Here is a 57,671-nt window from a genome sequence, read left to right on the forward strand (position 1 = left end):
TCTGAGACGTTGACAAGCCCTGTTTTCAAAAAACTTTTCAACCGTCTCTTTTTTGCGCAAAACGCCTTTAAAGCGGTAGTTTTTCCAGCGTTTCAAAGCCATAACGCTGTAAAACGGGTAAAAGTTGTTCAGTATCCGGGGTAATCGCCATGCAAAAAGCCTTATTGGCATCATTCGATTTTGCATCCGGCGCTTCATGCTCCAGCAGCCATGCGGTGCGTCGAGCAATCGCCGCGCCGGAATCAATAAACCGCGTTCCTTCCGGCATGACCTGTTGCAACTCTTCCGCCAGTAGCGGGAAGTGCGTACAACCTAATACGACCGTATCAGGCGGTTCCTGCATCCGTAGCCATGGACGCAGAATTCGACGCAGCTCTTCCAACGGTACCGCTTCGCCGTGCAGCTTCGCCTCGGCCAGTTCCACCAGCTCAGCGGAACCCAGCATTTCGATGCGGCATTCATTGGCAAAGCGGTCAATGAGTTCACGAGTATAAGGACGCTTGACGGTACCGCGCGTCGCCAGCAGGCCGACAATACCGTTCGCCGTTAAGCGCGCGGCAGGTTTAATCGCAGGTACGACGCCGACCACCGGGAAAGCGAACTTTTCACGTAGGGCTGGCAGGGAAACGGTACTGGCGGTATTACAGGCGATGACCGCCAGCGCCAGAGGATAGCGTTGCTGAACGGCAGTCACGATCTCAACAACACGCTCAACGATAAACTCTTCGCTCTTCTCGCCATAGGGGAAGGCAACGTTATCGAAAGCATAAATGTAATGTAGATCCGGCAGAAGCTGCCGAATCTCGTTATATACCGACAACCCACCGACGCCGGAATCAAACACCAGCACGGTGGGACGTGGATCAGAAGGTGTAGCTGCCAGACAAGGTGTATTCCCGTCCTGCAGTTTGGTAGCCATATACTGTCTCGTAATCTTTATCGAACAGGTTGGCTATTTTACCACGAACTGTGAGATGTGAGGTGACTGGATACGAAACTGCGAGATCCCACAAGCTGACGCCGCCCAACTTAACGCTCTCAGGCGCATAGGTTACCGGGTCGTAAGTGTTGTCATAACGGGTGCCAAGATAGTGATAGGTCACACCCCAGTCGAAATCATAAACCTGCCAGTCCAGCTGGTATTTCACCTGTTGTTTTGCCCGGCGCACCAGCAGCTCGTTGGTTTTCGCATCACGCGCATCGACATAGTCATAGCTGATACTGTGCGCCAGCGGCCCGGTATCAAACGACGCCGTCGCTTCAATACCTTTAATACGCGCCTTGCCGACGTTGTAATATTTCATCAGCTGCGAGTCGTAGTCGATCAGATTATCGATGTCATTACGATACCCGGACAGCCGCCATGTCACCCCAGACGTCAGGCCTTCAAAGGCCCCTTCCCACTGCTTGCTCTCTTCCGGGTCGAGATTCTGATTACCATAGAAGCCGTACAGCTGGCCGAGATTCGGCGCTTTGTAGGCGGTGCCATAAGAGGCGATAAAGCGATAGCCGTCGATAAACTCCCACGCGGCGCTGCTCTGCCAGGTACCGTGCTGGCCAAACTGCGAGTTATCATCACTACGCGCCGCCCCTTCCAGGGTGAAATCGCCCAACTTTTGCAAGCCAGTGAGAAACAGGCCGGTATTACGGATTTCGTAGCCTTCGGTCACATAGTTCGTGCCAGGCTCGGTGGTTTGTTTCTGCCAGTCGATTCCAGCGCCAACGTTGCCGTGGCCAACATCGACCGTGTTCGCCCACTGCACGTTGTACTGTTTCACTTCATCCAGCGTCGCCGAGGTGTCATAGCGCCCCAGTCGCGGATCGTAATTGTAGTCCTTGCTGTGGCTATAGCTGGAAGTCAGCTGCGAGTGGAAGATATCCTGATTAAAACGCAGGCCGGCATCCCAGGTCTGGCTGTACAGCTGGCGAGTGTCGACTAATACGCCGCCATAAGGAGAGCCGTCGTAGGCCGTCCGGTTGTCATAGCCGTACCCGCGCACAAAGCCGCTCCACTCATTGGAGAAGCTATGCTCCAGCGCGCCGTAGATCGTTTTGCTCATAAAGCCATCGCGATCCGGCTGGCGAACGCCGCCGGTATTGCCTTCCGCAACCACATCAAAGCCTTTGGTATAGGTATAGTCTCCCGCCAGGGTGACGCGGGTATTACCGCCGAAAGTCTGCTGCGTGCTGCCGCCATAGTTCTGGTAGCCATTTGAGCCCACGCCGGCATTGAGCGTTGTGCCGTCCTGGTCGCGAGTGGTAATAATGTTCACCACCCCGCCAATCGCGTCTGAGCCGTAGACCGCCGAGCGCGGGCCGCGAACGTATTCAATGCGCTGCACCAGAGCGATAGGGAACTGGCTTAAGTCGGAAGAGCCGCTGACGCCCGCCTGATTCAGACGCACGCCATCCACCAAAATTAAGACATGGCTGGAGTTGGTGCCGCGTACGAAAAGAGAGCTCTGCTGCCCCATGCCGCCGTTTTGCGCGATGTCCACGCCCGGCAGGCGGCGCATCACATCGGTGAGAGAGGTTGACTGCCAGCGATCGATATCCTGCCGCGTCACCACGCTCACCGGCGCCAGCACGGTCTCGATAGGTTGCGCCACACGGTTTGCCGTCACCACTAACGTATTTGAATTGCTGTCCTGCGCCCAGCCGGAAAATGCCGTGACGGATAAAGCCGTCATCAGCGAAGCTTTTTTAATCATTGTAAAAGCATCCATAATATAGAGAGGATGCCGCCGGCTCTATCAGTAGCTCGCGATGATAGAAACCAAATGCGACGTATCCGGCAGGTCTTCGGGCTTGGAGGCTGCTTTAAGAAATAATGACTTCCCACGGCTAACCGCAGTGTCTGCACCGAGTGCGCTTATTTCTCGCCTTTCCTTACCGCTGCGCGTCAGCTCCAGATTCGCACTGGATTCCCTATTAACTCAGAGGACCGGTTGCAAGATGCTACAATTAGAAACATATAGATGTCCAGACTGCTATAACGATATTTCATCCGCAACGAGGGCTGGACATCCCCAATGCTTTCCCTACAATCCCCGCGTACTTATTTTATTCAGGATGCATCATGACCCCCGAACACCTTCCTACCGAGCAATACGAAGCGCAACTGGCAGAAAAAGTCGTCCGTTTGCAGAAAATGATGGCCCCTTTTGCCGCGCCGGTTCCGGAGGTGTTTCGTTCGCCGGTCAGCCACTACCGGATGCGCGCTGAATTTCGCCTGTGGCACGACGGCGACGACCTCTATCACATCATCTTCGATCAGCAGACCAAGTCGCGTATTCGCGTCGATACCTTCCCGGCCGCCAGCGAGCTCATCAACCAGCTGATGCCGGCAATGCTCGACGGCGTGCGCCATAACCCGGTCCTGCGCCATAAGCTTTTCCAGATTGATTATCTGACGACCATGAGCAACCAGGCCATCGTCTCGCTGCTCTATCATAAAAAGCTCGACGACGAGTGGCGCCAGCAGGCGGAAGCGCTGCGCGATGCCCTACGCGCGCAAAACCTCAACGTGCAGCTGATTGGCCGCGCCACTAAAACCAAAATTGAGCTCGATAGGGATTATGTCGATGAACGTCTGCCGGTTGGCGGGCGCGAAATGATCTATCGTCAGGTGGAAAACAGCTTTACCCAGCCAAACGCGGCGATGAATATTCAGATGCTGGAGTGGGCGCTGGACGTCACCAAAGGTTCCACCGGCGATCTGCTGGAGCTCTACTGCGGCAACGGCAACTTCTCGCTGGCGCTGGCGCGTAACTTCGAGCGCGTGCTGGCGACGGAAATCGCTAAACCGTCAGTCGCCTCCGCGCAATACAATATTGCCGCCAACCATATCGATAACGTGCAAATTATCCGCATGGCGGCGGAAGAGTTTACCCAGGCGATGAACGGCGTGCGGCAGTTTAATCGCCTGCAGGGCATCGATCTGCAGAGCTATCAGTGCGAGACCATTTTTGTCGATCCGCCGCGCAGCGGGCTGGATAGCGAGACAGAAAAAATGGTCCAGGCCTATCCGCGAATTCTCTATATCTCCTGCAACCCGGAAACACTGTGCCAGAACCTGGAAACCCTCAGCCAGACGCACAATGTCACCCGCCTGGCGCTATTCGATCAGTTCCCGTATACCCACCATATGGAATGCGGCGTCCTGTTAACGAAGAAATAAACGCATAAAAAAACCCGGCGAACGCAACGTTGCCGGGTTATTGCCTGGCGGATTACTCCGCCGCGGTATCTTTGCGGTTGCGCATCTTGTAACCGATCCAGAACACCATCACGACGGACAGCACCGCCGGGAAGAAGTTAGAGCCGATATCCGGATATTCTGCGCGCACCACGGTGCTATACAGCAGGACGCCGAGAATAAAGCAGGCGGCGGAAAGCCCCGGCAGCCCGACTGGCATACTGCGGTTCTGATAGCGCTGGTGCAGGCAGTACACCGTCAGCAGCAGCGACAGAACCGGGAAGATGGAAAAGGGAACGATTGAGCTGAACAGCGCGGCGAAGGTGCCATTAATGGACAAACCCGCGATCAGCGCCAGCAGTAGCGTACCTTTATCTTGAACTGAGTGTTTCATTGCTCGTCCTTCACGTTATTCGGAATGATGTGACATTTTTTCTTGTTCACGGCGATACCAGTAATACGCGCCTTTTGAAATCATTCTGAGCTGCAGTACCAGCCGCTCTTCCAGCTGTCGGCGCTGCTCCGGACTAACGTCCAACGCTTCCGCACCGGCGTTGAATACGATGGTGACCATAGCTTCAGCCTGCGCTTCAGTAAAGGCGCGCGGCATATGGTTTTCGAGTTCTAAATAGTCGGCAAGTTCCGCGATGAAATGCTGGATCTCGCGCGCTACAGCGGCTCGAAACGCCGCGGATGTGCCAGAACGCTCACGCAACAGCAGGCGGAAGGCGTTCGGGTTGTTACCAATAAACTCCATAAAGGTAGAGACGGAGGTGCGGATCACGCTGCCGCCTTTCGCAATGCGCTGGCGCGCCTGGCGCATCAGCTGGCGCAGCATTAGCCCGCTTTCGTCTACCATCGTCAGGCCTAACTCATCGACATCGCGAAAATGACGATAAAAGGACGTCGGCGCGATCCCTGCTTCCCGCGCAACCTCGCGCAAGCTCAGGCTGGCAAAGCTTCGCTCAGCGCTAAGTTGGCTAAATGCCGCTTCCACCAGCGAGCGGCGGGTTTTTTCTTTTTGTTGTGCTCTTACGCCCATCACGATGTATGAATCCTTCCAATAGCCCTGTCGGCACTATACCAGAGATTAAAACTAATCGGTTTGTACTGGATTGTGAATGATTGTTTATGAGCCGTTTCTGCTTTTATGCCGCAAAAAAGCACAACGATAATTGGGTTAAAGCTCGCCAAATGTTATCATCGTGTTTATTTTGTGTATAAAACAGGTGAGTAATGCCATGTCACACTCTTGGGATTATGATGCAATAGTGATTGGTTCCGGTCCTGGCGGCGAAGGCGCCGCGATGGGACTGGTGAAACAGGGAGCTCGTGTTGCCGTTATCGAGCGCTACCATAACGTCGGCGGTGGTTGTACCCACTGGGGAACCATCCCGTCAAAAGCGCTTCGCCATGCCGTCAGCCGTATTATTGAGTTTAACCAAAACCCCCTCTACAGCGACCATTCCCGTCTTCTCCGTTCTTCCTTCGCCGACATCCTCAACCATGCCGACAGCGTCATTAACCAGCAAACCCATATGCGTCAGGGTTTCTATGAGCGCAACCACTGCGAAATTCTGCAGGGCAACGCCCACTTTGTTGATGAGCACACGCTGGCGCTGGAGTGTCACGATGGCACCGTAGAAACGGTCACCGCCGAGAAATTCGTTATCGCCTGCGGCTCGCGCCCGTATCATCCGGCCGACGTCGATTTCCACCACCCGCGTATTTACGACAGCGATTCCATTCTTAGCCTGCACCACGAACCGCGCCATGTGATCATTTACGGCGCCGGGGTGATCGGCTGCGAGTACGCGTCGATCTTCCGCGGTATGGAGGTGAAGGTCGATCTGATCAATACCCGCGATCGTCTACTGGCGTTCCTCGATCAGGAGATGTCCGATTCGCTCTCCTATCACTTCTGGAACAGCGGCGTGGTTATCCGCCACAACGAAGAGTACGAGAAAATCGAAGGCGTTGATGATGGCGTGATCATGCATCTGAAATCCGGTAAGAAGCTGAAAGCTGACTGTCTGCTGTATGCCAACGGCCGTACCGGTAACACCGACACCCTGGCGCTGGAAAATATCGGTCTGCAAACCGACAGCCGCGGCCAGCTGAAAGTGAACAGCATGTATCAGACCGCTCTGCCGCATATCTATGCCGTCGGCGACGTTATCGGTTATCCGAGCCTGGCGTCAGCGGCTTACGATCAGGGGCGCATCGCCGCACAGGCGCTGATCAAAGGCGAAGCCTCCGCGCATCTGATTGAAGATATCCCGACCGGGATCTACACCATTCCAGAAATCAGCTCAGTGGGTAAAACCGAGCAGCAGCTAACCGCCATGAAGGTGCCTTATGAGGTGGGTCGCGCGCAGTTTAAACATCTGGCGCGGGCGCAAATCGTCGGTATGAGCGTAGGTACGCTGAAGATTCTGTTCCATCGTGAGACGAAAGAGATCCTCGGTATCCACTGCTTTGGTGAGCGCGCGGCCGAAATTATTCATATCGGTCAGGCGATTATGGAGCAGAAAGGTGGCGGTAACACCATTGAGTACTTCGTTAACACCACCTTTAACTACCCGACCATGGCCGAAGCCTATCGGGTAGCGGCGTTAAACGGCTTAAACCGCCTCTTTTAACGCCTTATCAAAGTGGCCATCCATAGTACTGCGGATGGCCTCCGCCAGATGCTCATAGCGGCTACGCAGCGGCGAACCAGGACGATAAACCAGCCCGATGGTACGTCTTGGTTCCGGCTTAATGCACGGAATATAGACCACGCCATCGCGTTTTCTCTCCTGCGGCACCGCCAGCGCCGGCAGCAGCGTAATACCACTTCCGGCGGCAACCATGTTGCGCAGCGTTTCAAGGCTAGTCGCCCGGAAGTGGGTATCTTCATCCGCACCCGCTTCAAAGCAGAAGCCCATCGCCTGGTCGCGCAGACAGTGTCCGTCTTCCAGCATCAATAGCTTTTCACCCGCTAAATCCGCCATCGGAACGCGATCGCGCTCTGCCCACGGATGGTCTTCGTAGATAGCCAGCATCATCGGCTCATCGAACAGCGGCACTTCGATAAAGGCTTCACTCTCTTTGACCAGCGCGAGGATCGCGCAGTCGAGCTTACCGCTATCGAGCTGCGCCAGCAGCTGATGGGTTTGCGCCTCATGCAGATACATTTCCAGCTTCGGGAAAGTCTGATGCAGCATCGGGATTATGTGCGGCAGCAAATATGGCCCCACCGTCGGGATCAGGCCGATATGCAGCGGCCCGGACATGGTTTCCCCTTGCTGGCTTGCCATCTCCTTGAGCACTTTTACTTCGCGTAGCACGGTACGCGCCTGATCCACCAGCAGCAAACCCGCCTGAGTGAACAGAACCTTACGGCTGGTGCGCTCCAGCAACATCACCCCAAGTTCATCTTCCAGCTTGCGAATTTGTCCGCTGAGCGTGGGCTGACTGACGTGGCAGGAATCTGCCGCACGTCGGAAGTGGCGATGTTCAGCCAGCGCTACCAGGTATTCAAGATCGCGAATATTCATTATTCATCCTCCATCGCCACGATAGTCCATGGCGATAGATAGAATAGCAACGAACGATTATCCCTATCAAGTTTTCTGTTCAATAATAACCACAGAAACGAGGAGAACATCTGAAAATCATTGAGTCGCCTCACAGTTTCCCTACCCGAACAACTAAAGCCAACGTGAACTTTTGCGGACTTCGTGTCCGCTTTTTTTTACGTAAAAAAGCCCGGGGAGTACCCAGGCTCATTCAACACCGGTGCAATCTCTTACACCAGGCGCTGTCTGGCGTCGGCAATCGCCTGCGTCACCTGCTGCGGCGAGACGCCGCCTTTGGCCGCACGTTTATCAAGGCAGGACTGCAACGACAGGATCGGATAGACGTCATCGCCGATAACGTTGCTGAACTTTTGCAGGTCGCTTAACGGTAAATCTTCCAGCGCTTTGCCCTGAGCAATCGCTTCAACCACCGCTTCACCGACGATATGGTGTGCTTCACGGAACGGAACGCCTTTTGCTACCAGGTAATCCGCCAGCTCGGTAGCGTTGGCGTAACCCTGCTGCGCCGCTTCCGCACAGCGCGGACGTTTCACCTGGATACCGTCCAGCACCAGCGCCGCCATGTGCAGGCAGTCGAGCCAGGTGTCCAGCGCATCGAACAGCCCTTCTTTGTCTTCCTGCATATCTTTGTTGTAGGCCAGCGGTAGCCCTTTCAGGGTCATCATCATGCCGGTCAGCGCGCCCTGCACGCGGCCGCATTTACCGCGGATCAGTTCCAGCGCATCCGGGTTTTTCTTCTGCGGCATCAGCGACGAGCCGGAAGTAACGCGGTCAGACAATTCAACAAAACCCGCTTCGCCGGTATTGAAGAAAATCAGATCTTCGGCAAAACGCGACAGGTGCACCATGCCGATAGAGGCATCGGAAAGCAGCTCCAGCACGTGATCGCGATCGGAGACGCTATCGAGGCTGTTACGGGTCGCCGATGCGAAACCCAACCAACCGGCCAGCTGTTCACGGTCGATTTCATAAGCGGTTCCCGCCAGCGCGCCGCAGCCCAGCGGGCTGACATCAAGGCGCTTGAGCGCATCCTGCAGGCGGCTTTCATCACGGGCCAGCATTTCAACGTAGGCCAGACACCAGTGCGCAAAAGTCACCGGCTGGGCGCGCTGCAGATGGGTATAACCCGGCATCACCGCGTCCTGATTGTTGCCCGCGGTTTCCACCAGCGCGCTTTGCAGTTGGCGGGTCGCGGACAGCAGCTCGGTGACGGTCTCTTTGCACCACAGCTTGAGATCGGTGGCGACCTGGTCATTACGACTACGTCCAGTATGCAGTTTTTTGCCCAACTGGCCGACTTTATCGATCAGTTTTCCTTCGACCCAGCTATGGATATCTTCGGCATCGCTTTCAAGGATTTGCTGCGGGTTGGCGCGTACCTCTTCCAGCAAGACGTTCAGCGCCTCTTCCAGCTGCAGCTGCTCATCGGCGGTCAGTACGCCTACGGTTACCAGCGCTTTGGACCAGGCGACGGATCCCACGATATCCTGTTCCGCCAGACGATAGTCAAAGCGTAAAGAGTCGTTGAATTGTTTGAACCGCTGATCTGCTGCCTGTGTAAAACGCCCGCCCCAAAGTGCCATAACATGCTTCCTTAATTCGTGAGTTCTGCCGGGTCGCGCTACGCTTACCCGGCCTACGGTCTTGTTGCCCCGGCAAGCAACGCGCTGCCGGGCATTCAATCTTAAGCCAAAATACGCGTACCGATCGGGGTACCGTTAAATAATGCCGGCAGCTGCTCGGCATGGCGCCAGGAGGCGATATCTACCGGACGGCCCAGCTCGCGCGCCGCGTCCAGCGCCGCGTTCACTTTCACGATCATGCCGTCGGTAATAATGCCCTGTTCAATCAGTTGCTCGGCCCTGGAGGCGGTCATTTCCGCAATCCGCTGACCTTTACCGTCGAGAATGCCGCTAACATCGGACAGCAAGATAAGATCCGCGCCCAGCGTCGCCGCCAGCGCCGTCGCTGCCTGATCGGCGTTGACGTTCATCAGTTGTCCTTGGTCGGTGACGCCGATCGAGCTCACGACAGGCAGGTAGCCGCCCGCCAACAGCGTATTGATAAGCGTCGGCGAGCCTGCCTGCGCTTTACCAACGTGGCCCAGTTCTTCATCCAACTGAGTCACCTTCACGCTATCGCCATCGCCGAGGAACAGCCCTACCGAAGCCAGACCATGCTTTTTCGCCCATGCCAGCAGCGTTTTGTTGGCGGTTCCCGCCAGCGCGCCGGTAATGATGTCAATCTGATCGGCAGGCGTTACGCGCAGGCCATTTTTCTTTTTCACCGGCAGATTAAGCTGTTTCATCAGCTCATCCACCACGCAGCCGCCGCCGTGGACGATAACCAGCGGACGCTGGTGTGTTTCGCGGTAGTGCACCAGCGCGGTAAACAGACGTTCCAGCGCTTCTTCGCTATCCAACAACACGCCGCCAAGTTTGATAATCAATGGATTGTTCATCATCACACCTTAAATTAAAGACTGCGTCTCAGCGAAGCCGAAACGAATGTTAGCGCACTGCACGGCCTGCGCTGCCGCGCCTTTCAGCAGGTTATCTTCTGCGGCCACGACGATAATATGTTCATCCTGGACGGCAAAACCGATATCACAGAATGGCAGCCCAACCACATTTTTCAGCGCCGGTACGCCTTTATCGTATAAACGGACCAACGGCTTATTGGCATAGGCCTGCTGGAAGACCTCTGCAACCTGCTCTTTACCGACGCCCGGCTTCAGGCGACAGGTAATGGTTTCAAGAATACCGCGTTTAAAATTGCCCAAATGGGGAGTGAAGATCACCTCTGCGCCCAGATGGGTGGCAATTTCTGGATGATGGCGATGATTGAAAACGCCGTACGGCTGCAGGCTGACTTCACAAAAGCTATTGCTCATCGCCGCCTTACGACCGGCGCCGCTGACGCCGCTGGTGGCGTTGATCACCGGCCACTGCTTCAGATCCAGCAGACCGGCATCGATCAGCGGTTTTAACGACAGCTGCGCCGCCGTCGGGTAGCAGCCAGGCACCGCGATCAAATTCGTCTCTTTCAATGCTTCGACGTTCCACTCCGCCAGGCCGTATACCGCCTGTTTGAGCAGGTCCGGATGCCGATGAGTGAAACCGTAGTATTTTTCGTAGAACGCGCCATCGTTGACGCGAAACGCGCCGGACAAATCGAACACCACGCAGCCCGCGGCCAAAAACTGCGGCGCCAGATCGTGGCTAACTTCATGCGCGGTCGCGAGGAACACCACATCCGCGCCAGCGCTAAATTCGCTGATATCAGACATCGCCTGCAGCGGCAGGTCGACAATACCTTTCAGCTGCGGATGTATATCGGAAATGAACTTTCCAGCATCATTACTTTGCGCGGAGACGGTCAAAGCGGTTATGTTCATATGAGGGTGGCGATTTACATAGGCCACCAGCTCTGCGCCGGCATAGCCACTAGCTCCCACGATCAGCGTATTTAGCATTGGAAGAGCATCTCCTTACATTCGATGGGTTTTATTGCGCTCAACGATATTGTATTTTTATTCACAAATACTGCATGAATATTGATACTATCATGACCAGAGGTGTGTCAACAATGAAAAACAATTTACCGCCCTTTATCGAGATTTACCGCGCATTGATCGCCACACCTTCCATCAGCGCGACCGAAGAAGCGCTGGATCAAAGCAATGAGTCTTTAATCAATTTACTCGGCGGCTGGTTCCGCGATCTGGGCTTTAACGTCGAGATCCAGCCGGTACCTGAGACGCGTAATAAATTCAATATGTTGGCCAGTACCGGCCACGGCGCTGGCGGCCTGCTGCTCGCCGGGCATACCGATACCGTGCCTTTCGACGATGGCCGCTGGACTCGCGACCCGTTTACCCTTACCGAGCACGACAACAAACTCTACGGACTCGGCACGGCCGATATGAAAGGCTTCTTCGCGTTTATCCTCGATGCCCTGCGCGACGTTGACGTCAGTAAATTGAAAAAACCGCTGTATATACTGGCTACCGCTGACGAAGAAACCAGCATGGCGGGCGCGCGCTACTTCGCCGAAACCACACAGCTGCGCCCGGATTGCGCGATCATCGGCGAGCCGACCTCGCTGCAGCCGGTACGGGCGCATAAAGGCCACATTTCAACAGCGGTACGCGTACTGGGCCAGTCCGGCCACTCCAGCGACCCGGCGCGCGGCGTGAACGCTATCGAACTGATGCACGATGCGATTGGCCGCATCATGCAACTGCGCGATGACTTAAAAGAGCGTTACCACTACGCCGCCTTCACCGTGCCTTATCCGACGCTCAACCTGGGCGCTATTCACGGCGGCGATGCATCCAACCGCATCTGCGCCTGCTGCGAGTTGCACATGGATATTCGTCCATTGCCGGGTATGACGCTTAACGACCTGAACGGCCTGCTGGATGAAGCGCTGGCGCCGGTGGGCGAACGCTGGCCGGGGCGTCTGACGGTCTCTGAGCTGCATCCACCGATCCCTGGCTATGAATGCCCTCCGGACCACAAGCTGGTAGAAGTGGTTGAAAAACTGCTCGGCGCGCAGACCGAAGTGGTGAACTACTGCACCGAAGCGCCGTTTATCCAGACGCTGTGTCCTACGCTGGTGTTAGGTCCGGGCTCCATCAACCAGGCCCACCAGCCGGATGAATATCTGGAGACGCGGTTTATTAAGCCGACGCGCGAGCTCATCACCCAAGTTGTCCATCACTTCTGCTGGCATTAATCGCTGCTATTTTCCCGCCTTCGCGTCCGGAGGCGGGAGAGTGACGATCGTCACACTTCCATAAGTAATGCTTATCCGCCGACCGCTGAGTTAACTTTCGCAAATTATCGCTATTTATTCGTTTGCTGAAGCGATTTCGCAGCAATTGACGCGGGGGTATTTACGTGGCTTTATAAAAGACGGGTTGCTTATCCACTGCTCAAATCACGGAGCGCCGGATATAACAAAATAAAATGAGATGGGGTGTCTGGGGTAACATGAACGAACAATATTCCGCTTTGCGTAGTAATGTCAGTATGCTCGGTAAGGTGCTGGGCGACACCATCAAGGATGCGCTAGGAGAAAACATTCTTGATCGAGTCGAAACTATCCGTAAGTTGTCCAAATCTTCTCGCGCGGGCAATGAAGCCAATCGCCAGGAGCTGCTCACCACGCTGCAAAACTTGTCCAACGACGAGCTGCTGCCGGTGGCGCGCGCCTTTAGCCAGTTTTTGAATCTGGCCAATACCGCTGAGCAATATCACAGCATTTCGCCCAACGGCGAAGCCGCCAGTAATCCGGAAGTTATTGCGCGTACCCTGAGAAAACTCAAAGACCAACCCAATCTCAACGAAGACACCATTAAAAAAGCGGTGGAATCCCTGTCTCTGGAGCTGGTGTTAACCGCTCACCCGACCGAGATCACCCGCCGGACGCTGATCCACAAAATGGTGGAAGTCAACAACTGCCTTAAGCAGTTGGATAACAAAGATATCGCCGACTATGAGCACAATCAGCTGATGCGCCGCCTGCGCCAACTGATCGCCCAATCCTGGCATACCGATGAAATTCGTAAATACCGCCCTTCTCCGGTCGATGAAGCCAAATGGGGTTTCGCGGTAGTTGAAAACAGCCTGTGGGAAGGCGTGCCGAACTATCTGCGCGAGCTGAACGAACAGCTGGAAGCCAACCTCGGCTACCAGCTACCGGTTGATTTCGTCCCGGTACGCTTCACCTCCTGGATGGGCGGCGACCGTGACGGCAACCCGAACGTCACCGCCGATATCACCCGCCACGTGCTGTTGCTCAGCCGCTGGAAAGCGACCGATTTGTTCCTGAAAGATATCCAGGTGCTTATCTCTGAGCTGTCGATGGTCGAATGCACCGACGAGCTCCGCGATTTGGCCGGCGCGGAAGGCGCGCAAGAGCCGTATCGTTATCTGATGAAAAAGCTGCGTAGTCAGTTGATGGAGACCCAGGCCTGGCTGGAAGCTCGCCTGAAAGGGCAAAAACTGCCGAAACCGGCAGGGCTTATCACGCAAAACGAACAGCTGTGGGAACCGCTGTATGCCTGCTATAAATCGCTCCAGGCCTGCGGCATGGGCATCATCGCCAACGGCGAACTGCTTGATACCCTGCGCCGGGTGAAATCTTTCGGCGTACCGCTGGTGCGTATCGATATTCGTCAGGAAAGCACCCGCCACACCGAAGCGCTGGGCGAAATGACCCGCTACCTCGGGATCGGCGATTATGAAAGCTGGTCGGAAGCCGACAAGCAGGCCTTCCTGATCCGTGAACTGAACTCCAAACGCCCGCTGCTGCCGCGTCAGTGGGAGCCGAGCGAAGAGACCCGCGAAGTTCTCGACACCTGCAAAGTGATCGCCGAAGCGCCGCGTGGATCGATCGCTGCTTATGTGATCTCAATGGCCAAAACGCCGTCCGACGTGCTGGCGGTTCATTTGCTGTTAAAAGAAGCCGGTATCGGCTTCGCGCTGCCGGTTGCGCCGCTGTTTGAAACGCTGGACGACCTGAACAACGCCAACGACGTCATGACTCAGTTGCTGAATATTGACTGGTATCGCGGCTTTATTCAGGGCAAACAGATGGTCATGATCGGTTATTCCGACTCGGCCAAAGATGCTGGCGTCATGGCCGCCTCCTGGGCCCAGTACCAGGCCCAGGACGCGCTGATCAAAACCTGCGAAAAAGCCGGTATTGAACTGACGCTGTTCCATGGTCGCGGCGGCTCCATCGGTCGCGGCGGCGCGCCGGCCCACGCGGCGCTGCTCTCGCAGCCGCCGGGCAGCCTGAAAGGCGGGCTGCGCGTCACCGAACAGGGCGAGATGATCCGCTTTAAGTACGGCCTGCCGGAAGTGACCATCAGCAGCCTGTCGTTGTACACCAGCGCGATTCTGGAAGCCAACCTGCTGCCGCCGCCGGAACCAAAACCGCAGTGGCGCGAAATCATGGCCGAGCTGTCCGACGTCTCCTGCAAGATGTACCGCGGCTACGTGCGGGAAAATAAAGACTTCGTCCCTTATTTCCGCTCCGCGACCCCGGAACAGGAACTGGGCAAACTGCCGCTTGGCTCGCGCCCGGCGAAGCGTCGCCCGACCGGCGGCGTCGAGTCACTGCGCGCCATCCCGTGGATCTTCGCCTGGACCCAGAACCGCCTGATGCTGCCGGCCTGGCTGGGCGCCGGCGCCGCGCTGCAGAAAGTGGTCGAGGGCGGTAAGCAAAGCGAGCTGGAAAGCATGTGCCGCGATTGGCCATTCTTCTCGACCCGTCTCGGAATGCTGGAGATGGTCTACTCAAAAGCCGACCTGTGGCTGGCGGAGTACTACGATCAGCGGCTGGTGAAACCGGAACTGTGGAAGCTAGGCGAAGAGCTACGTCAGCTGTTAACCGCCGATATCAAAGTGGTGCTGGCTATCGCTAATGACTCCCACCTGATGGCCGACCTGCCGTGGATCGCCGAATCCATCCAGTTGCGTAACATCTATACCGACCCGCTTAACGTCCTGCAGGCCGAACTGTTGCACCGTTCGCGCCAGGCTGAAGAGGCTGGCGAGGAACCGGATGCGCGCGTTGAGCAAGCGCTGATGGTCACCATTGCCGGCGTCGCGGCAGGGATGCGTAATACCGGCTAGTCACCGTTTCCCCCGGCCGCCCGGCCGGGGGATTTTCCCTCTCATTTTAGTGATGCAACATCTCATCGACGATCTGCTCTTTATGCAGCGCATAAGGATAATAGGTCGGCCAGTTATCCATCTCTTTCAGCAAGGCTTCCTGAGATTCATTGCCCATAAATATATGGAAATGCTGTGATTTACGCGGGCTAATAATGTGGTCGCTGAATTGGACGAATTTCGGCGCGTTACCATCGCCCTGTTGGCACTCAAACAGGTAACGAACCCCCTTCTTGCCGGAGGCGTATTGCAGAATTTTGTAGCCTGAGTAGGTATATTTGCAGCTATTAACAGTCTTGCCGACGTGGAACTCTATCACCCCATCTTCGATGCCAATCTGCTCCACATCGGTGGCGTAACCTTTCTTGTAATAGGCGCGATACTCTTCCACGCTCATGGCGCCGGGCTTTTTCGCCTTCTGCTCCAGCACCGGATCAAGGTCGCCATTCAGCAGATACGGATAGACTGACTGCCAGACGCCATCCCAATCGCTCAACGCGCGATCCTTCACATCTTTATCGGCAAAAATGCCTTCGCTGGCCTGGCGTTCTGTTTCAGTTAACGCCGGGCCATGACTATGATTACCGTGGGCAAAAGCCTGAGCGCCGGCAAGCGCTATGCCGAAACTAAACGCGAGCATGGGGATCTTTCGGGTCATTACTCTCTCCTGAGTTAAATATCGATTGCGACAAAATGTTACGATATAACATATCTTAATCGAGAAGCAATAACGATGAGTTCGTACTTTTACCGCTGGAAAAATGTCCGGTATGATGAAATGCGTGGCGTTTTGGCGGGGTAAGGATGGATAACAGCATCAATCAGCTCATTGATTCATTAGTGAAAAAACAAACCTGCATTGCAGAAGTGCATTTTGCCGGAGAATCACGCCCGCCAGCCGACGCCGCGATCAAGGTTGATTTTCCACGTCTGAATATCGTCATTGAGGGGCAGTTGTACGATCTCGCCCTCGGCGATAACGCTGCGCCGCTGCAGGCGCGTGACGTACTCTATATTGCGAGCGATAGCTGGAACTGGCCGCGATGGCAGACCCCATGCCTGCTGCTAAGCATCTTATTCGGCAAACAGCAGCTGGAATTTTCGCTGCAGCGCTGGAACGGAGAAGCGCTAACCCAGGTCCAGAAGATTCAGGTACCGCGCCGCGGGCCGCGCGTGGGTTCATTTCTGCTACAGGCGCTAAATGAAATACGCATGCAGCCGCAGGAGCAGCAAACCGCCCGCTGCATCGTCATTAGCCTACTCAGCCACTGTACCGATCTACTGGGTAGCCAGGCGCAAACCTCATCGCGCAGCCAGGCGCTATTCGAGGCGATCCGCCAATATATCGATATTCATTTCGCCGAGCCGCTGAGCCGGGAATCCGTAGCACAGGCGTTTTATCTCTCTCCCAACTATCTCTCGCATCTGTTTCAGAAGTGCGGACCTATGGGCTTTAACGAATACCTCAATCATATCCGTCTCGAACAGGCGCGCATGCTGCTGAAGGGTCATGATATGAAGGTAAAAGATATCGCCCACGCCTGCGGCTTCGCCGACAGCAATTACTTCTGCCGCCTGTTTCGCAAGAATACTGAACGTTCACCTTCCGAGTATCGCCGCCAGTACCATAGCCAGCTGACGGAAAACCCCTCTGCGCCGTAAAACTAGATTTTTGTAAGTTACTGATTTCTACCTGCAGGCTATTTCAGCCTGGAGGTACTATCACACGGACAAACGTGATCTAAATCACTCTTAACCGTAATGCGTACATTTATCCAGTTTTTGGCAAATTTGTCATCTGGCGGGCAGGCAAACGGAAGCCGTATCCTTACCTCAACATCATTGAATTACACATCGAGGAATGGTTATGGAACTCTATCTGGACACCGCGAACGTCGCTGAAGTTGAACGTCTGGCCCGCATTTATCCGCTGGCTGGCGTCACCACCAACCCGAGCATCATCGCCGCCGGCAAAACCCCGGTTTGGGACGTGCTGCCGCGCCTGCAAAAAGCCGTTGGCCCGGAAGGTATTCTGTTCGCGCAGACCATGAGTCGCGATGCGCAAGGTATGGTGGCTGAAGCCAAACGCCTGAGTAACGCCGTACCAGGAATCGTGGTTAAGATCCCGGTTACCGCCGAAGGCCTCGCCGCCATCAAACTGCTAAAAAAAGAAGGCATCCCTACGCTTGGCACCGCGGTCTATAGCGCTTCCCAGGGACTGCTCGCGGCGCTGGCCGGCGCGAAATACGTCGCGCCGTACGTCAACCGCGTCGATGCCCAGGGCGGTGACGGTATTCGCATGGTGCAAGAACTGCAATCCCTGCTGGAAATGCACGCCCCGGAAAGCAAAGTCCTGGCCGCGAGCTTCAAAACCCCGCGCCAGGCGCTGGATTGCCTGTTAGCCGGCTGCGAAGCTATCACCCTCCCCTTAGACGTAGCGCAACAAATGCTCGGCACCCCTGCGGTAGAGTCAGCCATAGAGAAGTTCGAGCAGGACTGGAATAACGCATTTGGCACGTTGAACCTGTAATCCGATCGTCGGCCGCCAACAGGCGGCTTGCACGGTCATCGAGGAGGAATCGAAATGGATCGCATTATTCAATCACCCGGTAAATACATCCAGGGCGCTGGCGCCATCAAGCGCCTCGGCGAATATCTCAAACCGCTGGCTGAACGCTGGCTAATCATCGGCGACAAGTTCGTTCTCGGCTTTGCCGAAGAGCAGCTGCGTACCAGCCTGAGCGGCGCTGGTCTGGTGGCCGAAATCGCCCCGTTCGGCGGTGAATGTTCGCAAAATGAAATCAACCGCCTGCGCGATATCGCCAGCAGCGCCCAATGCCATGCGGTGCTCGGCATCGGCGGCGGCAAGACGCTGGATACCGCGAAAGCGCTGGCTCACTATATGCATCTGCCGGTGGTAGTAGCCCCAACTATCGCCTCCACCGATGCGCCGTGCAGCGCGTTGTCTGTTATCTATACCGATGATGGCGAATTCGAAAGCTATCTGATGCTGCCGCACAACCCGAACATGGTGGTTGTTGATACGCAGATCGTCGCGGCCGCGCCAGCACGCCTGCTGGCCGCCGGGATTGGCGATGCGCTGGCGACCTGGTTTGAAGCCCGCGCCTGCTCGCGCAGCGGCGCGACCACAATGGCGGGCGGTAAGTGCACACAGGCGGCGCTGGCGTTAGCGGAACTCTGCTACAACACGCTAGTTGAAGAAGGCGAAAAGGCGATGCTTGCCGCCGAGCAGCATGTGGTCACTCCAGCGCTTGAACGGGTGATCGAAGCCAACACCTACCTGAGCGGCGTCGGCTTTGAGAGTGGCGGGCTGGCGGCGGCGCACGCGATTCACAACGGCCTGACCGCCATCCCGGACGCCCATCACTTCTACCACGGCGAGAAAGTCGCATTTGGTACGCTGACGCAGCTGGTGCTGGAAAACGCGCCGGTGGAAGAGATTGAGACCGCGGCGGCGTTGTGTCACAGCGTCGGCCTGCCCATCACGCTGGCGCAGCTCGATATTAAAGGCGACATCCCGGCTAAAATGCGCACGGTCGCGGAAGCCGCCTGCGCCGAAGGCGAAACCATCCACAATATGCCGGGCGGCGCCTGCGCCGATCAGGTTTACGCCGCGCTGCTGGTGGCCGACCAATACGGTCAGCGTTTCCTGCAAGAGTGGGAATAACCTTTCCCTTTACGCCCGGCGTTTGCCGGGCGTGTTCTTTCATGTTCCTTTTATCGCCAATTGCCCGCACGCTGGATGTGTTTTATAGTGCGTTTTTCCTTTGGGCGAACCGTTGTTATGCAATCATCAGATAGAAGAATGAGCATTTACGCCATTCTGCAGCAGGACAAAAAAGTCGTTGTGAACGAACTGGCCGAGAAATTCGGCGTCACCAAAATGACTATCCGTCGGGATCTGTCATTCTTTGAAAAACAGGGAATCGTCAAAACGACCTACGGCGGCGCCTATCTGACCAGCGGCGCCAGCGTCGAGCCAAGCTTCCAGCTTAAATCCGTGCAGATGGTTGACGATAAACACCTGATTGGCCGTAAAGCGGCAGAACTGGTTGAAGACGGCGACACGATCATCATCGACTGCGGGACCACGCTGCTGGCGCTGGCGCAATCTATTTTCGATAAAAAAATTATGGTGATCACTAACTCAGTACCGGTAGTGAATCTGCTAAAGGGGCGAAAAAACATCAAGCTAATCGTCGCCCCGGGGGAATATGAAGATGATACCCAGGGGATGATCTCTTTCAGTACCGCGGAGTTTTTCAGCACCATTCATGCCGATAAGGTCTTTATCAGCACCCAGGGTATTAACCAGCATGGCGAGCTAACGGTCCCTAAAATGACCGATGCCCACGTCAAGCGGGCGCTGTTACGCGCCGGACGACAAAAAATCCTTCTCGCCGATAAAAGTAAATTCGAGCAAACTTTCCTTGCCGGGCATGCCCGACTGGACGATTTTGACATCGTTATTAGTCAGGATGGCCTCCCTGCCGACATCCTCTCCCTGCTGACTGCGCAAAAAACCGAGCTGCTGTTGGCCGACAGCGCAGCGTAACCTCACGCCCGGCAACGGGCGTTTGTTCTTTTCCGTTTTTTCTAAATGTTCTTTTTAGATTTATTAATGATAAATAGAACACAAAAGATCATAAATGGATTGACAAAAGAACACCTCAGGCGTGGAATAGCGATACCCCCTCCAGAATTGAGGTCTTTATGAACGGATTACTGAGCTTCAAACCTACCAACGACGATTGCGACTTCGCGCGTATCGCTAAAAAACAGGATCAGATGTTCCATCGCGTAGCGACGCTGTGTCCGGAACGAGCAGAGATCATCACCGAGTCGTTTAAACGCTCCGAAGGCCAGTCCATCGTGATTCGCCGGGCTTTGGCGTTAGCCGATATTCTGGAGAAAATGACCATCTATATCGAACCGGATATGCTGATTGTCGGCAACCAGGCGAGCGCCAATTTTGCCGCCCCGGTGTTCCCGGAATTCTCCTTTAACTGGGTTATCGATGAACTGGACGAATTTGATAAGCGTTCCGGTGATAGTTTCCGCGTTTCCGAGTCCACTAAGGCCCGTCTGCGCGCCCTGCAGGATTACTGGCAGGGAAAAACCCACCAGGATGAAGTGCTTGCCAACTTGCCGCAAATTAACCGCCTCGCGGAAAAACAGGGCGTGCTGCACCGCGGCGGCATCAGCATGTCCGGCGACGGCCATATCATCCCGAACCACGATTTCGTACTGGAAGTTGGCTATGGCGGTATGCGCGATATCGCCAAACAGCACCTGGAAAATGACGACAACCTGACCGACGAGCAAAAAGATTTCTATCAGGCGGTTATTATTACCATGGAAGCCGCGCTGAAATACTGCAAGCGCTTCTCCGCGCTTGCTAAAACCGAAGCGGCGAGAGTTTCCGATGCCAAACGCCGCGACGAACTGCTGGCGATGAGCGACATGTTCGCCCATCTGATGGAAGGGAAAGCCAGTAGCTTCTATGAAGCCGTGGAAACCGTCTACCTTACCCATTTGCTGATGATGATTGAAAGCAACGGCCACTCTTTCTCCTTTGGCCGCTTCGACCAGTACGTCTGGCCGTATTACGAAGCCGATGTCAAAGCCGGGAAGATCAGCAAAGAGAAAGCGCTGGAGATCCTGACCCACTTCTTCATCATGACTAACAGCCTGAATAAAGTGCGCCCGTGGGGTCATACTCAGTACAGCGGGGGCTATCCGCTTTACTCCAACCTGATGGTTGGCGGCATGAAGCCTGATGGCAGTGACGGCACTAACGATCTTTCCTATCTTTCGCTGGAAGCTATGGCGCTAACCGGCCTGCCGGAACCAAACCTCAGCGTTCGTTTCTCAAAAGATACCCCGCATTCGCTGATGCAGGATTCTGCAAAGCTCATTCGTAAAGGCTTCGGTATGCCGTCGATCTTCTGCGACGAAGTGGTTATCCCTGCCATGATGACGCTGGGCCTGACGGAAGAAGTCGCCCGCGAATACGCTTCAATGGGTTGCGTAGAAACCGCGATCCCAGGCCGCTGGGGGCATCGCGCCACCGGCATGACCTACGTGAACTTTGGCAAAATCCTTGAGCTGGTGATGAACAACGGCTGCGATCCGGCAACCGGCGTGCAGTTAGTTAAAATCAACGGTAAAGAAGGCCGCGAGATAAACTATCAGTCTTATGATGAAGTATGGGCGGCATGGAACCAGCTACTGGAGTTTTACTCCGATCTGGCGGTAGATTGCGATCTGGTCTGCGACCGGGCGCTGAAATATCACGATGCCGATGCCTTTGCCTCCGCCACGATTAACTGTTCACTTGAACGCGGTAAGACGTTGAAAAACGGCGGCGCGGAATATGATTTCGTGAGTTCCTCCAACATCGGCCCTTCCGTAGTCGGCGACAGCCTGGCGGCAGTGAAAAAGCTGGTCTTCGACGATAAGGTCCTGACGCTTCAACAGCTGCGCGACGCCATGGATAGCAACTTTGCAGGTCTGGAAGGCGCGCGCGTGCGCAAACTGTGCCGCAATGCGCCGAAGTTTGGTAACGATATCGACTATGTCGATCATATCGTCGCCGATGTATTCGAGTCCTATCTCAAACTGCTGCCGAAATACAAAACCGATCGCTATGGTAAGGGGCCGAAAGGCTGCGGCTATACCATGTCGACCTCTAATATTACTTCATACGTGCCGAATGGTTTTGACGTCGGCGCCACGCCGGATGGTCGCCTGGCAACACTACCGCTGAACGAAGGCGCCTCTCCGTGCCTCGGCGCGGATAAAGAAGGCCCGACGGCGGTCATTAACTCGGTTGCGAAACTGCCGAACCAGAAAATCGCCGGCGGCCAGTTGCTGAACATGAAGTTCACGCCAAGCGCGCTGGAAGGCGATGATAATCTGGAGAAATTTACCGCCTTTATGGAAGCCAGCCGTGAGAAAAACATCTTCCATAACCAGTTCAACATCATTGATTCCAATATTCTGCGCGCCGCAAAGGCGAATCCGCAGGATTACCCGAATCTGATGGTGCGCGTTGCCGGGTATTGCGCGCTGTTCTCAACGCTGATGCCGGAAGCGCAGGATGCGATTATCGCGCGCACCGAACTGAGCTGGTAAGAGAGGAAACGCGATGAGAACTGGCCTGATTTCCCGAATTCAACGTTATTCCACCAAAGATGGCCCAGGAATACGCAGCACCGTCTTTATGCAACAGTGCAACCTGCGCTGCCAGTGGTGCGCGAATCCGGAAACCATCGGGCCAGGCCACAACGTTTTCTGGTTTAAAGAACGCTGCCGCCAGTGCGGTACCTGCGTACAGGCGGCGAACAACCACGCCATTACCCTTGCTGAACCGGGCAATGGCGTCAATATAGACCGTAGAAATTGCAACAATTTGCTGGATATGGTCGATCTCTGTCCCTACGACGGCTATGAAAAAGTCGCTAAAGAGATGACCTCGCACGAGTTGGCGGAATTACTACTGCGCGACAAAACATTTTACGACTCAAGCGCAGGCGGCGTGACCTTTTCCGGCGGCGAGCCGGCGCTGCAGGCGGAGTTCGTCAAAGAAACAGCGCAAATATTGAAAGCGCAGGGCGTACACGTATGTCTCGATACTGCAGGCAATATCCGCTGGGAAAAGCTGCGCCCGCTGATTGAAACGGTCGATCTGGTCTCTTACGACTTTAAAGCTTTCAACCCCGAGACTCATCTTGCCTGTACCGGCGTAGACAATCGGCGGATCCTCGATAATGCCAAAGCGATCGCCGCTATGGGCAAGCCGATCCTCGCGCGCATGGTGATCGTGCCGACGCGTAACGACGATCCTGAGGATATTCGCCAGCGTCTCGACTTTATTCGTAAACTCGGTCCGGCGGTTTTACAGGTTGATATTCTCGAATACCATATTTATGGCATCGGGAAATATCAAAAGCTTGGTATGCCCTATTTTCTACACAACATTCCGACATGCCAACGCGAAGTCACGGAACAAATTAAACAATACGCTGAAGATATTGGATTAAAAGCCACCATTGGCGGTTAAGGATTAACATGTTGAACTTTATTATTACCGACACCTACGAAAAAATGAGCGCTCAGGCGGCAGAACATATTGCCCAGGCGCTGAATAAAAAGCCGGATTTAGTGATGGCCTTACCGACTGGCGGAACTCCGGTCGGCCTCCTGGCTGAAATGAGTCGAATGGCGAAAGATGGCGAAGCCGATTTCTCCTGCGCCCTCTCGTTTAATATCGACGAATATATCCCACTAGCCAAAAACGATCCACAAAGTTATTATTATTTCCTGCAACAGCACTTCTATCAACATGCCAACATTGCTGACGAAAATACCTTTGTACCGGATATTCTGGCTCCCGACCTGCACGCCGAATGCGTTCGCTACGAACGTCTGATTCAAAGCCATGGCGATTTTGATATTACCGTTCTCGGCATTGGCCACGATGGCCATATTGGTTTCAATGAACCCCATACTACCCATAGCCCGGTATGCCATATCATCGACCTTAACGAAGAGACCATTGCGGCGAATGCCCGCTTCTTCGCCAGCCAGGATGATGTTCCCCGGCAGGCCATCACTTTAGGTATGGGCACCATCTTGCGCAGCAAAAAGATTGTGCTGATTGCTAACGGTCAATCAAAAGCCGAAGTTATCAAGCAGTTGCACCAGTGCACGCGCATCGATCCGCAATTCCCTGCCTCCTTCCTATTGATGCACGCGGACGTCACCATCATTTGCGACCGTGAAGCGGCATCGCTTATCAGCGCCTAAAGGTGAGCATATGATAATCCAGAGCGAAAGAGTGTGGCTGGCCGGTGGTTTTTATCCGGCGCAAATAACCATTGAGGATGGACTTATCAGCGCTATCACTCCCGGGCTTAGCTCCCGCGTGGATAAGGATTACGGGGCACGGCGTATTATTCCCGGCCTTATCGATAGCCATGCGCACGGCGCCTGGGATTACGACACCAACGAAAATGATCCGCAGGGGCTACGCCGTTGGACCTCACGCCTACCGGAAGAAGGCGTCACCGCCTTTTGCCCGACTACCGTTACCGATGAAAACGCGACGCTACTGGCGGCGCTGGACAATATTTCCCGCGTCATGGACGAAGGATATAGCGGCGCGGAAATTCTGGGCATCCATCTCGAAGGCCCGTTCCTGAGCCAGCTTTATCGCGGGGCGCAGCCGGAAAAACAGATTCGCCCTGCCGATGTCACCCAGTTTCAGGCTTTCGAAAAGGCGGCGCGCGACCACATTATCGCCATTACCCTTGCCCCGGAAGAAGACCATCAGTTTGCGCTGACCCGCTACTGCGCGCAGAAAGGGATTGCGGTCAATATGGGTCACTCGGATGCTTCTTTCGAGCAGGCGCTGGCGGCGGTCGCCAACGGCGCTAAAAATGTCACCCACGTGTATAACGGCATGGCGAAATACGTCAATCGCGAGCCCGGCCTGCTTGGCGCCGCCCTGAATCTTGACGGCCTGTACGGCGAGGTGATTGCCGATGGTATTTTTGTCAGCCTGGTTTCCGCCGCCCACCTTTATCGTAGCAAAAATGATAATGACATCATCATGATAAGCGACTCGATGAAGGCGAAAGGTTGTCCTCCGGGGCGCTATATGTTCGGCGGCGAACCGATGGTGCTTGGCGATGATGGCGCGACCCGGCGGGATAACGGCGTCCTGGTCGGCAGCACGCTACAGCTCAATCGCGGCTTATATAATATGGTCGAAAGAGCAATGGTGCCGTTTAGCGCAGCGTTAAAATCCTGCACCATTAACCCGGCACGGTTATTAGGTTTTGATAGTCGAAAAGGGAAATTACAGCGCGGATACGATGCCGATATTGTTGTACTTGAAGATAATTATCAGGTGAATACAACCTATTGTCGCGGTACGGTAGCCTGGTCAATAAATTAATTAATTCATCTCCATATCATTTAACAATGGCGGTTATTGAAAAATAACCGCTGCTTTGTCATTCCTTCTATTTATTAATAGCCTAAGTCCTTTTTAATATTTATTAAAATGCGACCTGGCTAACATTAAACACCTCCTGAAATCCTTTAAAACTAATCCACAATAAAAAATAAGCCTAATTAAATTTAACTGCCCATCGTTATACAGGTCAGTCGCTTTATTACATGCGGTTTCAGGATTTATTATTTTAAGGGAATTCATATGAATATTTTGGGTTATCTACAAAAAGTTGGCCGGGCATTGATGGTGCCCGTCGCCACTTTACCTGCCGCCGCCATTTTAATGGGCATCGGTTACTGGATCGATCCCAACGGCTGGGGCAGTTCTAACGCGCTGGCGGCACTGTGTATTCAGTCCGGTTCAGCCATTATCGATAATATGGGCGTCCTGTTTGCCGTCGGGGTAGCTTACGGCATGTCGAAAGATAAAGACGGCGCCGCCGCGCTGGCCGGGTTTGTCGGCTTTCTGGTATTAACCACGCTCTGTTCGCCAGCAGCTGTCGCCATGATCCAACAGATCCCAATCGAGCAGGTGCCTGCGGCCTTTGCGAAGATTAAAAATCAGTTTATCGGCATCATGGTCGGCATTATTTCGGCTGAACTCTATAATCGCTTTAGCAGCACGGAGTTACCGAAAGCGCTCTCGTTCTTCAGCGGACGTCGTCTGGTGCCGATCCTCACTTCATTTACCATGATTGTCGTGGCGTTTGTCCTGATGTTCATCTGGCCGGTGGTCTTTAGCGGACTAGTTAGCTTCGGTGAACATATACAGAAACTGGGTTCATTAGGCGCGGGGATCTATGCTTTTTTCAACCGCATGCTCATCCCGGTCGGCCTTCATCACGCCCTGAACTCGGTATTCTGGTTCGACGTCGCTGGGATTAACGACATCCCTAATTTCCTCGGCGGCGCGCAGTCCATCGCCTCCGGTAAAGCGGTGGTCGGTATTACCGGTCGTTATCAGGCGGGCTTTTTCCCGGTCATGATGTTCGGTCTGCCGGGCGCGGCGCTGGCCATGTACCAATGCGCCCGCGCGGAAAATAGAGCGAAAGTGATGGGGATTATGATGGCTGGCGCGTTTGCTGCCTTCTTCACCGGCATTACCGAACCGCTGGAATTTTCCTTCATGTTCGTGGCCCCGGCGCTGTACGTCATCCACGCCTTTTTAACCGGCGTTTCCGTCTTCATCGCCGCCAGCATGCACTGGATTGCCGGATTCGGCTTCAGCGCCGGTCTGGTCGATATGGTACTGGCATCACGCAATCCGCTGGCAACCCACTGGTATCTGCTTATCCCCATGGGACTAGTGTACTTCGCGATTTATTATCTGGTTTTCCGCTTCACCATCACCCGCTTCAACCTGCTGACGCCGGGCCGCGAGCTGGCCGTTGCCGGCAGCGCCGCCGACGGCGAAGATGTAAACCTGAGCGCCGCAAAACAGCAGGATATCAGCGCGCTGGCGCGCCAGTACATTGCCGCCATCGGCGGTTCCGATAATCTCACCAATATCGACGCCTGCATCACCCGCCTGCGCCTTGGCGTTAAGGATGCAACGCTGGTCGATGAAGCGCTGGCTCGCCGCCTCGGCGCCAGCGGGGTCATTCGCCTCAACGCCAGCAACGTGCAGATAATCGTTGGCTTCGTGGCGGAAAAAATCGCCACCGCCATGAAAACAGCGGGCCATGTCGATGCCGCGCAGGCGCTACCCAGCGTCACCGCGCAGGCCCACAACAGTCCACGCAAGGCAGCGAATGCATTGCGAGTTATCGAGCTCGTCGCACCGGTAAGCGGTGAGCTGATCGCGCTGAAGCACGTCCCAGATGAAGCTTTTGCCAGCGGCGCCGTCGGCGATGGTGTCGCCATCCTGCCGGCCAGCAAGATTGTGGTTTCACCCGCGGCGGGTACTCTCATCAAGATTTTCAACACTAATCATGCCTTCTGTCTTGAAACCGAAGATGGCGCTGAGATCGTGGTGCATATGGGGATTGATACCGTTGCGCTGGCGGGTCAGGGCTTTACCCGGCTGGCGGAAGAAGGCGCTACCGTTGTCGCAGGTCAGCCGATTCTCGAAATGGATCTCGTGTACCTCGAAGCTAACGTGCGTTCGATGGTAAGCCCGGTGCTCTGCAGCAATATAGAGGAGTTCGCGCAGCTGGAAATCAAAGCGCAGGGTCAGGTGAAAGCAGGAGAACCGCTGTACCACATCAAGGGATAAAATTAATAGACAATGTGGCCGCGCCCTGCGGCCACATTGAATGATTATTTTGCCGCCGTCGCCGGCCGCTCAACAGATTGCCCCTGAGCGTGGCGCTTTTTAAGGCTGATAATCGCCAGCGCAGCGACAATCAGCACAATGCCGGCGCCTTCCACCAGCCCCGGATTTTCACCCAGCAGCCACCAGGAAAACAGCACGCCGCAGACCGGTACCGCCAGCGTACTCAGGCCGGCGACGCTGGCAGGCAGGTTACGCAGGACATACAGCCACAGGCTCCAGGCCACCGCCGTAGCCAGGATCGCGCTATAGCCAAGCGCCCAAAAAACCCCAGGCTGCCAGTCAATACTGCGCTGCGGCACCAGCCACGCCACCACGCTCATCACCAGCGCGGCATATAGCATCTGCCAGGCGGTTAATGATAGTAAATCGAGGCGCGGATAGCGCCGATACATGCGTTTAGCGACAATGGCGCTCGCTCCCCAACTGATGCCGGAGAGGATCGCCAGCAGCGCGCTTTTCATCGAGGAGAAATCCAACTGCCACGGCTGCAGCACCAGCAGTAGACCACACGCCGCCAGGACGATAGCGGCATACTGCAGCCGCCGCATGCGCTCGCCTAAAAATAGCGCCGCCATGATAACCACCCAGAACGGCATGGTGTAGCTGAGAATAGCGACTTTACCGGCGCCGCCGCTCATCAGCGCCCACTGCGCCAGGCCGACCATGCCGCAGGTTTGCAGCAGCGCAATCGCCAGGGTATAGCCAAACGGCGTCGGCCGCATGCCGCGCCCGCGCAGCGCCAGCACCGCCATCAGTACAATCGCGCCGAAGATACAGCGCAGCGCGGTAAAATCGAAGGCGCCGATATAGAGCGTTACCTGTTTCATCGCAATCCAGCTGTAGCTCCAGATAAGCGTCAGCAGGACGAGGCCGCAACCGGCCAGGAGATTGCTGTTCCTTGCAACCGTCATAACTTCTCCACCGTCATTATTTTTGCGGGCACTATACTCGCTTTGGCGGCAGGTTGCTTAATGGCAGAGCGCACTTTTCGTGCTAAAAAAGGGGGGCGGTGAATTGCAGTTCACCGCCCCGATAAGGATGAAACAAGAGGTAAAGCAGGTGATTACGCCGGACGCACGCCCAGGGTATGACAGATGGCGTAGCTCATTTCGGCGCGATTCAGGGTATAGAAGTGGAAATCTTTTACCCCTTCCCGGCTTAAAATTTTCACCATGTCCATGGCGATATTCGCCCCTACCAGCTGGCGCGTTTCGGCATCGTTATCCAGTCCTTCGAACATTTTCGACATCCAGGTCGGAATACGCACGTTCGTCATATCGGCAAATTTCTTCGCCTGCTTGAAGTTAGAGACCGGCAGAATGCCCGGAATAATTTCCACGTCGATACCGGCGGAGACGCAGCGGTCACGGAAACGCAGGTAGCTTTCGACATCAAAAAAGAACTGAGTGATCGCGCGATTAGCGCCGGCTTCTACTTTACGTTTCAGGTTTAACAGATCGGCCTGCGCGCTTTTGGCTTCCGGATGGACTTCCGGATAGGCAGCGACGGAAATGTCGAAGTCACCCACTTCTTTCAGCAGCGTGACCAGATCGGCGGCGTACATCTCCGGCTTGCCGCTACCCGGCGGCAGGTCGCCGCGCAGCGCGACGATATGGCGAATACCGTTGTTCCAGTAATCCTGGGCAATCGCGCGCAGTTCATCGCGGCTGGCGTCGATACAGGTCAGGTGCGGCGCCGCTTCCAGACCGGTGCGGTCTTTAATGCCTTTAATAATGCTGTGGGTGCGGTCGCGCTCGCCGGAGTTCGCCCCGTAGGTGACGGAAACAAACTTCGGCTTCAGGCTGCTTAAGCGATCGATGGATTTCCACAGGGTTTGCTCCATTTCACTGGTACGCGGCGGAAAGAATTCAAAGGACACATTAATCTGGCCCTGGACTTCCGCCAGGCTCTGATTCAGGGCTTCCCGCTGATTGGCGTGAAAAAAGCTCATACCTTACCTCATCAATCGCATTATATTTATCAGTCGTGTTGCGAACTTCTATACGTTTAGACGTCCAGATGTAAAAATGACGGAAAAGCGGGCGGGCGTCAATAGAAAAATCTGCGTAAACAGTGAGGAATTTTCAGTCAAAGTGAAAAAAGTTCATCTGGCGTCAGGCCAGGCGCGCCCTGGCGTTGTTTTAAGATTTTGTCCACAACGTAATTTGAAGTAGTTCAAAAAATCGCACATCTCCCCCCTTGGCACGCCGATTACTATTGCAGCAACGTCAACCTTGATCCACATTAAGTAGAACGTTCTAGTAGAACGTTCTACTTAACATATCATCGCCAATAATATCTATTCGGGGTAATCAGCATGAGTCTGTGGTCAGGGTTCATAAAATCATTATCAAAACTGTCGATGATCGGCCGCGCCTTAATGCTGCCGATTTCGCTCCTCCCGGCCGCCGGCTTGCTGTTGGCCTTTGGGGACAAATTCCATTTACCGCTGATGATGAATGCCGGCGGTATTATTTTCGATAACCTACCGATGCTCTTCGCTATCGGCTCCGCGGTCGGCCTGGCGTCAGAATCCGGTATCGCCGCGCTATCGGCGGCGGTCTCCGTTTTCGTCACCAACATCACCATCGGTACCGTGCTCGGTATCACGCCGGAAATGGCCGCACAGGGCGGGAAATACGCGATGGTGGTCGGCATCCCGACGTTACAGATGGGGGTATTCGGCGGGCTAATCTGCGGGATCCTCGCCGCCTGGTGTTATAACCGCTTCCATACGTTGCAATTACCGGAATTCCTCGGCTTCTTCTCCGGTAAGCGCTTCGTGGCGATCGCCACCGCCTTCTTGTCGTTCATCCTCGGCCTGCTGCTACCTTACGTCTGGCAGCATATCCAGGCCGGTATTGATTCCCTGTCGATGGTGATTAACGGCGATAACCAGGCCGCCTCAACCTTTATTTTCGGCCTCGTTGAACGCGCGCTGATCCCGCTTGGCCTACACCACATCTGGTACCCTTCCTTCTGGTATTCTTTTGGCGATTACACCACCCAGGCGGGCCAGATGATCCACGGCGACCAGACCATCTGGTTTAAGATGCTGGAAGAAGGGGTGAAATCCTTTAGCACCGACAGTTATCAAAACGCCGGCAAATTTATGCAGGGTGAATTCCCGCTGATGCTGTTCGCTCTGCCGGCCGCCTGTCTGGCGATGTATCACGAAGCGCATACTAAAAATAAAAAAATCGCGGCCGGTATTCTCTTCTCCGCCGCGCTGACCTGCTTCCTGACCGGCATCACCGAACCCGTCGAATTCACCTTTATCTTCGTGGCGCCGATTCTGTACGTCTTTAACGCCATTATGGCGGGGCTCTCGTACATGACCATGTACCTGCTGCACGCGCATATCGCCAAGTCGTTCTCCGCCGGGCTTATCGACTATATCTCCTTCGGTATTTTGCCTTCCATGAACGGCTATCAGACAAACTTCCTCAGCGCGGTGATTGTTGGCGTGCCGATGGCGCTGATTTATTATTTCACCTTCCGTTTCGTGATCCGCCGCTTCGATGTGAAAACGCCGGGACGTACCGATATCACCGTAACGGCCAATGATAAAACCGACACCGAACTGGCAACCGAAATTGTCAGCCTTCTCGGCGGTTCGCAGAATATCGACTCGGTTGGCGCCTGCATCACCCGCTTGCGTCTGGAGGTTGCCGAACGCGATGCGGTAGATAAAGACGGCCTCAACAGTATCGGCGCGCGCGGCGTAGTCTTCGTCGGTGATAACGGTATCCAGATAATTTTTGGCGCCAGGGCGCAATTTATCGCCCAAACCATGTCGGGGATGATTGGCAAATAAGCAGAAGATGTTATGGTGTGGAAGATCGCTTGTCCTGGAGAAGCGATCTTCTGCTATCTGACTGTCATACAACAGTTTTCATGGAGCGATTTTGAAGAAAGTCAGCATTATAGATGTGGCGAAACTGGCCGGAGTTTCCGTTTCTACGGTCTCGCTGGTATTACGTCAAAAAGGGAAGATTTCCGACGCCACCATCGAAAAAGTCAATGCTGCCATCCAGGAGCTCGGCTATGTGCATAACGTCGCCGCCGCCAACCTTCGCGCCAACACCACCAATCTGATCGGCCTGATTCTTCGCGATTTCAACGACAGTTTTTCCATCAAAGTGATGGCCAATATCGTGCAGGAACTGGAGAAACAGGGCTACATGGTTTTTCTCGGTCAGCCGCTTAACGATAGCGACTATCTGGATCGCTGCCTGCTGTCATTTAAACAACAGGGCGTCGCCGGCGTGATTTATCTTGATGCTGATACCACCAGCAATACGCTGCCAGCAGCGCTGCTGCGTTGCCCGCTACCTCTAGTGGCCGTCTCGCAAACGCCGTTAATCGACAACCGCGATCGCGTGGTCCGCGATAACCGTCAGGCCGCGAGCATCGCCGCGCGTTATCTGATCGAGCGCGGCCATCGCTACATTGCCTATATCGGCGGTCAGGAAAACGATCTCATCCGCCAGCAGCGATTGCTCGGCTTTTACAGCACGCTGGAGAAAAACGGCATGGCGGTGCGCGAAGAGTTTGCGCCTGCCTGTCACGACAACACGCAGGCCGCGAGTATCGCCACCCGTCAGCTACTGGAACAGAACAACGCTATTACCGCGCTGCTGTGCCATTCGCCGGACGCGATGATTGGCTGTCTCAACGGTATTCATCAGGTGGGGCGGACGGTAGGTAAAGATGTTTTTCTTACCCAGCAGGTGGCGCTGGTGGGTTTCGAAGACATGATGCATGTGAATTTGACCTCGCCGTCCTTTACCTATGTCTCCTCCGCCAGCGAAGAGACCGGCCGTCAGGCCGCCGCGTTAATTATCCGCAAGATCAAAGAACCCACGCTGCCGACGCAGCATATCACCCTCTCCGGGCAGCTCGTCGCGCGGGAATCCGCATAATGAAGGCCGGCCCAGCGGGCCGGCTTGAGAGATTACAGCAGTTGCGCCAGACGGTTAATATCTGACTGAATCGCCCCGGCGGTAACATCGCGACCCGCGCCTGGCCCACGAATCACCATTGGGTTATCGCGATACCAGCGACTCTCGATAGCGAAGACGTTATCGCACGGCAGCAGCGCCGCCAGCGGATGTTCCTGACGCACCGCTTCGACCCCGACGCGTGCTTTACCGTTGGCATCAAAACGCGCCACGTAACGCAACACCAGCCCCATTTCACGGGCGGCTTCAAGGCGCTGCAGCATCTGTTCGTTCAGCTCTTCGCCGTTCTCAAAGAAGTGGTCAACCGAGCCCTCTTCGCAATGCGCCGGAACCAGCGATTCCACGCGCACCTGATCCGGCTCGATATTGTAACCAGCTTCGCGCGCCAGGATCACCAGCTTGCGCATCACGTCTTTACCTGACAGGTCAACGCGCGGGTCCGGTTCGGTCAGCCCTTGCTGCCAGGCCTGATCCACCAGTTCGGTAAATGGCACCGTGCCGTCAAACTGCAGGAACAGCCAGGAGAGCGTACCGGAGAAGATACCGCTCAGCCCCAGGATGGTATCGCCGCTGTCGATGAGATCGCGCACCGTATGGTTAACCGGCAAGCCTGCGCCGACGGTGGCGTTATACAGCCAGTGACGGCCGGTTTTTTCGAAGGCGTCGTGGATCTGGCGATATTTATCGCTGCTGCTGGCGCCCGCCAGCTTATTGGCGCTGATCACGTGGAAGCCGTGGCTGGCGAAATCCAGATACTGATCGGCCAGCTGCTCGCTGGCGGTCACGTCCAGCACCACTAAATCATCATAAGGGTGCGCGCGCATCCACAGGAATAGCGACTCTTCATCCTGCTCAACCGCTTCATCTTCAAAGAATGCCAATGCGCGACTGGCATCCAGGCCTTCATAGTTCAGCAGGCTACGGCGGCTATCCACCACCCCGGCCAGCAGGAATTCAAAGCCGGTACGGGCGGAAAGCGTGCTCTGCTCGCGCGCGAACAACTCCAGCCAGCGGGAACCGATATTGCCTTTGCCGAACAGCACCAGACCGATGCGTTTTTCAGCACGGAACACGGAATGATGCAGCCCCTGAATCAGGCTCTCGGTTGGGCCGGCGCGCAGTACCGCCACCAGGCTGATACCCTCTTCCGATTGCCAGGTAAACTCTACCGGCTGCCCTTTCAATTGCTGCCAGAAACGGTGGCAGTGCAATGGATTGCGGGTCACGCCCGCGCCGACCATCGCGACCAGCGCCAGCTTCTGGCGCAGACGCAGCTCGCCCGGCAGGCCCGCCTCGTCCAGCAGCTTCAGCGCGCTATCGGCCACCTCAGAGGTGTAACAGAACTGCAGCAGCTTACGGTCGGCATGCACGCCCACCGCCAGCGGGCGCAGCTGCGCGCGTTTGAAAATCTGATCCAGCTCTTTATGCGCCAGCTTGAAATCCTGCCCGGCAGGCACCTGGAATTCAATCAGGCAGACGTCGTCGTGACTGGTGACAATACGCGCGCCGGTGCCGGATGCCAGCACGCGCTCAATGCGCGTCGAACCCTGGTCGGGGGTGTAGCTGCAGCGCAGCTGTAAATCGATATCGCTGCCGGAAACCGGCTGTAGCGTACGCGCGTGCAGTACCGGCGCCGCCAGGCGAGCCAGCTCGCTGGCTTCATCAAGACGCAGCAGCGGCAGCAGGCATGCATCTTTCACTTTACGCGGGTCGGCGCTGTAAACCCCGGCCACATCGCTCCAGATGGTGACGCGGGAGACCCCAGCCAGCGCGCCAATTTGGGTGGCGGAGTAGTCGGAACCGTTACGGCCCAGCAGTACGGTTTCCCCGGCATTGTTACGAGCGATAAAGCCGGTCACCACCAGCCGTTTGTTGGGGTGCTGCGCCATCAACTGTTGTAACAACGGGTAGGACAAGCCTTCATCAACCTGCGGCTGCGCGGCACGTTCCGCGCGCAGGAAAGCGCGCGCGTCCAGCCAGGCGGCTTCAACGCCAAGGTGGTTCAGTACCGCCGCCATCAGGCGCGCGGACCACACTTCGCCATGGCCGACAACTTCGGCATATACCGCATCGGTGACGCCGCTATCCAGCAGACCCGCCAGACGTTCAAGATCGTGAATAAACGTCGCGATCAGCGCGTCAGCGGCGTCCGCCGGCAACAGGCCGGCGATCAGATCCATTTGATAGCGACGCAGCGCTTGTTGCACCTGATGCGCAGAAAGACGATCGGTCTGGCTTAGCTGCAGCCAGCTAATCAGCTGGTTGGTGGTGCTACCGGCGGCTGAGACGACCATCATATCGCCTGCCTGCGCATAGTCCGTCATGATCCCGGCGACGCGCAGGTAACATTTCGCATCCGCTAAACTACTCCCACCAAATTTGTGCAGCTGACGACCCTTCGCCCCTGCCTGCGCAATCACACTCATCTTTATTCCTCGTTTGCTGCCCGGAAGCCATTTTCCAGGTCGGCAATTAAATCTTCACCATCTTCAATACCGGTCGAAATACGCAGGAGCGTTTCCGAGATCCCTGCCGCCGCACGCGCTTCCGGCGCCATGCCCGCATGCGTCATCGTCGCCGCATGGGAAATCAGGCTCTCAACGCCCCCCAACGATTCCGCCAGCGTAAAGAGCGATAAACCGCTCAAGAAGCGACGCAGCGTCTGCTCATCGCCATCGAGCTCGAAGCTTAGCATCGCTCCAAAACCTTTTTGCTGACGCGCTGCAATCTCGTGCCCCTGATTCTCCGGCAGGGACGGATGATACAGCTTTTTCACCAGCGGCTGGGTTTTCAGATAGTCGACTATCGCCTGCGCGTTGCGCTGCGCCACTTCCATTCGCGGAGAAAGGGTACGCAAACCACGCAATAACAGATAGCTATCAAACGCCCCGCCGGTGACGCCGATATTATTCGCCCACCATGCCAGTTCGGTGACAGTTTCAGGATCGTTGGCAATCACCACCCCGGCGACCACGTCAGAGTGGCCATTGAGATATTTGGTGCACGAATGCAACACCAGATCGGCGCCCAGCGCCAGCGGATTTTGCAACGCTGGGCTCAGGAAGGTGTTATCCACCACGCTCACTGCGCCGGCTTCACGCGCCAGCCCGCAGATTTTCGCAATATCGACCACCCGCAGCAATGGGTTGCTCGGGCTTTCGACCAGCACCAGCTTCGGTTGTTCCGCTAATGCTTCACGTAATGCCTGCTCATCGCTTTGATCGACAAAGCGCACGCGATAGCAGCCGCGTTTCGCCAGGCTGTCAAACAGACGATAGCTGCCGCCATAACAGTCGTGCGGCGCCACCAGCAGATCGCCCGGTTTCAGGAACACCGTGGTCACCAGCAGGATAGCCGACATTCCGGTATTGGTCAGTACCGCGCCCGCGCCGCCTTCCAGTTCCGCCAGCGCGCGCTGTACGACATCGCGAGTCGGGTTGCCGCGACGGGAATAATCGTGGGCGCGAGGTTCATTGAAACCGGTGAAATTATAGGTGCTGGAGAGGTGAATCGGCGGGACAACGCAACCGTACTGTTCGTCGTCATTTAAACCGCTACGCACTGCAATGGTGGCCTGTTTACGCGTCATGTTTGGACAGTTCCTGGGCTGTTCGGTGAGAAGTCAGGCCTCAGAGTAATCATTGTCACAATAGACGTCAATACATCTGGACATCTAAACTTCTTTGCGTATAGATTGAGCAAAAGACAAATAGCCGTTAAAATTATATGCATTAGCGCACGTCGGCGGCGGCTTATCTCATGTCGGAAAGCGCGCTCATACGGTAAACTACGCGCAATTATGGCCGGGCGTAATGTTCTGGCCCTTAACTAATAAACAGAGGATTAAGGTATCTCATGGCTGAATGGAGCGGCGAATATATCAGCCCATACGCTGAGCACGGTAAGAAGAGTGAGCAAGTAAAAAAAATTACGGTTTCCATTCCTCTGAAGGTGTTAAAGATCCTCACCGATGAACGCACGCGTCGTCAGGTGAACAACCTGCGTCACGCCACGAATAGCGAACTGCTGTGCGAGGCGTTCCTGCATGCCTTTACCGGTCAACCGTTACCTAACGATGAAGACCTGCGTAAAGAGCGCAGCGATGAAATCCCGGAAGCGGCGAAAGAGATTATGCGTGAACTGGGTATCGACCCGGATACGTGGGAATACTAAGACATAAAAAAAGCGGAAGATATCTTCCGCTTTTTTTATCCCTCGGCCTGGCCAGACGAAGGATACAAAAAAGCCGCCCTGAGGCGGCTCTTTCTGGCAACTTACTTGCTGCCCGGGATGCTGAAGCGCTTGTTGAAGCGGTCAACACGGCCACCGGTAGCAACATCACGCTGTTTGCCGGTGTAGAACGGGTGGCATTTACCGCACACGTCGAGGTTCAGGTCGTGACCAACGGTGGAACGGATTTTCATGACATTACCGCAAGAACAGGTAGCAGTAATTTCTTCGTAATTTGGGTGAATACCTTTTTTCATGGGAGAACCTCAGTTAAGGCCGCGTCGCTCTTCCAGCCCTAACGCCAGACACCACGCGATATTAATAATTTCCCGACGACCTTCGCACAGCTGGCGCATACCAGCTTAACGAATTTCCCGGGTTTTGGGATGTTTGATGCGGCATAAAGCGCACCAAAGGCGGCGAATCATACAGAATTTGACCAGCAGATGCAAACTTATCCGCGTCGCCTTCGGTAATGTGTATACTATCCCGCCAGATTTCAAGTCAGGAAGATTCCATGTCCGTCGCTCATGTCGCCCTGCCCGTTCCGCTGCCCCGCACCTTTGACTATTTGTTGCCTGAAGGCATCCTGGTCAAAGCAGGCTGTCGCGTACGCGTGCCGTTCGGCAAACAGGAGCGAATCGGTATCGTGGTGTCGGTCAGCGAGCGTAGCGAACTCCCGCTCGCCGAACTCAAACCGGTCGCCGAAGCGCTGGATAGCGAACCGGTTTTTTCCTCTACCGTCTGGCGCATGTTGCTATGGGCCGCGGATTACTATCATCATCCCATCGGCGATGTGCTGTTCCACGCGCTGCCGATTATGCTGCGCCAGGGCAAACCGGCCAGCGCCGCGCCAATGTGGTACTGGTTTGCGACGGAACAGGGACAAGCGCTGGATATCAACAGCCTTAAACGCTCGCCGAAACAGCAGCAGGCGCTGGCAGCGCTGCGCCAGGGCAAAATCTGGCGCAATCAGGTCGCAGAACTTGAATTCAATGACGCGGCGCTACAGGCGCTGCGCGGAAAAGGGCTGGCGGAATTGGCCAGCGAATCCCCAGCCATTAGCGATTGGCGGACCAGCTTCGCGGTGCCCGGCGAACGGCTGCGCCTGAATACCGAGCAGGCGACCGCCGTCGGGGCAATTCATAGCGCCTCGGACCGTTTCTCCGCCTGGCTGCTGGCGGGTATTACCGGCTCAGGGAAAACGGAAGTCTATCTGAGCGTGCTGGAGAACGTGCTGGCGCAGGGTCGGCAGGCGCTGGTAATGGTGCCGGAAATCGGCCTGACGCCGCAGACTATCGCCCGCTTCCGCCAGCGTTTTAACGCTCCGGTGGAGGTCCTGCATTCGGGTCTCAACGACAGCGAGCGCCTCGCATCATGGTTAAAGGCGAAAAATGGCGAAGCGGCGATCGTCATCGGCACCCGCTCGTCGCTGTTTACACCGTTTAAAGACCTCGGCGTTATTGTCATCGACGAAGAACACGATAGCTCCTATAAACAACAGGAAGGCTGGCGTTATCACGCTCGCGACCTGGCGGTATGGCGCGCCCATAGCGAACAGATCCCGATTATCCTCGGCTCGGCAACCCCGGCGCTGGAGACGCTCTATAACGTACGCCAGCGTAAGTACCGTGAGTTAAAGCTGACGAAACGCGCGGGCAATGCCCGTCCGGCACAGCAGCACGTGCTGGATTTAAAAGGCCAGCAGTTGCAGGCGGGCCTATCGCCTGCGCTGATTAACCGCATGCGACAGCATCTGCAGGCCGACAATCAGGTGATCCTGTTTTTGAACCGCCGCGGTTTCGCCCCGGCGCTACTGTGCCACGACTGCGGCTGGATAGCGGAGTGCCCGCGCTGCGATAGTTACTACACCCTGCATCAGGCGCAGCACCATCTGCGCTGCCACCACTGCGACAGCCAGCGCCCCATTCCACGCCAATGTCCTTCCTGCGGATCGACACACCTGGTGCCAGTGGGTCTCGGGACTGAACAGCTGGAGCAGGCTCTGGCGCCGATGTTCCCTGATGTACCAATCTCACGTATCGACCGCGATACCACCAGCCGTAAAGGGGCGCTGGAGCAATATCTTGCCGACGTCCATCGCGGCGGCGCGCGCATTCTGATTGGCACCCAAATGCTGGCTAAGGGACATCATTTCCCGGACGTCACCCTGGTGTCGCTGCTGGATGTCGACGGCGCGCTGTTTTCCGCCGATTTCCGCTCGGCGGAGCGTTTTGCCCAGCTCTATACCCAGGTCTCCGGCCGCGCCGGGCGCGCGGGCAAACAGGGTGAAGTAATCCTGCAAACCCACCATCCGGAACACCCGCTGCTGCAGACCCTGCTGTATAAAGGCTACGATGCGTTTGCCGAGCAGGCGCTGGCGGAACGGCAAACCATGCAGCTACCGCCGTGGACCAGTCACGTGCTGATCCGCGCCGAAGACCATAATAACCAGCAGGCGCCGCTGTTTTTACAGCAGTTACGTAACCTGCTGCAGGCCAGCCCGCTAGCCGATGATAAACTGTGGGTACTCGGCCCGGTTCCCGCGCTGGCGCCAAAGCGCGGCGGTCGCTGGCGCTGGCAAATTCTGCTGCAGCACCCTTCCCGCATACGTCTACAGCATATCGTCAGCGGTACGCTGGCGTTGATAAACATCTTGCCGGAAGCGCGTAAAGTGAAGTGGGTGCTGGATGTCGATCCTATTGAAGGCTAAGTCTTCTCTTGCGAGGCGGATCGAAAAATTCAACAACCGTCACGTTTTTCATGAAAATTCTGTAACTCTCAGGCTGTACTATCTGTTAAAAATGTTGCTGATGTCAGCACGCAAGGGATGTGTCTGCGCAGTCAGCGAGGAGAAACCAGGTGAAGCCCAAAAAACAAATGGTTGCCGCCACCATGAAAGACGTCGCCCTGAAGGCAAACGTTTCAACGGCAACCGTATCCCGTGCGCTAATGAATCCCGACAAAGTGTCGCAGGCAACCCGCAGTCGGGTGGAGCAGGCGGCGCAGGAAGTCGGCTATTTACCGCAATCGCTCGGGCGTAACATGAAACGCAATGAGTCGCGGACGATCCTTGTGATCGTGCCGGATATTTGCGATCCCTTCTTCAGTGAGGTGATTCGCGGCATTGAAGTGACCGCCGCCGACGAAGGCTATCTGGTGCTGATCGGCGATTGCGCCCATCAGAATCAGAAAGAAAAAACCTTTATTGATCTCATTATCACCAAACAAATTGACGGTATGGTGCTGCTGAGCTCGCGCCTGCCGTTCGACGCCAGCGTCGAAGAGCAGCGTAATTTGCCGCCGATGGTCATGTCGAACGAGTTTGCGCCGGAGCTGGAGCTCCCTACCGTGCATATCGATAACCTGACCGCCGCGTTTAATGCCGTTAATTATCTCCACGAACTGGGGCATCAACGTATCGGCTGTATCGCCGGGCCGGAGGATATGCCGCTGTGCCATTACCGGCTGCAGGGATACGTTCAGGCGCTGCGCCGCAGCGGTATCACCGTCGATCCGCACTACATCGCCCGCGGCAACTTTACCTTTGAAGCCGGGGCCAACGCACTGGAGCAACTGCTGGCGCAGCCGGTGCCGCCGACCGCGGTCTTTTGCCATAGCGACGTTATGGCGCTGGGCGCGTTGTCGCTGGCCAAACGTCGCGGCCTGAGGGTGCCGGAAGATTTATCGATTGTTGGGTTTGATAACATCGCGTTGTCTGAATTTTGCGATCCACCGTTAACCACCGTTTCACAGCCGCGTTTTGATATCGGCCGTGAAGGAATGCTGCTTTTACTCGAGCAAATGCAGGGCCGTAACGTCAACAGCGGCTCGCGTCTGCTCGATTGCGAACTGATCGTTCGCGGCAGTACGCAAAAAATCAGACGATAACCATCAGGCTTTCGGGCCTGCTCTTCTGGTCAAAGGCCCGCCGCTTAAGTAACATGGCGGGCTGACGAACGAATATAAGACAGCGAAACGATAGTGGCACAACGAGATTATGTACGCCGCAGCCAACCGGCTCCTTCGCGGCGCAAAAAGAGCAGCTCCCGAAGCTCAAGGAACAAGCAAAGCAGCCTTCCGGCGATTTCACCGACTATGGTTGCGATCGCAGCGGCCGTGCTGGTGGCCTTTATCGGTGGTCTGTATTTCATTACCCATCACAAGAAAGAAGAAGCGGAAGCGCTGCAGAACCGTCAGGCGGCAGGCAATGGTCTCCCGCCGAAGCCGGAAGAGCGTTGGCGCTATATTAAAGAGCTGGAAAGCCGCCAGCCTGGTGTTCGCGCGCCGACTGAGCCAACCGCCGGAGGCGAAGTGATGAAACCCGAGCAGCTTACCGACGAGCAGCGCCAGTTGCTGGCGCAAATGCAGGCGGATATGCGTCAGCAGCCCACGCAGCTGACCGAAGTGCCGTGGAACGAACAAACGCCGGCGCAGCGTCAGCAGACGCTGCAGCGTCAACGTCTGGCACAACAGCAGCAGCAGGCGCAGCAGCAACAGTGGGCACAGACTCAGCAGCAAACTGCGCAGCAACAGCCGCGCGTCCAGCAGCCGAAGCCGGTGCAGCAACAGCAGCCGAAGCAAACCGCGTCCAACCAGCAGCCGTACCAGGATCTGCTGCAGACGCCGGCGCATAACACCACCGCGCAACCGAAAAGCCAGGCCGCCGCGCCGGTCGCCCGCATGGAGGAAGCGCCGAAAGCCGCAGCCGCCGAAAAGAAAGACGATCGTAGCTGGATGGTTCAGTGTGGTTCCTTTAAAGGCGCTGAGCAGGCCGAAACCGTACGCGCTCAGTTGGCCTTTGAGGGCTTTGCTTCGCATATCACCACCAACAACGGCTGGAACCGGGTGGTGATTGGGCCGCTGAAAGGCAAAGAGAACGCCAACGATATGATCAACCGTCTCAAGATGGCCGGGCACGCAAACTGCATTCGTCTCGCCGCCAGGGGTTGAAACCCCAAAAATCCCCCCCATCTATAATTGCATTCTGCCCCGCGTAACGCGCGGGGCCCCTATTCCGCTTTTGCAACCAAGGGGTCTGCTCGTGACAACAATAGTTAGTGTTCGCCGTAACGGCCATGTCGTTATCGCCGGTGATGGCCAGGCCACGCTGGGCAACACCGTGATGAAAGGCAACGTGAAGAAAGTGCGTCGTCTGTACAACGACAAAGTGATCGCTGGTTTCGCTGGCGGCACCGCTGACGCCTTCACCCTGTTCGAACTTTTCGAACGTAAGCTCGAGATGCATCAGGGCCATCTGGTGAAAGCCGCCGTTGAGCTGGCGAAAGACTGGCGTACCGACCGCATGCTGCGCAAACTGGAAGCGTTGCTCGCCGTCGCTGACGAAAATGCGTCGCTTATCATCACCGGTAACGGCGACGTGGTTCAGCCAGAAAACGATTTGATTGCGATTGGCTCCGGCGGGCCATATGCCCAGGCCGCCGCTCGCGCGCTGCTGGAAAACACCGAAATGGGCGCTCGCGACATCGCCGAGAAAGCGTTGGATATTGCAGGGGATATCTGCATCTATACCAACCACTTCCACACCATCGAAGAATTACCTTCTAAAGCGTAAGGATCTCCCATGTCTGAAATGACCCCACGCGAAATTGTCAGCGAACTGGACAAACATATTATCGGCCAGGACGCAGCCAAGCGTTCTGTTGCTATCGCCCTGCGTAACCGCTGGCGCCGTATGCAGCTTAATGAAGAGCTGCGTCATGAAGTCACACCGAAAAACATTCTGATGATTGGCCCGACCGGCGTCGGTAAAACCGAAATCGCCCGTCGTCTGGCGAAACTGGCCAACGCGCCGTTCATCAAAGTTGAAGCGACCAAGTTCACCGAAGTGGGCTATGTTGGTAAAGAAGTGGACTCTATCATCCGCGATCTGACCGACGCCGCGATCAAAATGGTTCGCATGCAGTCCATCGATAAAAACCGCTATCGCGCCGAAGAAATGGCCGAAGAGCGTATCCTCGACGTGCTGATCCCGCCGGCGAAAAACAACTGGGGCCAGGCTGAACAGCCGCAGGAGCCTTCAGCTGCGCGTCAGGCATTCCGCAAGAAATTGCGCGAAGGCCAGCTTGACGACAAAGAGATCGAAATCGACCTCGCCGCGGCGCCAATGGGCGTTGAAATCATGTCCCCTCCGGGCATGGAAGAGATGACCAGCCAGCTGCAGTCCATGTTCCAGAACCTGGGCGGCCAGAAACAGAAACCGCGTAAGCTGAAAATTAAAGACGCGATGAAGCTGCTTATCGAAGAAGAAGCGGCGAAGCTGGTTAACCCGGAAGAACTGAAGCAAGAAGCTATCGACGCCGTTGAACAGCACGGTATCGTGTTTATCGACGAAATCGACAAAATCTGTAAGCGCGGCGGCAACTCCTCCGGCCCGGATGTGTCTCGTGAAGGCGTTCAGCGCGACCTGCTGCCGCTGGTTGAAGGCTGCACCGTCTCCACTAAACATGGGATGGTGAAAACCGATCACATTCTGTTTATCGCCTCCGGCGCGTTCCAGGTCGCCAGCCCATCAGATTTGATCCCGGAACTGCAGGGCCGTCTGCCGATCCGCGTTGAGCTGAAAGCGCTGACCACCCATGATTTCGAACGTATTCTGACCGAGCCGAATGCTTCCATCACCGTGCAGTACAAAGCGCTGATGGCCACCGAAGGCGTGAATATCGAATTCACCGAAGATGGTATCAAGCGTATCGCTCAGGCCGCATGGCAGGTTAACGAAACCACCGAAAACATCGGCGCGCGTCGCCTGCACACGGTGCTGGAACGTCTGATCGAAGATATCTCTTATGATGCCAGCGAAATGAACGGCCAGACGGTGACCATCGACGGTGATTATGTCGGTAAACACCTGGATGTTCTGGTGGCAGATGAAGATCTGAGCCGTTTTATCCTATAATCCGGTTCAATGCATTTTCATCACACACGATGGGGCTATGATAGCCCCATTTTTTTGGCTGAAAGAAATGACTGAACAACCGATAACACGCACCAGGGCCTGGCTTGAAAGCCTGCGTCCCAAAACATTACCTCTGGCGTTCGCCGCTATCGTCGTCGGCACCGCGTTGGCGTGGCAGCAAGGCCACTTCGATCCGCTGGTCGCGCTGCTGGCGCTCATCACCGCCGGTTTGCTGCAAATTTTATCTAATCTCGCCAATGATTATGGCGACGCCGTTAAAGGCAGCGATAAACCTGACCGTATCGGGCCGCTGCGCGGAATGCAAAAAGGCGCCATCACCCAATCGCAGATGAAACGCGCGCTGATCGTAACGGTAGCGCTGATTTGCCTTTCCGGCCTGGCGTTGCTGTTCTCCGCCTGGCAGACAATGGCGGATTTCATCGGCTTTATGGTGCTCGGCGGGTTGTCGATTATCGCGGCTATCACTTATACCGTTGGCACGCGTCCTTATGGCTATATTGGCCTTGGCGATATCTCGGTGCTGGTTTTCTTCGGCTGGCTGAGCGTTGTCGGCAGTTGGTATCTACAGGCGCACAGCATCGACGCGGTTATTTTCCTGCCCGCTACCGCCAGTGGCCTGCTGGCCGCCGCGGTGCTGAATATCAATAACCTGCGCGATATCGATAGCGACCGTCAGAACGGTAAAAATACGCTGGCGGTCCGTCTGGGGCCGGTGAACGCCCGCCGTTATCACAGCGTCCTGCTGCTCGGCGCTCCGCTGTGCCTGGCGCTGTTTAACCTGCTGGCGCTGCGCAGCCTGTGGGGCTGGCTGTTTATTCTCGCCATTCCGCTACTGGTGAAACAGGCGCGTTTCGTCATGCGTGAGCGCGAACCGGTGGCGATGCGTCCGATGCTCGAACGCACGGTCAAAGCGGCATTATTAACCAACCTGCTGTTTGTCATCGGGATTATCGGCAGTAAGCTGGCGGCATAACTGACAAATATCAATTAACAATTGATGATTTTGCAAACAATGCAGTTCACGGGATATACTAAAAATTCTCGCAGCAACTGAACGTTAAGCCTATGAAATACGATACTTCCGAGCTTTGCGACATCTACCAGGAAGATGTCAATGTCGTGGAACCGCTGTTTTCCAACTTTGGAGGGCGGTCGTCGTTTGGTGGACAGATCATTACGGTAAAATGTTTCGAGGATAACGGGTTGCTCTACGATCTGCTCGAGCAGAATGGCCGTGGTCATATTCTCCTTATCGACGGCGGCGGTTCCGTACGACGCGCGTTAATTGACGCAGACCTGGCGCGTCTGGCGGTACAGAACGAATGGGAAGGGCTGGTGGTCTATGGCGCGGTGCGCCAGGTTGACGACCTGGAAGATTTAGATATCGGTATCCAGGCGTTAGCCGCCATTCCTGTGGCCGCTGCTGGGGAAGGTATCGGCGAAAGCGACGTTCGCGTCAACTTCGGCGGCGTTACCTTCTTCTCCGGCGATCATCTGTATGCTGACAATACCGGTATCATCCTTTCCGAGGATGCGCTGGATATCGAATAACGCTCCGGCTACGCCGTAATAAAAAAGGCCTTCTCAGTGAGAAGGCCTTTTTGTTATGCCGAGAAACTTAGTACAGTTTCTTCGCGCAATCCATCCAGTCAGACTTGAACGGACGCTTCATATTTTCGATAGCATCGATGATGTCGTGGTGAACCAGCTTCTCATTCTGGATACCAACACAGCGGCCGCCAAAGCCCTGCAGCAGCAGTTCAATGGCATATGCGCCCATACGGGAGGCCAGAATACGGTCGTAAGGAACCGGAGAGCCGCCGCGCTGAATGTGACCCAGCACGGTCGCACGAGTTTCACGGCCCGTTTCTTTCTCAATGAAGCTCGCCAGTTCGTCAACGTCGCACATGTGCTCGGTGATGGCCACGATCGCGTGTTTCTTACCTTTCGCGATGCCAGCTTTGATTTCGGCCACCAGATCGTCGCGGGTATATTCTACTTCCGGCACCATGATGAACTCACAGCCGCCGGCAATCGCCGCCGCCAGAGTCAGATCGCCACAGTAGCGGCCCATCACTTCCACCACAGAGATACGCTGGTGCGAAGAGGAGGTGTCACGCAGGCGGTCAATCGCTTCAACAACGGTGCTCAGCGCGGTAAAGAAACCGATGGTGTAGTCAGTACCTTTGATGTCGTTGTCGATGGTGCCCGGCAGGCCGATGCAAGGGAAACCCATCTCGGTCAGACGCATCGCACCCATATAGGAACCGTCGCCGCCGATAACAACCAGCGCGTCCAGGCCGCGCTTTTTCATATTTTCAATGGCGACAGCGCGAATATGCTCTTCGCGGAATTCCGGGAAGCGAGCGGAACCGAGGAAGGTACCGCCACGGTTGATCATGTCGGACACGCTGTAACGGTCAAGCTGAACCATACGATCTTCATACAGGCCGAGGTAACCGTCATAGATTCCAAAAACTTCCAGACCTTCCGTTAATGCCGCGCGCACAACGCCGCGAATTGCTGCGTTCATGCCCGGCGCATCACCGCCACTTGTCAACACACCGATTTTCTTAATCATGACTACCTCTGAACTTAGGAAGCAAAAAATAATCCTGTTGCCTGAAGCGCTCCCATACCAGGAGTGCACGACGATAATTGCAATAGTATATCAAACGCTTCTGGCTGAATTGATTCAGGTCAGACCAAATGGCGGTAATTTATACAAAAAATGCCTACCCGCCCCACATTTTTACATCGAGTTTACAGACTATAACCGAAAGCTCAAAAAACGCCCTGCCGCGCCGGCGGCACCACAGAACAGGGATCCTGATGGATGATGACATCCGATCCCGGGAAACGGCGCAAAATAGCCTGCTCCACCTGGTCGGCAATCACGTGTGCCTGTACCAGAGGGAGGTTATCTTCCATTTCCAAATGTATTTGAATAAAGCGAGTCGGCCCTGACTGCCGCGTTCGTAGATCGTGCGCGCCGCTGACGCCGGGCCAGCTATTCACGATACTGATGATTTCCTGACGTTCCTCATCCGGAAGCGCGCGGTCTAATAACGATTGCACCGCGTCGTAACCCATACGCAGCGCGCTATATAAAATATAGATGCCAATCCCTAATGCAAACAGCGCATCGGCGCGGTGCCAGCCGTACCAGGAGAGGCCGAGGGCGATAAGAATAGCGCCGTTCATCATAACATCAGACTGATAATGAAGCATATCCGCACGCACGGCCTGGCTCTGGGTTTTTCTGACCACCCAGCGCTGAAAGGTCACCAGCATCAGGGTGCTTATCAAGGCAATCAGCGTTACCACCATCCCGACGCCTGCCGCCTGCATCGGTTCAGGGCGAATCAGATGCTGGATCCCGGTCAGGAACAGAAACAACGCCGAACCGGAAATAAACATGCTCTGCGCCAGCGCCGCCAGCGATTCCGCTTTCCCATGGCCAAAAGTATGTTCTTCATCAGCGGGTTGTAGCGAGTAACGCACCACCAGCAGGTTGGTCAGCGAGGCGGCAATATCCACCAACGAATCCACCAGCGCCGCCAGAATACTCACCGAACCGGTATACCACCACGCAAAAATTTTGATCAAAAGTAACACGGAGGCCATCGCCGTCGCGGCAATAGCCGCGCGACTCACCAGCCGCCCATAAGATTGATTCATAAACGCTCCTTTTCCGGCGATGCGCTTAGTATAACCTGAACTTTTACCCGTAAGATGAACGGGCATGCGGCGGCTGAGGCGAAAAAAAGACAAAAAAAAACCCCCACATCATGTGGGGGAAGACAGGGATGGTGTCTATGGCAAGGAAAACAGGGTTTGTTACTTGGGTTGCACGGTACTGCTACTACTGGAAAGCATCATGGCTGAGCCTTTCTGCATCCTTGCAACCTCACGCAACTGATCCATACGCTGCTGGTGCTTAGCATTTAAAACCGCTTGCTGCTCAGGGGTTAGCAGGTGATACATCTGGTTGCGGACTTTCGCCATTTCTACCTGGCGGGCAACCTGTTCCTGCGCCATCTTTTCTGCCTGAGCGCGCACAGCGCTTTCATCAAATTTATCTGCGGTGACAAGGCTATGCATTGTCTCCAGTTCGCTAACATTAACAGGGAGCCGGTCATGGCGCGCCCGTTGCATAAGATCCCGTAACTGCTGTCGTTGCTGTTCGGTTAGACTTATGCCGTCAAACATATGGCTCTGGCCGCTGCGCTGGGCTCCCTCTTCACCGTGGAGCCAGTTAACGCCGGTAACGACTTCAGCTGCTTGGCTAGTAGCACTTAGCGCCAGCGTTGAGGCCATGACGGCAGCGATAACATTGCGCATCACATACTCCCAAAACGTTTGTGTCGCGATTCAACGAGAGACAGTTTACGATTCAGGCTGCAAACATGCGTCAGGGGGTGTAAAACAACGTAAAGTCATGGATTAGCGAGCCTTGATGACGTAATTTCTGCCTCGGAGGTATTTAAACAATGAATAAAATCCTGTTAGTTGATGATGACCGGGAGCTCACCTCCCTGTTAAAAGAGCTGCTCGATATGGAAGGTTTTAATGTGCTCGTTGCCCATGACGGTGAACAGGCGCTGGCGCTTCTTGACGACAGCATTGATCTCCTTTTGCTTGATGTGATGATGCCGAAGAAAAACGGTATCGACACGCTTAAAGAATTACGTCAGACACACCAGACCCCGGTTATCATGCTAACGGCGCGCGGAAGCGAGCTGGATCGCGTTCTCGGCCTCGAACTCGGGGCGGATGACTATTTGCCTAAGCCGTTTAACGATCGCGAGCTGGTGGCGCGTATACGCGCGATTCTGCGTCGCTCCCACTGGAGCGAGCAGCAGCAGACTACCGAATCCGGTTCTCCGACCCTGGAAGTGGATGCGTTAAGCCTCAATCCGGGCCGTCAGGAAGCCAATTTTGATGGGCAAACGCTGGAGCTGACCGGCACCGAGTTCACCCTGCTGTATCTGCTGGCGCAGCATCTTGGTCAGGTGGTGTCACGTGAACACTTAAGCCAGGAAGTGTTGGGCAAGCGGCTGACGCCGTTCGACCGCGCTATCGATATGCATATTTCCAACCTGCGGCGTAAGCTGCCGGAGCGCAAAGACGGCCATCCGTGGTTTAAAACATTGCGCGGACGCGGCTATCTGATGGTTTCTGCTTCATGATTGGAAGTTTAACCGCACGCATCTTCGCTATCTTCTGGCTCACGCTGGCGCTGGTGTTGATGCTGGTACTGATGTTGCCCAAGCTGGACTCGCGCCAGATGACCGAGCTGCTGGAAAGCGAGCAACGTCAGGGCATCATGATTGAGCAACACGTCGAGGCCGAACTGGCGAACGACCCGCCGAACGACTTGATGTGGTGGCGACGTCTGTTTCGCGCCATCGATAAGTGGGCACCGCCGGGGCAGCGACTGCTGCTGGTCACCAGCGAAGGCCGCGTGATCGGCGCAGAACGCAACGAAATGCAGATCATTCGTAACTTTATCGGCCAGGCCGATAATGCCGATCATCCGCAGAAGAAGCGTTACGGACGCCTGGAGATGGTCGGCCCGTTTTCCGTCAGGGATGGTGAAGATAATTATCAACTTTATCTCATCCGCCCTGCCAGCACTTCACAATCCGACTTCATCAACCTGCTGTTTGACCGTCCGCTATTACTGCTTATCGTGACGATGCTAGTCAGCGCCCCGCTGCTGCTCTGGCTGGCGTGGAGCCTGGCGAAGCCGGCGCGCAAGTTGAAAAACGCCGCCGACGAAGTTGCCCAGGGTAACCTGCGGCAGCATCCTGAACTGGAAGCCGGTCCGCAGGAGTTTCTGGCCGCCGGGGCCAGCTTCAACCAGATGGTGACCGCGCTTGAGCGAATGATGACCAGCCAGCAGCGGCTGCTGTCGGATATCTCGCACGAGCTACGCACGCCGTTAACCCGTCTGCAGTTAGGCACCGCGTTGCTGCGCCGCCGCAGCGGTGAAAGCAAAGAGCTGGAGCGTATCGAAACCGAAGCGCACCGGCTGGATAGCATGATTAACGACCTGCTGGTGATGTCGCGTAATCAGGCGAAAAACGCGCTGGTCAGCGAGACGGTGAAAGCGAATCAGCTGTGGGGCGAAGTGCTGGACAACGCGGCATTTGAAGCCGAACAGATGGGGAAATCCTTCACCGTTGAGTATCCGCCGGGCCCCTGGCCGCTGTACGGTAACCCTAATGCGCTGGAAAGCGCGCTGGAAAATATCGTGCGCAACGCGCTGCGCTACTCGCACACGAAAATTTCCGTCAGCTTCTCGGTGGATAAAGACGGGATTACGGTCAACGTCGATGATGACGGCCCGGGCGTCAGCCCGGAGGATCGCGAACAGATTTTCCGTCCGTTCTATCGTACCGACGAGGCTCGCGATCGCGAGTCCGGCGGCACCGGTCTGGGGCTGGCGATTGTCGAAACGGCGATTCAGCAACATCGCGGCTGGGTTAAAGCCGACGATAGCCCGCTGGGTGGCCTGCGATTAACAATCTGGCTGCCGCTGTATAAACGAACCTGAGCCTGTCCCGGCTTGCGCTACGCTGAGCCGGGCTACGGGTTGCCACGTTCAATATGGGGGAATTATTTCCCCCATAATCTGGGCGAATTATCCTCGATCTGCCCGCTTAAACGCCGTTTCTGCATGGTTCTGCTCCAGCTTACCGACAGGCCCGCCGCAGATAACAGACGGTGATACTGGTCGTCGTCAAACGGCATATGCCAGGCAATCGCGCCAGCCTCATGCACGCTCACATCGCTTAATCGCGATACCAGCTCCAGCGGCGCATCGCTGGAGACCTGGCCGCCGGCAATAATGCGGTAGAGCCAGCCAACCTTGCCACTGTTCTGCATCAGTTGCGCCATATCGCTAATGCCGAAATGGTAATTCAGTTTGAAGCAGGGAGAGCGCGGCTGAGTGACCTGAATCAGCGCCTCGCCCCAACGAAAGATATCGCCGATATAGACATTTTTTTCCGTTAGTCCTTCGGAAGAAAGGTTCTCACCGAATGCGGGGGCGCAGAACAGATCGGCCTGCTGCGGGAATTCGCCGATCCAGTCGAGGTAATGCTCGCGGGGATAGTGGCACAGCGCGCGATCCGGCCCGCCGTGAATTTTCTTTTCCGCCTGCTCGTCCCCTTCCAGCCCGAGATCGCCGAGCTGCAGCTCGCCATCGACCTGGATTTTGCCAATTGCGCTGGGGCGGCTACCGTCGTAGTCCCTGATTTTGCCGACAAAGACATTCACCGGGTAATGCATTGCTGCTCTCCTTGCTACGGATATAAAAAAAGCGAGTCATCAGACTCGCTTCTCTCTTAGCACAATGCAACCTTATTTTTTGGCGGCAAAACGCGCTGCTGCTTCGTCCCAGTTAACCACGTCCCAGAAGGCTTTGATGTAGTCCGGACGGCGGTTCTGGAATTTCAGGTAGTAAGCGTGTTCCCACACATCCAGGCCGATAATCGGGAAGCCGGAAGCGCCGGAAATGGCTTCGCCCATCAGCGGGGAATCCTGGTTTGCGGTAGAAACGACGGCCAGTTTGTCGCCTTTCAGCACCAGCCATGCCCAGCCGGAACCAAAGCGGGTTGCTGCCGCTTTTTCGAATTCAGCTTTGAAGTTGTCCACGGAACCGAAATCACGCTCGATAGCGGCTTTCAGGTCGCCCTGCAGGGTAGTGCCGGTTTTCAGGCCTTTCCAGAACAGGCTATGGTTAGCGTGGCCGCCCGCGTTGTTACGCAGTACGGTTTTTTTGTCAGCCGGCAGTTGATCCAGTTTGGTGATCAGCTCTTCCGCGGACAGGTTAGCGAATTCCGGCAGGCTTTCCAGCGCTGCGTTAGCGTTGTTAACGTAGGTCTGGTGATGCTTAGTATGATGGATCTCCATCGTCTGCTTGTCGAAATGCGGTTCCAGAGCATCGTAAGCGTACGGCAGGGATGGCAGTGTATAACTCATAATCATCTCCATTATTATCGGGCGGCAGAGGGTGTTAACGCCGCGTAAGCAGTCGGTTCATTATAGTTAATTAAATGATATTGAAAATGATTATCAATGCCGTAGTTTTACTAAGGTTATACCCAAAATAGATACACCCCAGTTTGTGAGCCAAAACAACTCATTAAGCCCCTGATTGCCAGAGTTTCGCCTGGTGTGGCAACAGCTCAAAGGCGTAAAAACTGCGCAATTTTTACACTCATCGCATCGGAGAGAGTCTATCCAACCCAAAAACAGATGAGGGTAAAGGCAATGAATCATGCGATTACGATGGGAATTTTTTGGCATTTAATCGGCGCTGCCAGTGCCGCCTGTTTTTATGCCCCTTTCAAGAAGGTGAAACACTGGTCGTGGGAAACCATGTGGTCGATCGGCGGGATTGTCTCCTGGCTGATTCTGCCGTGGGCGATAAGCGCCATGCTGCTGCCCGATTTCTGGGCCTACTACCGCTCGTTTAGCGCCTCCACGCTGCTGCCGGTGTTTTTGTTCGGCGCGATGTGGGGCATCGGTAACATCAACTATGGCCTGACCATGCGCTATCTGGGTATGTCGATGGGTATCGGTATCGCTATCGGCATTACGCTTATCGTCGGTACCTTAATGACGCCGATCCTCAACGGCCACTTTGATGTGTTGATTCACACCAAAGGCGGACAAATGACCCTGCTCGGCGTGCTGGTAGCGGTGATTGGTGTGGGTATCGTCACCCGCGCCGGCCAGCTTAAAGAGCGCAAAATGGGCATCAAAGCGGAAGAGTTCAACCTGAAAAAAGGGCTGATGCTGGCGGTGATGTGCGGTATTTTCTCCGCCGGCATGTCATTTGCGATGAACGCCGCTAAACCAATGCATGAAGCCGCCGCGGCGCTGGGCGTCGACCCGCTGTATACCGCGCTGCCAAGCTACGTGGTGATCATGGGCGGCGGCGCGCTGGTCAACCTCGGCTTCTGCTTTATTCGCCTCGCTAAAGTGAAGGATTTGTCGCTAAAAGCCGACTTCTCGCTGGCAAAACCGCTTATCATCAGCAACATTCTGCTTTCCGCATTGGGCGGGCTAATGTGGTATCTGCAGTTCTTCTTCTATGCCTGGGGCCACGCCAGTATCCCGGCGCAGTATGACTACATGAGCTGGATGCTGCATATGAGCTTCTACGTACTGTGTGGCGGGCTGGTTGGGCTGGTGCTGAAAGAGTGGAACAACGCCGGACGCCGCCCGGTCAGCGTGCTCAGCCTCGGCTGCGTGGTGATTATCATCGCCGCGAATATCGTCGGCCTGGGAATGGCTAACTGATTTCCCCTTACGCGGCGGCGCGACTGCGCTGCCGCCACTGTCCCGGCGTCATGCCAATTTCCCGATTAAACACCACCGAAAAATAGTTACTGTCCTCAAACCCGCACTGCATGGCGATCTCGCCGATTAGCCGCTCGGTATGCTGCAGTAAATACTGCGCATGGCAGATCCGCAGCTGGCGCAAATAGTGAGTTATCGTCATTCCCGTTTGCTGGCGAAACTGCTGGCGTAACGCGCGTTCGCTGCAGCCTTCATGCAGACAGAAGCTATCCAGATTAAAGGGGCGATTCAGACTTCCGGCCAGCGCCGTTAGCAGTTTGTCGAGCAGAGTTTCGCTTTGCGTCGCCGCCAGATTATCAGTGGCGTAGCGATAGCGCTGGAGCGTTAGCGCCAGTTGGGCAAACAGCAGTTCCGCCATGCTGTCCGCCTGCGCATCCTGCCGCGCGCTTTCGTGTTCCAGCTGGTTAATCACCTGCCTGACCTGCGCCATGCCGCTGCTGCCGATCCGCCAGTGCGGCTGCCAGGTCGTGCCGAATAATCCCGGAATATGCGCCGCCCAGTCAAAATTGAGCCGCAGTCGATCCGGGCAATAAATAATATTCTGCAGCACCAGGTCGTTGACCGAAGCATAAGAGTGTTTATCTTCCGCGCGGATATAAAAGAGATCGCCGCGGGTAATCCGCCACGGGCGATCGTTGAGGATATGCAGGCCGTTGCCGCGCCACACCAGCACCAGCTCGCAAAATTCATGGGTATGCTCGGCGAAGACGTTTTGCGGGTAGCGGTCAGCCACCGCGACCGCCTGCGAGGGGGAGGCAAAAAACTCATCTTTGCGAAGCACCAGCTGACCTGCCACAACTCTTACTCCCGACGCGGAAACCAACCATTATTCGCATTTTGGTGAGGCAATACGTTGACTCTTCTCGCGTTACTGAAGAATAGCGTCGCGCCCCTGGCGAATATCGCGCGGCGACCAGTCGAATTCACGGCGAAATAGCGTCGAAAAATGGTTACTGTCGCCAAAACCGCAGCGATAAGCGATTTCTGTCACGCTATCATCGCTGTGGCGCAGCAGGTGCCGCGCCTTCATCAGGCGCACCCGGTTGAGATAGCGCTGGGGCGTCAGCCCGGTTTGCAGCTTTAACTGACGATGCAGGGTGCGTAAAGAGAGCGAAAACTGTGCCGCCACCTCCTCCCAGCATATCTCTTCGGCAAAATGGTCTTCCAGCCAGGCCATTAGTTGATTCAGCCGCGCCTCGTGGTTGCCGGCGCCTTCCGCCAGGCTGTTGCTGTGCAGTAGCACCAGTAGCTGCATAAAAAGGATTTCACGGCTGGCGATGGTATGGGGTTCGATGCCCTGCCCGACCTTTTCCATCTGGCCGACGATTTGCCGCACCTGCTGCAGTACCGTTTGGTTGACCCGCCAGTGTGACAGATAGTTGCCGTCCTGCTCCTGCGGCAGCAGCTGGTTCACGCCGGTCAGAAAACGAAAAGCATCCGGCGCGCGGTAGAGCACGTTGGTCAGGCATAGGTTATTGGTGTGTTCGTAAAGATGGCGATCGTGATCGCGAATAAAGCAGACCGAACCGCCGCTGATGGTATAGGGCTGGCCGTTGAAAACGTGAATGCCCGTACCCTGTTCAACGATGACAATCTCATGAAAATCATGGTGATGTTCTGGAAAGGCCGCTTGAGGAAGGCGCGGTTCAATCGCCACCGCCGAGACGCCGGCCTTAAAGAAATCCGTACTGTGCAACACGGTCATAGCAGCCTCCACGAATGAGAAAAATTATCAACCGTCGCCGCAAATAGTAATTAAGGGCCGGCAATCCGGCCTTCAATTTTTGACCGTGAACCGCGTAAAACCTGCCGTTTTTTCAAGAACCAGCCGGAAATTTCCGGAACTGCGGCCAACATCACACCGCGCCTCGCGCCGCCCATAAAACGAAACTGTGACGCTTCTCACGGTCACCTTTGCTGTGTTGCCAGCCGTCCGTTTTCGCTGTCAGTAGCGAGAAGGTGACGCAGAGACGCCTTTTTTAGACTGCCTGTAATGATTTTAAGAAGGGTCGTGCCATGAGTATTCGTCATTGTGTCGCCGTTGATTTAGGCGCATCCAGCGGTCGGGTCATGCTCGCGAATTATGCAACCGCGACGCGATCGCTGACGCTGCGCGAGGTTCATCGTTTCACCAACCGCCTCCTGAAAGTGGGCGGCTACGATTGCTGGGATATCGATAGCCTGGAAGCGGAAATTCGCCGTGGGCTGGTGAAAGTGTGCGAACAGGGGATCCTGATCGACAGTATCGGCATCGACACCTGGGGCGTTGATTTCGTCTTGCTGGATAAGCACGGCCAGCGCGTCGGCCTGCCGGTTTCCTATCGCGATAGCCGCACTCACGGCCTGATGGCGCAGGCAATCGAACACCTCGGCCGCGCCAATATCTACTGCCGCAGCGGCATCCAATTTCTGCCGTTCAACACCCTTTATCAGCTGCGGGCGCTGGTCAGCCAGCAGCCGACGCTGGTGGAACAGGTCGCCCATGCGCTGCTGATCCCGGACTACTTCAGCTACCGCCTGACCGGCGCGATGAACTGGGAATACACCAACGCCACCACCACGCAACTGGTTAATATCAATAGCGATAACTGGGATGACGAGCTGCTCCGCTGGAGCGGCGCGCAGCCGGACTGGTTCGGTACGCCGACGCATCCGGGCAATGTTATCGGCCACTGGATCTGCCCGCAGGGTAACCGCATCCCGGTGGTCGCCGTCGCCAGCCACGATACGGCCAGCGCCGTGATCGCCTCGCCGCTGGCGGATAAAAATGCCGCCTATCTCTCATCAGGCACCTGGTCGCTGATGGGCTTTGAAAGTAAAACGCCTTACACCAGCCAGCAAGCACTGAAGGCGAATATCACTAATGAAGGCGGCGCTGAGGGACGCTATCGGGTGCTGAAAAACATCATGGGTCTGTGGCTGCTGCAGCGGGTACTGCAAGAGCAGAACATTAGCGATCTGCAGGCGCTGATTGTCGACACGGCGATGCTGCCAGCCTGCCGTTACCTGATTGATTGCAATAACGATCGCTTTATTAACCCGGCCAATATGAGCGCCGAAATTCAGGCCGCCTGCGCGGAGACCGCCCAGCCGATTCCGGTCACTCCCGCCGAACTGGCGCGCTGCATTTTTGACAGCCTGGCGCTGCTGTATGCCCGGGTATTGGGCGAGCTTGCAGCACTCCGCGGCCATCCTTTTAGCCAGTTACATATCGTCGGCGGCGGCTGCCAGAACGCGTTGCTTAACCAACTGTGCGCCGATGCCTGCGGCCTGCCGGTGGTGGCGGGCCCCATTGAAGCCTCCACGCTTGGCAATATCGGCATCCAGCTGATGACGCTGGATGAACTGCACAACGTCGATGAATTCCGTCAGGTGGTACGCGACAACGCGTCGCTCACCACGTTCACCCCACATTCAGATAGCGAAATTGCCCGCTTCGTCGCGCAATTTCAGCCACAACCTACAAAGGAGCTTTGCGCATGACCACTCAACTTGAACAAGCCTGGGAAATTGCTAAGCAGCGCTATGCCGCCATCGGCGTAGATGCCGAGGAAGCTCTGCGTCAGCTGGACCGTCTGCCGGTGTCAATGCACTGCTGGCAGGGCGATGACGTGGCGGGCTTTGAAAACCCGGAAGGCAACTTAACCGGCGGCATTCAGGCCACTGGCAACTATCCCGGCAAAGCGCGCAATGCCCAGGAGCTACGCGCCGACCTCGAACAGGCGCTAAGCCTGATACCGGGGCCGAAGCGCCTTAATCTGCACGCGATTTATCTTGAGTCCGCCACGCCGGTCGCGCGTAATGAAATCAAGCCGGAACACTTTAAGCACTGGGTGGAATGGGCGAAACGCCAGCAGTTGGGGCTCGATTTTAACCCTTCCTGCTTCTCGCATCCGCTAAGCGCCGACGGTTTTACGCTGTCGCACGCCAACCCGGAGATTCGTCAGTTCTGGATCGATCACTGTAAAGCCAGCCGCCGCATCTCCGCTTATTTCGGCGAGCAGCTTGGGACGCCATCGGTAATGAATATCTGGGTGCCGGACGGCATGAAAGATATTACCGTTGATCGCTTCGCCCCGCGCCAGCGGCTGCTGAACGCGCTGGATGAGGTCATCAGCGAAAAGCTCGATCCGGCGCACCATATCGACGCCGTTGAGAGCAAGCTGTTCGGTATCGGCGCCGAAAGCTATACCGTGGGCTCCAATGAATTCTACATGGGCTACGCCGCCAGCCGTCAAACCGCGTTGTGCCTGGATGCCGGCCACTTCCATCCGACGGAAGTCATCTCCGACAAAATCTCCGCCGCCATGCTCTATATCCCACGCCTGCTGCTGCACGTCAGCCGCCCGGTACGCTGGGACAGCGATCAC

The 57,671-nt window shown here is 55.7% G+C and carries 48 protein-coding genes, 1 pseudogene and 1 riboswitch (1 of these 50 running past the window's edge); of the genes and pseudogenes, 28 read left to right on the forward strand and 21 right to left on the reverse strand.

What is annotated here, in order from left to right:
* Nucleotides 1-67: 67 nt before the first annotated feature.
* Both murI and btuB read right to left on the reverse strand, forming a co-directional pair.
* The gene (murI, locus tag ACSEMK_RS21315) at nucleotides 68-919 is read right to left on the reverse strand and encodes a glutamate racemase (protein WP_015703959.1); all 852 of its coding nucleotides are present in this window, start codon (nucleotides 917-919) and stop codon (nucleotides 68-70) included.
* Nucleotides 864-2,711, reverse strand: coding sequence for a TonB-dependent vitamin B12 receptor BtuB (gene btuB, locus ACSEMK_RS21320; RefSeq protein WP_113374918.1), 1,848 nt, complete (start codon nucleotides 2,709-2,711; stop codon nucleotides 864-866). Before btuB ends, murI begins: the two co-directional genes overlap by 56 nt.
* A gap of 65 nt (nucleotides 2,712-2,776) precedes the next feature.
* A riboswitch (cobalamin riboswitch) is annotated at nucleotides 2,777-2,964 on the reverse strand.
* Between the two features lie 115 nt (nucleotides 2,965-3,079).
* Between btuB and trmA the strand changes: the two genes are divergently transcribed.
* Entirely contained in the window at nucleotides 3,080-4,180 is a 1,101-nt protein-coding gene (gene trmA, locus ACSEMK_RS21325) for a tRNA (uridine(54)-C5)-methyltransferase TrmA (protein ID WP_113374917.1), read from the forward strand.
* Nucleotides 4,181-4,232: 52 nt separating this feature from the next.
* On the opposite strand, the gene ACSEMK_RS21330 is transcribed toward trmA, so the two are convergent.
* Nucleotides 4,233-4,592 (reverse strand): YijD family membrane protein, encoded by a 360-nt coding sequence (locus tag ACSEMK_RS21330; RefSeq protein ID WP_045395329.1) that lies wholly within the window; start codon nucleotides 4,590-4,592, stop codon nucleotides 4,233-4,235.
* Nucleotides 4,593-4,607: 15 nt separating this feature from the next.
* Nucleotides 4,608-5,243: an HTH-type transcriptional repressor FabR gene (gene fabR / locus ACSEMK_RS21335; protein WP_015368907.1), complete on the reverse strand. Its 636-nt coding sequence runs from the start codon at nucleotides 5,241-5,243 to the stop codon at nucleotides 4,608-4,610.
* 196 nt (nucleotides 5,244-5,439) lie between these two features.
* Between fabR and sthA the strand changes: the two genes are divergently transcribed.
* Nucleotides 5,440-6,840, forward strand: a complete 1,401-nt coding sequence (gene sthA, locus ACSEMK_RS21340; protein WP_015368908.1) for a Si-specific NAD(P)(+) transhydrogenase — start codon at nucleotides 5,440-5,442, stop codon at nucleotides 6,838-6,840.
* Here sthA and oxyR read toward each other — a convergent pair.
* From oxyR to argC, 4 genes are all read right to left on the reverse strand, one after another.
* Complete coding sequence (gene oxyR / locus ACSEMK_RS21345) at nucleotides 6,823-7,740, reverse strand: DNA-binding transcriptional regulator OxyR (protein WP_015368909.1); 918 nt, start codon at nucleotides 7,738-7,740, stop codon at nucleotides 6,823-6,825. The genes sthA and oxyR overlap by 18 nt on opposite strands.
* A 251-nt stretch (nucleotides 7,741-7,991) precedes the next feature.
* Nucleotides 7,992-9,365, reverse strand: a complete 1,374-nt coding sequence (gene argH / locus ACSEMK_RS21350) for an argininosuccinate lyase (protein WP_087858723.1) — start codon at nucleotides 9,363-9,365, stop codon at nucleotides 7,992-7,994.
* A gap of 101 nt (nucleotides 9,366-9,466) precedes the next feature.
* Entirely contained in the window at nucleotides 9,467-10,243 is a 777-nt protein-coding gene (argB, locus tag ACSEMK_RS21355) for an acetylglutamate kinase (RefSeq protein ID WP_113374915.1), read from the reverse strand.
* 9 nt (nucleotides 10,244-10,252) lie between these two features.
* Entirely contained in the window at nucleotides 10,253-11,257 is a 1,005-nt protein-coding gene (argC, locus tag ACSEMK_RS21360; protein ID WP_213794913.1) for an N-acetyl-gamma-glutamyl-phosphate reductase, read from the reverse strand.
* Nucleotides 11,258-11,370: 113 nt separating this feature from the next.
* Between argC and argE the strand changes: the two genes are divergently transcribed.
* The gene (gene argE, locus ACSEMK_RS21365) at nucleotides 11,371-12,522 is read left to right on the forward strand and encodes an acetylornithine deacetylase (RefSeq protein WP_430915436.1); all 1,152 of its coding nucleotides are present in this window, start codon (nucleotides 11,371-11,373) and stop codon (nucleotides 12,520-12,522) included.
* 257 nt (nucleotides 12,523-12,779) lie between these two features.
* Nucleotides 12,780-15,431 (forward strand): phosphoenolpyruvate carboxylase, encoded by a 2,652-nt coding sequence (ppc, locus tag ACSEMK_RS21370; protein ID WP_047047252.1) that lies wholly within the window; start codon nucleotides 12,780-12,782, stop codon nucleotides 15,429-15,431.
* 46 nt (nucleotides 15,432-15,477) lie between these two features.
* On the opposite strand, the gene zinT is transcribed toward ppc, so the two are convergent.
* The gene (gene zinT / locus ACSEMK_RS21375) at nucleotides 15,478-16,128 is read right to left on the reverse strand and encodes a metal-binding protein ZinT (RefSeq protein WP_213317836.1); all 651 of its coding nucleotides are present in this window, start codon (nucleotides 16,126-16,128) and stop codon (nucleotides 15,478-15,480) included.
* A gap of 24 nt (nucleotides 16,129-16,152) precedes the next feature.
* Here zinT and ACSEMK_RS21380 point away from each other — a divergent pair.
* From ACSEMK_RS21380 to nagE, 9 genes and pseudogenes are all read left to right on the forward strand, one after another.
* A pseudogene (locus ACSEMK_RS21380) lies at nucleotides 16,153-17,132 on the forward strand (helix-turn-helix transcriptional regulator).
* Between the two features lie 205 nt (nucleotides 17,133-17,337).
* Nucleotides 17,338-18,000, forward strand: a complete 663-nt coding sequence (gene fsa, locus ACSEMK_RS21385; RefSeq protein ID WP_004203684.1) for a fructose-6-phosphate aldolase — start codon at nucleotides 17,338-17,340, stop codon at nucleotides 17,998-18,000.
* A gap of 54 nt (nucleotides 18,001-18,054) precedes the next feature.
* Nucleotides 18,055-19,158 carry a bifunctional L-1,2-propanediol dehydrogenase/glycerol dehydrogenase gene (gene gldA, locus ACSEMK_RS21390; RefSeq protein WP_213317839.1) on the forward strand — a complete coding sequence of 368 codons (1,104 nt, stop codon included), beginning with the start codon at nucleotides 18,055-18,057 and terminating at the stop codon, nucleotides 19,156-19,158.
* 138 nt (nucleotides 19,159-19,296) lie between these two features.
* On the forward strand, nucleotides 19,297-20,046 hold the full coding sequence (locus tag ACSEMK_RS21395) for a DeoR/GlpR family DNA-binding transcription regulator (RefSeq protein ID WP_113374910.1): 750 nt from the start codon (nucleotides 19,297-19,299) through the stop codon (nucleotides 20,044-20,046).
* A gap of 158 nt (nucleotides 20,047-20,204) precedes the next feature.
* Complete coding sequence (locus tag ACSEMK_RS21400) at nucleotides 20,205-22,628, forward strand: glycyl radical protein (protein WP_430915437.1); 2,424 nt, start codon at nucleotides 20,205-20,207, stop codon at nucleotides 22,626-22,628.
* A 13-nt stretch (nucleotides 22,629-22,641) separates the two neighbouring features.
* A complete protein-coding gene (locus tag ACSEMK_RS21405) occupies nucleotides 22,642-23,556 on the forward strand; it encodes a glycyl-radical enzyme activating protein (RefSeq protein WP_430915438.1) in 915 nt (304 codons plus the stop codon).
* An 8-nt stretch (nucleotides 23,557-23,564) separates the two neighbouring features.
* Nucleotides 23,565-24,302: a glucosamine-6-phosphate deaminase gene (nagB, locus tag ACSEMK_RS21410; RefSeq protein WP_213317841.1), complete on the forward strand. Its 738-nt coding sequence runs from the start codon at nucleotides 23,565-23,567 to the stop codon at nucleotides 24,300-24,302.
* 10 nt (nucleotides 24,303-24,312) lie between these two features.
* Nucleotides 24,313-25,455, forward strand: coding sequence for an N-acetylglucosamine-6-phosphate deacetylase (gene nagA, locus ACSEMK_RS21415; protein ID WP_430915439.1), 1,143 nt, complete (start codon nucleotides 24,313-24,315; stop codon nucleotides 25,453-25,455).
* 261 nt (nucleotides 25,456-25,716) lie between these two features.
* Nucleotides 25,717-27,729, forward strand: coding sequence for an N-acetylglucosamine-specific PTS transporter subunit IIBC (nagE, locus tag ACSEMK_RS21420; RefSeq protein WP_308958614.1), 2,013 nt, complete (start codon nucleotides 25,717-25,719; stop codon nucleotides 27,727-27,729).
* Nucleotides 27,730-27,773: 44 nt separating this feature from the next.
* Here nagE and ACSEMK_RS21425 read toward each other — a convergent pair whose 3' ends face one another.
* Together ACSEMK_RS21425 and metF are read right to left on the reverse strand one after the other, a co-directional pair.
* Entirely contained in the window at nucleotides 27,774-28,700 is a 927-nt protein-coding gene (locus tag ACSEMK_RS21425) for a DMT family transporter (protein WP_113374904.1), read from the reverse strand.
* Between the two features lie 152 nt (nucleotides 28,701-28,852).
* Nucleotides 28,853-29,740, reverse strand: a complete 888-nt coding sequence (gene metF, locus ACSEMK_RS21430; RefSeq protein WP_087858732.1) for a methylenetetrahydrofolate reductase — start codon at nucleotides 29,738-29,740, stop codon at nucleotides 28,853-28,855.
* Nucleotides 29,741-30,106: 366 nt separating this feature from the next.
* Here metF and ACSEMK_RS21435 point away from each other — a divergent pair, with 366 nt between their 5' ends.
* On the forward strand, nucleotides 30,107-31,606 hold the full coding sequence (locus ACSEMK_RS21435; protein ID WP_087858733.1) for a PTS transporter subunit EIIC: 1,500 nt from the start codon (nucleotides 30,107-30,109) through the stop codon (nucleotides 31,604-31,606).
* 91 nt (nucleotides 31,607-31,697) lie between these two features.
* Nucleotides 31,698-32,714, forward strand: coding sequence for a Mal regulon transcriptional regulator MalI (malI, locus tag ACSEMK_RS21440; RefSeq protein WP_113374903.1), 1,017 nt, complete (start codon nucleotides 31,698-31,700; stop codon nucleotides 32,712-32,714).
* A gap of 32 nt (nucleotides 32,715-32,746) precedes the next feature.
* Here the strand turns inward: malI and ACSEMK_RS21445 are convergent, their stop codons facing one another.
* Complete coding sequence (locus tag ACSEMK_RS21445) at nucleotides 32,747-35,179, reverse strand: bifunctional aspartate kinase/homoserine dehydrogenase II (RefSeq protein ID WP_045395300.1); 2,433 nt, start codon at nucleotides 35,177-35,179, stop codon at nucleotides 32,747-32,749.
* A 2-nt stretch (nucleotides 35,180-35,181) separates the two neighbouring features.
* Nucleotides 35,182-36,342, reverse strand: a complete 1,161-nt coding sequence (gene metB / locus ACSEMK_RS21450; RefSeq protein ID WP_113374901.1) for a cystathionine gamma-synthase — start codon at nucleotides 36,340-36,342, stop codon at nucleotides 35,182-35,184.
* Nucleotides 36,343-36,608: 266 nt separating this feature from the next.
* Here metB and metJ point away from each other — a divergent pair, with 266 nt between their 5' ends.
* Nucleotides 36,609-36,926 carry a met regulon transcriptional regulator MetJ gene (gene metJ, locus ACSEMK_RS21455; RefSeq protein WP_004107547.1) on the forward strand — a complete coding sequence of 106 codons (318 nt, stop codon included), beginning with the start codon at nucleotides 36,609-36,611 and terminating at the stop codon, nucleotides 36,924-36,926.
* 101 nt (nucleotides 36,927-37,027) lie between these two features.
* On the opposite strand, the gene rpmE is transcribed toward metJ, so the two are convergent.
* Nucleotides 37,028-37,240: a 50S ribosomal protein L31 gene (gene rpmE, locus ACSEMK_RS21460; protein WP_087858736.1), complete on the reverse strand. Its 213-nt coding sequence runs from the start codon at nucleotides 37,238-37,240 to the stop codon at nucleotides 37,028-37,030.
* Between the two features lie 260 nt (nucleotides 37,241-37,500).
* On the opposite strand from rpmE, the gene priA reads away from it, so the two are divergent.
* The 7 genes from priA to rraA all read left to right on the forward strand — a co-directional run bounded on the left by priA (nucleotide 37,501) and on the right by rraA (nucleotide 45,474).
* The gene (gene priA / locus ACSEMK_RS21465) at nucleotides 37,501-39,696 is read left to right on the forward strand and encodes a primosomal protein N' (RefSeq protein WP_430915440.1); all 2,196 of its coding nucleotides are present in this window, start codon (nucleotides 37,501-37,503) and stop codon (nucleotides 39,694-39,696) included.
* A gap of 149 nt (nucleotides 39,697-39,845) precedes the next feature.
* Nucleotides 39,846-40,874, forward strand: coding sequence for a DNA-binding transcriptional regulator CytR (gene cytR / locus ACSEMK_RS21470; protein ID WP_015368928.1), 1,029 nt, complete (start codon nucleotides 39,846-39,848; stop codon nucleotides 40,872-40,874).
* 93 nt (nucleotides 40,875-40,967) lie between these two features.
* A complete protein-coding gene (ftsN, locus tag ACSEMK_RS21475) occupies nucleotides 40,968-41,936 on the forward strand; it encodes a cell division protein FtsN (RefSeq protein ID WP_430915441.1) in 969 nt (322 codons plus the stop codon).
* Nucleotides 41,937-42,027: 91 nt separating this feature from the next.
* Nucleotides 42,028-42,558, forward strand: a complete 531-nt coding sequence (gene hslV, locus ACSEMK_RS21480) for an ATP-dependent protease subunit HslV (RefSeq protein ID WP_015368930.1) — start codon at nucleotides 42,028-42,030, stop codon at nucleotides 42,556-42,558.
* A gap of 9 nt (nucleotides 42,559-42,567) precedes the next feature.
* On the forward strand, nucleotides 42,568-43,902 hold the full coding sequence (gene hslU / locus ACSEMK_RS21485) for an HslU--HslV peptidase ATPase subunit (RefSeq protein WP_045395296.1): 1,335 nt from the start codon (nucleotides 42,568-42,570) through the stop codon (nucleotides 43,900-43,902).
* A gap of 67 nt (nucleotides 43,903-43,969) precedes the next feature.
* Nucleotides 43,970-44,896, forward strand: a complete 927-nt coding sequence (menA, locus tag ACSEMK_RS21490; protein WP_430915450.1) for a 1,4-dihydroxy-2-naphthoate polyprenyltransferase — start codon at nucleotides 43,970-43,972, stop codon at nucleotides 44,894-44,896.
* Between the two features lie 92 nt (nucleotides 44,897-44,988).
* Nucleotides 44,989-45,474: a ribonuclease E activity regulator RraA gene (rraA, locus tag ACSEMK_RS21495; protein WP_015703948.1), complete on the forward strand. Its 486-nt coding sequence runs from the start codon at nucleotides 44,989-44,991 to the stop codon at nucleotides 45,472-45,474.
* A gap of 67 nt (nucleotides 45,475-45,541) precedes the next feature.
* Here the strand turns inward: rraA and pfkA are convergent, their stop codons facing one another.
* The 3 genes from pfkA to cpxP all read right to left on the reverse strand — a co-directional run bounded on the left by pfkA (nucleotide 45,542) and on the right by cpxP (nucleotide 48,267).
* Nucleotides 45,542-46,504, reverse strand: coding sequence for a 6-phosphofructokinase (gene pfkA / locus ACSEMK_RS21500; RefSeq protein WP_015368934.1), 963 nt, complete (start codon nucleotides 46,502-46,504; stop codon nucleotides 45,542-45,544).
* A 203-nt stretch (nucleotides 46,505-46,707) separates the two neighbouring features.
* Nucleotides 46,708-47,604: a CDF family cation-efflux transporter FieF gene (fieF, locus tag ACSEMK_RS21505; RefSeq protein WP_015368935.1), complete on the reverse strand. Its 897-nt coding sequence runs from the start codon at nucleotides 47,602-47,604 to the stop codon at nucleotides 46,708-46,710.
* 159 nt (nucleotides 47,605-47,763) lie between these two features.
* Nucleotides 47,764-48,267, reverse strand: coding sequence for a cell-envelope stress modulator CpxP (cpxP, locus tag ACSEMK_RS21510; RefSeq protein ID WP_015368936.1), 504 nt, complete (start codon nucleotides 48,265-48,267; stop codon nucleotides 47,764-47,766).
* Nucleotides 48,268-48,416: 149 nt separating this feature from the next.
* Between cpxP and cpxR the strand changes: the two genes are divergently transcribed.
* Together cpxR and cpxA are read left to right on the forward strand one after the other, a co-directional pair.
* Complete coding sequence (cpxR, locus tag ACSEMK_RS21515; protein ID WP_015368937.1) at nucleotides 48,417-49,115, forward strand: envelope stress response regulator transcription factor CpxR; 699 nt, start codon at nucleotides 48,417-48,419, stop codon at nucleotides 49,113-49,115.
* Nucleotides 49,112-50,485 (forward strand): envelope stress sensor histidine kinase CpxA, encoded by a 1,374-nt coding sequence (cpxA, locus tag ACSEMK_RS21520; protein ID WP_015368938.1) that lies wholly within the window; start codon nucleotides 49,112-49,114, stop codon nucleotides 50,483-50,485. Before cpxR ends, cpxA begins: the two co-directional genes overlap by 4 nt.
* A 62-nt stretch (nucleotides 50,486-50,547) precedes the next feature.
* On the opposite strand, the gene yiiM is transcribed toward cpxA, so the two are convergent.
* Both yiiM and sodA read right to left on the reverse strand, forming a co-directional pair.
* A complete protein-coding gene (gene yiiM / locus ACSEMK_RS21525) occupies nucleotides 50,548-51,222 on the reverse strand; it encodes a 6-hydroxyaminopurine reductase (RefSeq protein WP_430915442.1) in 675 nt (224 codons plus the stop codon).
* Between the two features lie 72 nt (nucleotides 51,223-51,294).
* Nucleotides 51,295-51,915 carry a superoxide dismutase [Mn] gene (gene sodA, locus ACSEMK_RS21530; RefSeq protein ID WP_015368940.1) on the reverse strand — a complete coding sequence of 207 codons (621 nt, stop codon included), beginning with the start codon at nucleotides 51,913-51,915 and terminating at the stop codon, nucleotides 51,295-51,297.
* Nucleotides 51,916-52,206: 291 nt separating this feature from the next.
* Here sodA and rhaT point away from each other — a divergent pair, with 291 nt between their 5' ends.
* On the forward strand, nucleotides 52,207-53,241 hold the full coding sequence (gene rhaT / locus ACSEMK_RS21535) for an L-rhamnose/proton symporter RhaT (protein WP_032706783.1): 1,035 nt from the start codon (nucleotides 52,207-52,209) through the stop codon (nucleotides 53,239-53,241).
* A gap of 7 nt (nucleotides 53,242-53,248) precedes the next feature.
* Here the strand turns inward: rhaT and rhaR are convergent, their stop codons facing one another.
* A complete protein-coding gene (rhaR, locus tag ACSEMK_RS21540; protein ID WP_213317846.1) occupies nucleotides 53,249-54,097 on the reverse strand; it encodes an HTH-type transcriptional activator RhaR in 849 nt (282 codons plus the stop codon).
* 72 nt (nucleotides 54,098-54,169) lie between these two features.
* Entirely contained in the window at nucleotides 54,170-55,006 is an 837-nt protein-coding gene (gene rhaS, locus ACSEMK_RS21545) for an HTH-type transcriptional activator RhaS (protein ID WP_113374895.1), read from the reverse strand.
* 311 nt (nucleotides 55,007-55,317) lie between these two features.
* Here rhaS and rhaB point away from each other — a divergent pair, with 311 nt between their 5' ends.
* Complete coding sequence (gene rhaB, locus ACSEMK_RS21550) at nucleotides 55,318-56,784, forward strand: rhamnulokinase (RefSeq protein WP_430915443.1); 1,467 nt, start codon at nucleotides 55,318-55,320, stop codon at nucleotides 56,782-56,784.
* Nucleotides 56,781-57,671: the 5' portion of an L-rhamnose isomerase gene (rhaA, locus tag ACSEMK_RS21555; RefSeq protein ID WP_395227032.1), read on the forward strand. It continues 369 nt past the right edge of the window; only the first 891 of its 1,260 coding nucleotides appear in the window; its start codon is at nucleotides 56,781-56,783; the stop codon falls past the right edge of the window. Before rhaB ends, rhaA begins: the two co-directional genes overlap by 4 nt.

The sequence above is a fragment of the Klebsiella sp. K-3 genome (assembly GCF_051207495.1).
GTDB lineage: Bacteria > Pseudomonadota > Gammaproteobacteria > Enterobacterales > Enterobacteriaceae > Klebsiella > Klebsiella aerogenes.

Excerpts from the sequence above, each read along its gene's own strand:
- murI (WP_015703959.1), bottom strand. The coding sequence starts at position 919 with ATGGCTACCAAACTGCAGGACGGGAATACACCTTGTCTGGCAGCTACA.
- btuB (WP_113374918.1), bottom strand. The coding sequence starts at position 2,711 with ATGATTAAAAAAGCTTCGCTGATGACGGCTTTATCCGTCACGGCATTT.
- trmA (WP_113374917.1), top strand. The coding sequence starts at position 3,080 with ATGACCCCCGAACACCTTCCTACCGAGCAATACGAAGCGCAACTGGCA.
- ACSEMK_RS21330 (WP_045395329.1), bottom strand. The coding sequence starts at position 4,592 with ATGAAACACTCAGTTCAAGATAAAGGTACGCTACTGCTGGCGCTGATC.
- sthA (WP_015368908.1), top strand. The coding sequence starts at position 5,440 with ATGTCACACTCTTGGGATTATGATGCAATAGTGATTGGTTCCGGTCCT.
- oxyR (WP_015368909.1), bottom strand. The coding sequence starts at position 7,740 with ATGAATATTCGCGATCTTGAATACCTGGTAGCGCTGGCTGAACATCGC.
- argH (WP_087858723.1), bottom strand. The coding sequence starts at position 9,365 with ATGGCACTTTGGGGCGGGCGTTTTACACAGGCAGCAGATCAGCGGTTC.
- argB (WP_113374915.1), bottom strand. The coding sequence starts at position 10,243 with ATGAACAATCCATTGATTATCAAACTTGGCGGCGTGTTGTTGGATAGC.
- argC (WP_213794913.1), bottom strand. The coding sequence starts at position 11,257 with ATGCTAAATACGCTGATCGTGGGAGCTAGTGGCTATGCCGGCGCAGAG.
- argE (WP_430915436.1), top strand. The coding sequence starts at position 11,371 with ATGAAAAACAATTTACCGCCCTTTATCGAGATTTACCGCGCATTGATC.
- ppc (WP_047047252.1), top strand. The coding sequence starts at position 12,780 with ATGAACGAACAATATTCCGCTTTGCGTAGTAATGTCAGTATGCTCGGT.
- zinT (WP_213317836.1), bottom strand. The coding sequence starts at position 16,128 with ATGACCCGAAAGATCCCCATGCTCGCGTTTAGTTTCGGCATAGCGCTT.
- fsa (WP_004203684.1), top strand. The coding sequence starts at position 17,338 with ATGGAACTCTATCTGGACACCGCGAACGTCGCTGAAGTTGAACGTCTG.
- gldA (WP_213317839.1), top strand. The coding sequence starts at position 18,055 with ATGGATCGCATTATTCAATCACCCGGTAAATACATCCAGGGCGCTGGC.
- ACSEMK_RS21395 (WP_113374910.1), top strand. The coding sequence starts at position 19,297 with ATGAGCATTTACGCCATTCTGCAGCAGGACAAAAAAGTCGTTGTGAAC.
- ACSEMK_RS21400 (WP_430915437.1), top strand. The coding sequence starts at position 20,205 with ATGAACGGATTACTGAGCTTCAAACCTACCAACGACGATTGCGACTTC.
- ACSEMK_RS21405 (WP_430915438.1), top strand. The coding sequence starts at position 22,642 with ATGAGAACTGGCCTGATTTCCCGAATTCAACGTTATTCCACCAAAGAT.
- nagB (WP_213317841.1), top strand. The coding sequence starts at position 23,565 with ATGTTGAACTTTATTATTACCGACACCTACGAAAAAATGAGCGCTCAG.
- nagA (WP_430915439.1), top strand. The coding sequence starts at position 24,313 with ATGATAATCCAGAGCGAAAGAGTGTGGCTGGCCGGTGGTTTTTATCCG.
- nagE (WP_308958614.1), top strand. The coding sequence starts at position 25,717 with ATGAATATTTTGGGTTATCTACAAAAAGTTGGCCGGGCATTGATGGTG.
- ACSEMK_RS21425 (WP_113374904.1), bottom strand. The coding sequence starts at position 28,700 with ATGACGGTTGCAAGGAACAGCAATCTCCTGGCCGGTTGCGGCCTCGTC.
- metF (WP_087858732.1), bottom strand. The coding sequence starts at position 29,740 with ATGAGCTTTTTTCACGCCAATCAGCGGGAAGCCCTGAATCAGAGCCTG.
- ACSEMK_RS21435 (WP_087858733.1), top strand. The coding sequence starts at position 30,107 with ATGAGTCTGTGGTCAGGGTTCATAAAATCATTATCAAAACTGTCGATG.
- ACSEMK_RS21445 (WP_045395300.1), bottom strand. The coding sequence starts at position 35,179 with ATGAGTGTGATTGCGCAGGCAGGGGCGAAGGGTCGTCAGCTGCACAAA.
- metB (WP_113374901.1), bottom strand. The coding sequence starts at position 36,342 with ATGACGCGTAAACAGGCCACCATTGCAGTGCGTAGCGGTTTAAATGAC.
- metJ (WP_004107547.1), top strand. The coding sequence starts at position 36,609 with ATGGCTGAATGGAGCGGCGAATATATCAGCCCATACGCTGAGCACGGT.
- rpmE (WP_087858736.1), bottom strand. The coding sequence starts at position 37,240 with ATGAAAAAAGGTATTCACCCAAATTACGAAGAAATTACTGCTACCTGT.
- priA (WP_430915440.1), top strand. The coding sequence starts at position 37,501 with ATGTCCGTCGCTCATGTCGCCCTGCCCGTTCCGCTGCCCCGCACCTTT.
- hslU (WP_045395296.1), top strand. The coding sequence starts at position 42,568 with ATGTCTGAAATGACCCCACGCGAAATTGTCAGCGAACTGGACAAACAT.
- menA (WP_430915450.1), top strand. The coding sequence starts at position 43,970 with ATGACTGAACAACCGATAACACGCACCAGGGCCTGGCTTGAAAGCCTG.
- rraA (WP_015703948.1), top strand. The coding sequence starts at position 44,989 with ATGAAATACGATACTTCCGAGCTTTGCGACATCTACCAGGAAGATGTC.
- pfkA (WP_015368934.1), bottom strand. The coding sequence starts at position 46,504 with ATGATTAAGAAAATCGGTGTGTTGACAAGTGGCGGTGATGCGCCGGGC.
- fieF (WP_015368935.1), bottom strand. The coding sequence starts at position 47,604 with ATGAATCAATCTTATGGGCGGCTGGTGAGTCGCGCGGCTATTGCCGCG.
- cpxP (WP_015368936.1), bottom strand. The coding sequence starts at position 48,267 with ATGCGCAATGTTATCGCTGCCGTCATGGCCTCAACGCTGGCGCTAAGT.
- cpxR (WP_015368937.1), top strand. The coding sequence starts at position 48,417 with ATGAATAAAATCCTGTTAGTTGATGATGACCGGGAGCTCACCTCCCTG.
- cpxA (WP_015368938.1), top strand. The coding sequence starts at position 49,112 with ATGATTGGAAGTTTAACCGCACGCATCTTCGCTATCTTCTGGCTCACG.
- yiiM (WP_430915442.1), bottom strand. The coding sequence starts at position 51,222 with ATGCATTACCCGGTGAATGTCTTTGTCGGCAAAATCAGGGACTACGAC.
- sodA (WP_015368940.1), bottom strand. The coding sequence starts at position 51,915 with ATGAGTTATACACTGCCATCCCTGCCGTACGCTTACGATGCTCTGGAA.
- rhaT (WP_032706783.1), top strand. The coding sequence starts at position 52,207 with ATGAATCATGCGATTACGATGGGAATTTTTTGGCATTTAATCGGCGCT.
- rhaS (WP_113374895.1), bottom strand. The coding sequence starts at position 55,006 with ATGACCGTGTTGCACAGTACGGATTTCTTTAAGGCCGGCGTCTCGGCG.
- rhaB (WP_430915443.1), top strand. The coding sequence starts at position 55,318 with ATGAGTATTCGTCATTGTGTCGCCGTTGATTTAGGCGCATCCAGCGGT.